The sequence below is a fragment of the Aliikangiella marina genome, from assembly GCF_007004765.1.
Classification (GTDB): Bacteria; Pseudomonadota; Gammaproteobacteria; order Enterobacterales; family Kangiellaceae; genus Aliikangiella; species Aliikangiella marina.
On record NZ_VIKR01000002.1, the window covers coordinates 173,015 to 230,685 of the forward strand.

Consider the following 57,671-nt stretch of genomic DNA (forward strand, 5'->3'; position numbering starts at 1 on the left):
ATGCTGCCTGCACGATTAATCGACTTGCTAGGCCATATTAGGCAAAGTACCGGCTTGGGTGGCGATTCTTATGGCATGCGCGGGGGTAGTTATGGTGTGACGCGATTTTTATTTAGGCCAAAGGTGATCCTTTCAAGCCGCGTCTGCGGTGTCGTTAACTTTATTCTTTAACAAATTTAAATCAACCGGAATCTTGAGGAAATCGTCGCAACCTGCGCGCATTGCATTGATGCTCGACTCTGCATCGGATGCGTGGGTCAGCGCAACGATGTTTACTTTGTCGCAGCGAGGTAGGCTACGAAGCTCTTCAGCGAACGAATAACTATCAATGCCTTGTAAATAGATATTGATTAAAACGGTGGTCGGCGGCAAGGCTCTGGCAATATCAATAGCTTTTTGGGTGTCATCGACACTTGTCACAATATGACCAAGCTCTTCTAATTGACGAATGAGTGAGAGCGAGCTGATGGGATCGTCGTCAACGATTAATATTCGGTTCACTAATTGATGCCTCGCTAAATCCTTGAAATAATTCCATTTATTTAAAAAAACTAACACATCCATGTGTATAAAGTGTCTTGGAGTTGTCAATGCAGACGAGGGTAGGTCAACTCCAAGAAGGGACCGTTATAGAATAACCTTATGAAGTAAATAGGCTGTAAATAGCTTGTATTTTTTCTTGTTATATTGTAAATGTAATGTAAACAGGGACTGAAAATAACGAAAAACAACCACAATGCGGACAAGTAGTAAGATCTTAGTCGTGGACGACGACGAATTAATGCGTTCTATGTTAGTTGAAATGTTGCGCACGGAAGGCTTTGAAGATATCTATGAACTCGGTAGCGGAGAAAAAGTACTCGATACCGTCAAGCAACACGAAATTGATCTGGTACTTCTCGATATCTCTATGCCGGGCAAGGATGGATTAACCCTTACTCGTGAGTTACGCGCTACCTACGAAGAAATTGGCATTATATTGGTGACCGGTAAGGGCGATGATATTGATAAAATTGTGGGTATTGAAGTCGGTGCAGATGACTATTTGGTTAAGCCGGTAAAGCTACGAGAGTTGCAAGCGCGCGTTAAAAATTTAGTCCAACGTGTCCGTCGAGAAAAAAATAAAGCAGAAACCATTCCCCAAGAGAAAGACGCTGATGAAAAGCGGATCGGCAAATGGTGCTTTAAGCCCGCTAAACAATTGCTGGTTGATGAGTCAGGCAATTCTCAGGAACTGACCCACGGAGAACAGTCAATACTAAAACTCTTAACTAATAGACCCGGTAACGTATACAGCCGTGATCAACTATTACAAGCCGTAACCGAGCGAGATTGGAGCCCCTACGACAGAACGATCGATGTTTTGATAGGTCGGTTACGCAAAAAGATAGAACTCGATCCCAAGCGGCCCGCACATTTAATTACGGTACGTGGTGTCGGTTATAAGTGCATCAGTTAGTTCTATCGAACTTAAATTTCATTTATCTAACGAATAATCCTCGGTTTTGCTATTCTTAGTAGGGTAAGCCCAAACAGTTTGCAGAGTTGAGCGAAGGTCACTACACCTTTTGAATGATTTAGGATAGTGACCAACCCAAAAATTCTTTAACGGCAATTAGTCGCTCAACAACGAATAGTCTAGTTACCAACTACTCAGGATAATCAAGAGGAATTACGTGGAGTCTGTATTTTCTGATTTTGACTCAATGGAAGAGTTTATTCATGCCAGCGAAAAGCTGGAAAAACTCGGCTATTGGCGTTATGACGTTGAGAGCGAGACCCTCTCCTGGTCTGCGATGGCGCAATAAATTTTAGGCGTTGATTCTCAAGAATTAACGCCAAGCATCAGCACCTTTCAAAATTTGTTTACTGATGGGGGCGCAAGTTTTGAGTCTCATTTTAACAAATTGCTATCCGAGCATAATTCCTTTTCGATAGAACTTTCAGTCAGGGATGCAAGTGGCACACGAAACCTAAGAGTGAGTGCGACTTATCAAGCTACTTCTCAAAAGGGCTGCCCAGTTATCGTGGGAATCGTAAATGATATTACCGAACAAACTCAGCAGCTCACCAAACTTATCGAGTCACAACGACTATTGGATGACACTAGCGGTTTAGCCAATATCGGTCATTGGCGATTAGATATAGCAGAAAGCGATTTATTTTGGTCAGACGAAGTTTTTAGAATTCATGGTTACGAACCTGGCGAGATCACGCCTGAATTAGATATGGCAATCAATGCCTATCACCCGGATGATCGAGAGCTAGTCGCAAACTCGGTCAGTCGTAGTCAAGCGGAGGGTAAACCTTATCGTTTTAATGCGCGTATTGTTAGGCCATCAGGAGAGGTGCGTCATGTCATCGCGAGCGGGCAAACGCGCAAAGAAGGTGGTGTTGATGTCGTGATGTTTGGGGTTTTTCAAGACATTACCGAGCAAGTTGAAACTCAAGAGCAAAGCCAACTTTGGAATTATTTGGTCAATGAAACGCCGGAAGCAATAATCATCACTGATGCACAAGGTAATACACTCTGGGTTAATAAAGCGTTTGAAAAAATTTCTGGATACACTTTTGAAGAAATGGAAGGCAAAAAGCCCGGAAGTTTCCTGCAAGGACCAGAAACCGACCAAGCCACCATCGACAAAATGTCTCAAGCCATTCAAAACAAACAACCAGTGTCAGTGGAGCTATTGAATTACTCCAAGCTTGGAGAACCTTATTGGATTATGATCAGTATTTTTCCGCGCTTTGATGCCAAAGGCGAACTGAAACAGTTTATGGCAATTGAAACTGATATCACGGCTCGAGTTGAATCGGAAAAGCAACTTGCTCAAAAGCAAAAGGATATGGAAAACCTTAACTTCCAGCTCGAGCGCCAAAAATTAGCCGCAGAAGAGCTCGCCGCGAAAGAGTCTGAAGCGCGACTGCGGTTGGAAAAAGAAGTTGAGAAATCCAAGAAGTTACAAAAAGAATTGGAAACTCTCGCAAATACCGATGCTTTGACCGAAATTGCCAACAGACGGTACTTTATGATTCGCGCAGAAAGCGAATTTCAGCGCGCACTTAGATACAAAGAAAACTTGCATGTCGTTATGTTTGATGTGGATAAATTTAAGAGCATCAATGATACTTATGGACATCAAGCGGGTGATCAAGTGTTAAAGACGATTGTTACCGTCGTTAAAAGCTGTTTGCGCGATAAAATTGATTTTTTAGGGCGTGTTGGCGGGGAAGAATTTTGTTTGTTACTGCCACATACTTTACCGGAAGATGCGGTTGGAATTGTTAATCGAATTAGACAAGAAATCGAGTCGGCAAAGCAATCGATTGATACCAATGTTACCTGCAGTTTCGGTGTGGCTTTAGCGGTTCAGTTTGATACATTTAATATCGCTCTTTCTAAAGCTGATGAGGCGCTCTACGACGCAAAACATAATGGCCGAAATCGAGTTGAGTATTGGCAGGTTTAGAACATTGCTTCAAAATTGCTGCCTTCATCTCGTCCTTAATTAGTTTTAAATCACTGATTAGCAAAGGGTAAGATATTAACTGCTATAGCATCAGTACTTTTAAATTTGAATCCTAAACCGTTTTCAAAAAAGTAAAAATTTGAACCCGATAATAATCAGAACGATTCCTCCTAATAGTTCTGATTTGCTTTCTAACCAAGTGCCGCTTCTTGCGCCTACATAAACGCCAAGCCAACTCAATAAAAGTGTTGTTAAACCAATGATGGCGCAAGCAATTAAAGGATTTATTGCTAGTAGCGTTAATGTGAAACCAGCCGCCATTGCATCAATACTTGTCGCGATAGCAAGCGTCAATAACAGTTGATGGGTTATTCTTGCAATATCTTTTTCAATCCCTTCAGTTAGCGATTCGTAAACCATTTTACCACCGACGAATAATAGTAGTGCAAAAGCGATCCAATCAGCATACTCTTCAACCCAAACTAACAAGCCTTTGCCAGCCAAGAAGCCGACTAATGGCATTAAAGCCTGAAATAAACCAAAGTATAATGCAGCTAAAATTGCCAGAGATTTTGTTTGTTTTAGATGTCGAGAGCCAAGGCCTATCGATACGGCAAATGCATCCATACTGAGCGCAATCGCTAAAATTAAAACTTCAATCATGAATAGATCTTTTTCTTAAACTTATTGGGAATCTTCAATGAATCAACGCGTTATTCAGTAATATTATCCTAAATACTTGGACAAGAACGATATCGCAGACTGTCTTTATATTTTATTAGTTTTGTTAACGCCCGGTCAAAGCTTCAACTAAAGCCGTACGGTATTTTTTTCCTACGGGTAAAGTTTCACCATCTACCAGAGTGACTAAGAATTTTTCATCGTCTATCGTTTTTAGTTCGCGTACCAGGTTTTTCTGAACGATAATGCCACGGTGTATTTGAAGAAAACGCTCCTTAGATAAGCTTTCATAAATGCTTTTCAATGAGCCTCTTAAAAGGTGTTTTCCTTCTTGGTGATAGATGTCAACATAGTTACCGTTTGCAGCCACCCACTTAATTTTCTCCGTTGGTATTATTCGCAGTGACGAGCTAGATTTGATTACTATCCGTTCGAGTGGGTCATTAGTGGCCCAAGCATTTTGAGCATTTAACGAAGCCGCATGAGACGAAATGTTTCCCAAAACTTTTTCCAGTTTATTGATGCACATATCGACCCTACTATTATCGAAGGGCTTTAACAAGTAGTCTAATGCATAGAGATCAAAAGCAGTTAAAGCATAATCAGAAAAGGCAGTGACAAATACAACGAGTGGTGGGCTATTCAGTTTTTGCATTTTTTTGGCGAGCTCTAGTCCGCTTTCACCTGGCATCTGAATATCAAGAAACACAACGTCAGGTTTGTCTACTACGATTTGCTCTAAGACGTTTTTTGAAGAAGAAAACTCTTTAAGTATTTCCCAATTGTTATGTTTAGACAAAGAGGCGACTAGGTTTTCTCTAGCTTTTGGTTCATCATCAAGTATGTAGGCACGATAATTCATTATTATTTAAAAATTTTATTGTTATTCAACGATTTCATTGTTATTCAAAGTTGTAGGAAATAAAAGACTCACTTCAAAGCAAGTTTTTTCTTTGTTGATAGTTAACTCATAGTCTTGCTGATACAAGTGAGATAATCTAGATTTAAGGTTGTTGATACCTATCCCTGTCGAGTCTTTAGAGCTACAATCTTTTGGTAGTGTATTGATTACCGACAGTTTAACTCGCCCATCAGAACTGCTTACTTTTACTTGTATGTCGATTACCTCTTCGGTTAATTCTACGGCATGCTTAAAGGCATTTTCAATCAGCGGCTGAAGAGTAAAAGGGGGGCACATAATACCATCATCAAGATCGCCAATATCGATTGAGCAAATAAACCTATTTTCGAACCTTAGTCGTTGAAGCGCTAGGTAGTCGTCGACTAAATTTAACTCGTCGAACAAAGCTATGGTTTTTAATGGCGCATTTAAAATTGTAAATCTCAGAAGGTTTCCTACTTTTGCGATTGCATCGACAAGGCGCTCGCTTTCTCCTTTTCTTGCTAAGGCGCTAATGGCACCTAAACAGTTGAAAAGCAGATGAGGACTCAGTTGAGATTGCATCAATTGAATTTTTTGTTTAGATAGTTGCATTGCAGATTCGGCTTGTTGTTTGGTCAAAGCTGCATTTAATCGTTCGGCTTGTCGAATTTTTTTCGCTAGTATAACGCCAAGACAGACAGTAAAGGTCAAGCCGTATATTAGGCTATAAAAGAAAATAAGTGCGGCACTGCTTTGCCTTACGTGGCTCACTAGGTTGATCATCTCTTCGCCTCTCAATATTATTGCAATAATTTTATCAAGGGCTAAATACAGAGGTAACCAGAATATCAATCCGCAGACAAACAAGATCGTTAGTGAACGGTAAACGAAAGGATAACGGAGGCGTTCAATTATCGAGAGAAGTACCAGGGTAAGTAATGCCCAAAGACAGTACGAACTAACATAACCGATGACATCGATGTAGCTAAATGGAACATTGAGCTTATATTGTAAGATATCTGAATAGCGTGAAGCGGCGTGTGCGAGCCCGATGCACATCCATGCCAACAATGACCAACAAAAATACCTAATGCGCATAGCGTGAACACTACCCTTATTAATCAACTAACGACGTCGAGTGAGAATTTTAATTCTTTTCAGTCTATTTTTTCAGGGACTTCAACATCAAAACTCCCTGGTTTCATCACATTTTAGTTGTTCATTGTCCGGGTTCTGTCAGGTTGAGTAAAGATTGCACAAAAAATTAACGTTTTCAAATACTCGATTTGTTGCTATTGGAGTGCAATGAGATACGACTGAAACTCCCTTGTAATATCTATTTAGAAAAGGAACAGCTATGAGATTTATCAAAACAGTGATGATAATAATAATCATGAACTCGCCAATTTGTGTTGCAGAAACTTTTGTAGAAACCATTATTGATTTATCTGCTAGAGATGCAGTGACTATCGCCGGAGATAAGCTCTATGCATCCAATTACAACACTGGCGCAGTTTATCAAATTGAACTCGATGGTACTTTTTCAAACCTACTCAATAATAATTCGCGCGGTCCAGCTGGCATTCGGGTTGATCAGAACAATAATATTTATATCGCCTTATACAATCAAAATTCAATTCTTAAAATAGCACCCGATGGAACAGAGAGTACTTTTGCTTCTGGTGTTCGCGAGCCTATCGCGTTAGATTGGGACTCGATGGCTAATCTATATGTAAGCAATTTTGCGGGCGATACTAGCGTGACTAAAATATCACCGGATGGCACAGTCTCGGCTTTCGCTTCGATCAGCGCACTAAATAATATTTCTAGTCTTTGTCTGGATGACAACGACGATGTTTATGTAACGAGCTATTTTTCGGGAGATATATATAAAGTCTCTTCATCAGGCGCAGTTTCATTGTTCTCCTCGAGCAGCGCGCCTGGATACGCATATCTCCAGTTTGATCGTGTTAACCAAGTCTTTTACGCAACTGTGACTAATACGAATGCGCTAATGACAATCGACATGACAGGAGCGGCTGCGGATGTAATTAATACGCCAGATGGCGGTAGCTTGGATGGTCCAATAGAATCTGCGACTATCGATAGTGCGATAGGTTTGGCTATTTCGGGGGATGGAAAGCACATTTACTTTGCAACGAATACTCATATTCGACGGTTGAATATTGCTGATCCTACAATCGATCAAGTGAGACCCTACTTTACCAGCGACGAAAGTGCTCAAGCGAAGGAAGGTGAAAACCTTGTTCATCAATTCGAGTTTATTGACCCAAACGGTGATTCTTTGCAGCTTTCGATTGAATCATTGCCAGAGTGGTTGAGCTTTGATGGTGTAGATTCAGTATCGGGAACGCCTGGTTCAGAAGATGCCGGTAAAGTTTTTGGCTTAACCGCGGAGTTATTTGACGGATTTGCGACGGTTTCTCAAGATTTCTCTATTTCGGTGGTTGAGACTTCAAATCCGCCTCCCGCAACGCCGCCAGTGCAACAGCCAACAGCCGATTCTGGTGGCAGTGGCTCAGTGGGTGGGTGGCTATTTGGAATTATTCTATTATTGGCGACTGGATTAAGACGTGAAATGGTTTAACCCAATCAATTTTAGTTAATCAGCAGAAACCAAGATTTATCTTCCACTAGTTTGATCAAAGTGAATGACATTGTCAGTTCATATTGCTTTTAACTCAGTGGCTCTGAACCGATGTTAAACACCTATTAATAGTCGAAGATAAGTCTAAGATTAAAAAAGGTTTCTTTTAATTACTGAAAGAACTAAATGACGTTTACAGGTAAAGAATTTCTTTTAATGATAAGCCAAATACTCAATAGCAATTCTGCTGATCCCATGATTATCATAAAAACGATTTGAAGTGTTTCAGGAAATTCGGCGTCGATAAAAAATATGAGGTAGGTAAATGATGCGATAATCAACAATACACCGATAATTTTAGGGATGTATCCCGATCTTAACGCGCAGTAGCCAAGCATAAATATATGTAAGGCAAAGAATACGTACCCAAGTAGTTTTACCAACGCGTACTCATAGACGGTAACGAATTCTAGCACTAGCGCTATTAATCCAATGATGAGAATCCCTGCGTATAGAAGCCTAAAAGTTGCCGTTAAGAACGCAAGCGTTTTATTGTATGGTTTAAGTACTATGTATAATGCTAGACCAATAATGCTATCAAGTATCAGTACCACCGTATAACCAGCAACCGCAAAACCAAATAGGCTTCTCTTCGCTTCGATATCTCGCGCTAAAGCTGAAGTGTCTCCTGGGATAACGAAGTTGGCTAAAAGAAAGTCGTCAACTATGGTAACAATGATTACCGATACGATGAATGCGATGCCCACGACTAGCGCAGCGTTACTAGTCGATAAATTGAATATATGGTTTTTCACAAGAACCAATTATTGATACTAAATTTTATTGAGATTTTTTATAAGCAAGCTTTAACCAGTCAATTATTTCATTATCGACCTCCTCAACTAACGAGAGTTGAACACGATGAGTGCACATGGTGCCGAAAGGTCCTGACGGTTCGAGTCGACCTTCGGGCTTAATGTCTTTAAGTTTTAACCCTAGATCGATTCGTGTCTTTGTCGCAGGTTTGATTATCGCGAATTGTTTGCTGGTTTTGATACTCACACTACCTTTCTTAGGAACTATTTCTACATCGTTGCCAAATTTATTGACGACTTTTAAGAGCGCCTCGTAAATCGGCTTTAATCGTTCTTTGCCCTGGTATTGGTTAGCAACTAAATCGTCACTGTCGCTGCTTTCATCTTTCGATAAGCTGACAATAGTATTGGCATAACCATGCGTTACACCATGTTCTTTTTTAAGGTAATTTACCGCTTCAGTATGTTTTGAAAAATTATGTTTACCGAGCAAATTTTTCCAGTCGGCGAGGTTTTTACCCGTTTTTTCTGGCATATTGTCGATCATTGTTTGCAACGCCTTGTCCATGTTTTCTCCTAGGTTACTGGTATCTGTACTGCGATAATTAATAAAATCTATCAATACTTTTGATACTACAGAACGTAGTTATTATGTCAACGACCACTTAAAGAGAGAGAATATTTGCGATAAAACACAAGGTTTTTAGTATGCAGTTCGATGAAGCGCATTAACAACCGCTGTGACAGATATAGTCCCATCAGTGATAGCCGTGGTTTTGGCTTTTTGAGCGTATTTTCTGATGTAGTTTTTTATATCGTTAATTCAGTCATGCATCTCACTTTTTAAAAATCATTTCTCTAAATATCGCTGCTTCCTGATTGTAGTCGAGGCATGTGTGAGAGAGATATCATCAACAGAAAAATTGGAGATTAATGGCGCGCTTTCAGCGGTCAGGTATTACCAGAATCTGTAAAGCGATGAGAATGTTAATGGGAGTAATCGATAAGCCTCCTTGAAAACTCGATTGTAAATTAGGTGTTACATTAGTCTTCAAATTGAAATTCAAACCGAAAAATAATACCGGGCACAAACTCTCTTTTTATACTTTCAGGTGTGCGAAGCCAAGTTGCTTCAGGTTCTATTTCCATAAAAAACCATTTTTCAGTTAGCTGCACTCGATAGCGAATGGCTAATCGATAGGCTTCGACATCATAGCTGAAGTCAGTTGCGCCTCGCATCCCAAAATCATAGGAGACCCAGCTATTATTTTCTAGGCTCTCTACGACTGAAAAATTGTTGTACCATTCGCTCCCCAAACTACGGTCGGCATGTAAAATTGAATACTTCCAGCGGAAGAGCACTTTTTCGCTCAATATACGATCATATTCTAGTTTTACATTAACGCCTTGGCCTTCTTGTTCTCGCCAAAAAATATAATTGTAATTGACTAGGTAGTTCTTATTGTCCTGATAGATATCGTAGGTATGTTTAAGTAGCGCAAAAGAATCTAAGCTTGAGTCCAAACCTATACGCCAATCGAATCTTGACTTGTCATATTGGTCTGTTCGATAGTTAAGTGCAGCAGAGACCGATAAATCATCATCTTCAAATAATTCATCATTAGTTTGGTTAGAAAACTGATCAATATTTTCTAGCTCGTCGTCGGAAAACAGTAAACTAAGCTTTTTGTGGGTTTTGGGAAGAAAGACTTTTGCTTTAATTTTGGGTTGAAACTCTGCCCCCTTATCATCTCGCCAGCCTACAACATTAACCAACCGTAAAAAGTCGTATCGGGCGGACTCCAGCTCGCTCTGTTCGCCAAATAAGCGATCAACCCAGTTAGCAAAGCTAACTGCAGAAGAGTAGACTTTTTCTCGACTTAGGCCGGCTTTTGAGTTGTTGTTCTTTTCATTTATCGGCTCAGCGTTATCTTTTTTTTCTGATGATGAAGCGGCACGGTTAACTTGTTCAATAGCGGTTTGATGCGCTTCTTGCGCCGTAAGACTGTTGGCTAAACTTAAAAATGGAAAAGCCAGCCAAAGTGATAAACTCGCTGACTTTTTTAACTTTTTATTGCTACAAAGAGTTAGCAATAGCTTCTCTTCATCACCGCTTGATGAAAAAAACTTATAAGTTGATTTTTTCGATAGCATAACCAAAATCAAGAAGTTTTTGTTCACTCAGTGGGCCAGCGGTGAGCGATAGACCGACGGGTAAACCATGCACTTTTCCCATTGGTAGAGTTAAGTGCGGATAACCTGATACCGCAGGATAAGTGGAAAAAGAACCTCCAAAGTTATCACCATTAATCAAATCGATTTTCCATGCCGGTCCAAGGGTCGCGCTAATGATAATATCAAGATTATTATCAGTCATTAACTTATCGAGACCATCCTCGCGTGTTGCCTTGCGTATTTTGGCTAATGCATCAATATATTCTGGCTCTGTTAATGGCCCTTTTGCTTGAGATTTTATGAATACTTCTTGTTGGAAGTATTTCATTTCTTGCTGCTTATTTTGCTCGTTAAACGCAATAATCTTTTCTAAGGTTAACTGGTTTTTATCATTGGGTAACCGAGAGAGATACTGATTCAAATCATGTTTAAATTCATAGAGAAGTACTTGATAGGTATCACCGTAAAAGCCTTGATAGGGTGTCGTCGTCAAATCCTCTACCAGAATGGCTCCTTGTGATTTCAGTGATTGTTTGATGCGATCAAATGCCGCGGCAACACCTTCATGATTCATTGCTCTGGAGAATAGAACACCAATACGTTTACCTTTCAATTGAAAAGATTCGTCTGGCAGGCGGATGTTGAGGAGGCCATCCGCTAGAATTTGTGTCGCATTGTCCGCGTCATCTTTGCCCTGAATCGCTTGCAAGATAATTGCTGCGTCGGTAACTGACTTACTCATCGGCCCCGCGGTATCTTGAGTATGAGAAATTGGAACGATGCCTGTTCGAGAAACACTGCCAACGGTTGGCTTTAGGCCAACAATTCCGTTTGCTGAGGAAGGGCAGGTGATGGAGCCATTAGTTTCTGTTCCAATGGTCGCCACACTTAAATTTGCAGCAACAGCCGAACCCGATCCCGAACTTGAACCACAAGGTGAGCGCGTAACATCGTGCGGGTTTTTGGTTTGTCCACCCATTGCGCTCCAGCCAGACGAGGAACGTTCGGAGCGAATATTGGCCCACTCACTTAAATTCGTTTTTCCCAGAATTATCGCCCCTGCGGCTTTTAGTTTTTGAATAACCATTGCATCTCGATTGGTATAATTATCTTTTAAGATCAATGAGCCTGCGGTGGTTGCCATTGTTTGCGTTTCAATATTGTCCTTGACTAAAATCGGAATGCCATGCAAAGGACCTTTAAATTTACCGGTCGTAGCGAGCGCGTCGAGTTGTTTGGCAATCTCAAGGGCCTCAGGGTTAGTGGTTATTACTGCGTTCAATAGTTCATTTTTTTGCGCAATTTGTGCTAAATAAAACGCCGTTAATTGTTCGGCAGATAGCTGGCCATCGCGCATTAATTGCTGCAGTTGAGGGATAGTTGAGTTTTCGGTGATTTCAATAAGCGCAGAGAAATCTTCGTTCTGCTTGGGCGTTTCCGAGTTTTCAGGAATCGCTGTGGATTGCTCGCAACCAGAAATGACAAGATTGAGTGAAAGCAATGCTGAAAGCGATAATGTTTTAAGACTGGTAAATGATATTAAAGAGTGAGGTCCCATAGCTTTTCCGTGATTAATATTTTTCTATTGAATGTCGTTGTTTCAGTCTACACTGGCTTTATTCGCGTGAGTTTGTTTGGTTAATAAATGCATAAATCGTTGTGCGGTCTTTCCCAAATTTCTCTCGGCTCGCCATACTAAGTGCGGGGTAAATTTAAATCTTGAACCATGTTGGTAATTTACCTCCACCAGCAGATTATCAGCTAACTCTCTTTCAACCAAGTAGTACGGCATCCAACCGAACCCTAATCCTTGAAGTAAAGCCTGTTTTTTACTTTTAAAGTCACTTAAAAAGAACATGCGCTCTCCACCAAAATGCATGTGCTCGACCTCATAAAGATCTTGTTCGCTAGAATCGTGAACACTCAGCTCAATTTGCTGTTGGAGTTGGTCAATAGAAACGCTAGTGAGTGATGCAAGCGCATGATGACTCGACACACAGAGTAAACACTCTACATCGGGTAAGGGTTGCGATAAAAGTTGGGTTGACTTCTGGTATTCCTTAACCAGCATTAAATCCGCATGGTTCTTGTCAAAACGGTGTTGAACACCACCCAAATATTCCATCGTGAGTGAAATTTTGGTGGGAATATCCTCATTGATTAAGGATTGCATCGCGCTCATTATCGGTTGAATGTCGAGAATACCATCTACTACAATTTCAAAACTTGGTTCCCACTCGTGATTGAGTTGGTGAGCCAGCATTTCGATATGTTCCGCTTGAGCTAATAATCTGATTCCCTCATCAAGAATCGTTCTGCCTTCTGCTGTAAGCACAGCCCGGTATTCACTCCGATCAAATATTTCGAGATTAAGTACTTCTTCTAGTTTCTTGATTTGATAGCTGATTGCGGATTGAGCGCGGTGTAGCTGTTTAGCTGCGGCGGCAAAACTACCCTGATCGACGATGGTTTTGAGTACTCTGATGGAGTCCAAATCAAGTTTCATAAATTAATCTAAATATTGAATGGTTTAAGTAAGAATACCATAGATTTTTATAATGGAGCGAAAAGCACTTTTGGGTTGATTGGATGAGTTGGTGAGAATCCAAGTTTTGTGTTTCTTGTCGATTGAGTGACAATTAAGGCGGTCTCGCCACTCTCCTTGCAGTTCAAACCGGCAAATTCGGATAAAAAAACGCCAAAAAACGGTGCTTCGACGGGCAATACAGCGTAGAATACGCGCCTATTTTTACTACCGCTCTCTTCGTGAGCGGATTTTGCTCTTTATAGGCGGCTAGATTAGTGATTGAGAATCTAAGAAATATTGCGATTATCGCGCACGTTGACCACGGTAAAACGACCCTGGTAGATAAGTTATTACAACAGTCCGGGACGCTTGATCAGCGTGCAGAGCCAACCGAGCGGGTGATGGACTCAAATGATTTAGAGAAAGAGCGTGGTATTACCATCCTCTCAAAGAACACCGCAATCCGTTGGAACGATTATCGAATCAATATTGTAGACACTCCTGGACATGCTGACTTCGGTGGAGAAGTTGAGCGAATTATGTCGATGGTTGATTCGGTGTTATTACTTGTTGACGCTGTTGATGGACCGATGCCGCAAACACGCTTTGTGACCCAAAAAGCTTTCGCTCAAGGTCTAAAGCCGGTTGTTGTGGTTAACAAAATCGACCGGCCTGGGGCGCGTCCTGACTGGGTTATTGACCAAGTTTTCGATTTGTTTGACCAATTAGGCGCAACCGATGAGCAATTAGACTTCCCAATTATTTACGCATCAGCACTTAATGGCTATGCCTCTGAAGATGATGCTGCTCGAGATGGCGATATGACGCCTTTGTTTGAGGCAATTATCAAGCATGTTGATCATCCACAAGTCGAAGTTGAAGGCCCAACCCAAATGCAAATTACCTCGCTTGACTATTCCAGTTATGTTGGGGCGATTGGGGTCGGTCGCGTGACACGAGGAAAAATTCGTAAAAACCAACAACTCATCAGCATCGATGCAGAAGGCAAAGAGCGCCGTGTTAAAGTCGGTCAAGTATTGGGTTACATGGGATTAGAACGAACTGAAGTTGAAGAGGCAAACGCTGGGGATATTATCGCGATTACCGGGGTAGGCGAGCCGAAAATCTCAGACACACTGTGTGATCCTGACCATGTTGAAGCGCTTCCAGCTTTAACCGTGGATGAGCCAACGGTTAACATGACTTTCCAGGTTAACTCGTCACCATTTGCGGGTAAAGATGGTAAGTTTCTAACTTCACGTCAAATCCTAGAGCGTCTTGAGAAAGAGTTGATTCAAAATGTAGCGCTTCGTGTTGAGCAACTAGACGACGCGGATAAATTTAAAGTATCAGGTCGCGGTGAATTACACCTTTCGGTATTGATCGAAACGATGCGCCGGGAGGGCTTTGAGTTAGCGGTTTCTCGTCCAGAAGTTATCATGAAAGAAGTTGATGGCGTGATGATGGAACCTTATGAGAATGTCACGGTAGATATCGAAGAAGAGCACCAAGGCACTATCATGGAGAGACTGGGTGAGCGAAAAGCCGAAATGAGAGATATGCAGCTAGATGGTAAAGGCCGAGTGCGTATTGATTTTTACATTCCTTCTCGTGGGCTCATTGGTTTCCAAACGGAGTTTATGACCGCGACTTCGGGCACTGGATTAATTTACCACACCTTTGATGCCTACGGGCCTGCCCACCAAGGAGCGCTGGCTCAGCGTCATAATGGTGTCTTGATTTCAAACGGAACCGGTAAAGCACTCGGTTATGCGCTATACAACTTCCAAGAACGTGGTCGCTTATTCATTGGACACGGCGTTGAAGTCTATGAAGGTATGGTTATTGGTATCCATGCCAGAGACAATGATTTAACGGTCAACCCGCTTAAAGGTAAGCAATTAACTAACGTTCGTGCAGCGGGTACCGATGAGAATATCCAGCTAACCCCACCAATCAAAATGACGTTGGAACAAAGTCTCGAATTCATTGATGATGATGAGTTGGTTGAAGTCACACCTAATCATATTCGTATCCGTAAGCGTCACTTAACCGAGAGCGAGCGAAAAAGAGCCTCTCGAGCTCCTAAGGAAAATTAGTCACGACTGTCTAAAAGGCGGAGACTAGCCCAAAACATTCGCTGAGCGAATTTAAGCAGGCAGATAAATGAGTTTATCTGCCTGTTTTTTTTGTGCCGGGAAATTTTATTCGGCATTGATGATAGTAGCCCTAGTATCTGATTTATTTCTCCTTGACACCTGCACGCGCCTTCTCGGATTTAGCGTCGATTGTTTCTTGAAATTTGTGCTCCCTGATATCTGTATTCCCTGATATTTGCGTTACCCCATATTTGCAGTATCACTTTATTCGGCGTAACCTCGAACAATCTGGCAATGACTGAAATCGAATTTTCACCGGTTCGATGGGAGGCAGAATTGTGCGGTTTAGAGTGGTTGCGTTAAGTTTCGCGCTTGGCTTAGTCATATTGTTTGCTGGTTGTGGCGGCTCGAGTGACGACGCTGCTCAAGCGCCAGAACAGTGCTTTAGAACCAGTGTGTATTACTGTCCACAGAGTGTTTGGGGGGACCCATTCGGTATCGCGCTGGTGTTTGCTTGGTATAGTGGTCAATGTACTCGTGAGGTCGGTTGCTCTGCTGATTTACCGCAAACCGACGCGTCTCAAGGGATCATTCGCGAGGAGTTTATTGCGGCCAACTGGACTATCACTAACGCTCAAGAGAGCGAGCCCAACAATAGCTTCGACGATGCGTTACCTTTGGTCCTAAATCAGGAAACCGTATTTAGCATCACGGGGACTTTAAATGATTCTAACGATACCCGAGACACCGTTGCTGCCGGGTTCTTATCCTCAAATTTGCATGCGATTTATATTTGTCGCGGAGTGAATGATTGCTTGTTGCCTTTCTATCAAGGCAATGCGTTTCATATTGAGTTTTATGATCAAAACCAAAACTTAATTGAGAGCTCTTTTATGAATCAAACTAATAATGGGCATGAGATCACCTTTACACCTCAACCTGGACTGTATTATTTTGTTGCCATTGTGGCCGATGATACCCAGGGGGAAGATATGGCTTACGAATTGGTGATTACTGACTAAAGATTGTTCTAGCCGCATTTTGATAACTAATCCATCTGATTGGTTTATTGCTTATTTGAACCTTTTGCTTTCTAATCTCTCCAAGAAAGACCTATTATTAACAATAACCTTTCATTGGATTCGACTATTCATGATAAGAAAAATAATTCTCGCCACTTCGATTGTTGGTTTAGCTGCTTGTTCCCAAACAGGGAAGATACCGATCTTGGGCGATTTATTCGGTTACACGCCTCCGCCTGAAGAGCTCTCCATTGCGGAGGAGCTGAAGGCGGAATACGATCGTTGTATGAAAATTGGAGAAGAGGAAAATTGTGCCCAATGGGCTTTTGATATTGTTCGCAAAGTGAAAGGCTTAGAACCTAGAGCAGTCCCCAAAGGGGTTGTAATTATTCTTGAAGGCGATGGTAATGTCGGTACAAACGATGATTCAGATCAAGAAAGTAGCGAGGATGGTTCCGAGAATTAACGGAAAAACAAAGAGTTAAAAGAATCTGCGATTTTTGATAACTACCAAAAATAACGATTTATGTGCTAGGCTTAATTAACTTTTAAGAATAAGAGCGCATTAGTCGATGCAGCAACTTTATCCGGAAATCAAACCCAACGAAAAATTTCATGTGGACGTCGGCGATGGACAGCGGATTTATGTCGAAGAGTGCGGCAGTGAAGACGGCATACCGCTGGTCTATTTGCATGGTGGTCCAGGTGCAGGTTGTGAATCGACGCATCGCCGCTATTGCGACCCGGAAAAGTATCGTATTATTTTACTCGATCAGAGAGGCTGCGGTCGCTCAGAGCCGCATGCTAGTATCGAGAATAACACCACGAGTGATTTAGTGGCTGATCTAGAAGTGATCAGAGCGCATCTTAACATCAATAAATGGGTATTAATGGGCGGCAGTTGGGGAACCACTCTGGCGTTAGCCTATGCCCAGGCGCATCCAGACAAAACTATGGGGTTGATTCTGCGAGGGGTTTTTCTGGGGCGCAAAGAAGATATCGACTGGTTGTATTCAGATGGAACACGAAAAGTATTTCCCGATTATTGGAATGATTTCATCCACCCCATTCATAAAGACGATCGGGATGATTTGGTCAATGCGTTTTATAAAAAGCTGACCGGAAAAGATGAATTGGCCAGAATGGCGGCCGCGAAAGCTTGGTCTTGCTGGGAAGCCAAAGCGGCTACCCTGGAACCAAACCACAGCTTGGTTGATCACTTAGCCGCACCGCATATTGCTTTGAGTATGGCGAGAATCAGCGCGCATTATTTCGTCAATAATTGCTTCTTAGAAGAAAACCAACTGCTCGACAATGCGGATAAATTGTCGGGGATCCCGGGCATTATTGTGCACGGCCGATACGATATGATTTGTCCAGTTGAGAATGCGTGGACGCTTCAGCAGGCTTGGCCGGAGTGCGAACTTCACGTCATCAGAGATGCTGGACATTCTGCTTCTGAACCTGGAATAATTGACGGCCTTGTTAGAGCCACAAAAGAGATGCACCAGGAACTCACCCATGATTGCACTGATCCAGCGGGTAACTAGCGCTTCAGTCGTTGTTGAAAATCAAATTATCGGCGAAATTGAACAGGGCATTCTTGCCCTGATTGGTGTGCAAAAAGACGACCAACATGCCAATGCCGATCGATTGCTCGAACGTCTGGTCGGCTACCGAATCTTTGCTGATGACCAAGACAAGATGAACCTAAGTGTCACCGATGTTGGTGGCGGCCTTTTACTGGTGCCGCAATTTACACTCGCAGCCGATACAAGAAAAGGTAAACGACCCAGTTTCTCGACCGCAGCGCCACCACAAGCTGGGCAAGCGCTTTTTAGTTATTTTGTCGAGCGGGCTAAACACCAGTACCCTCATGTTGCCACCGGAGAGTTTGGCGCAGACATGAAGGTTTCATTGTGCAATGATGGTCCAGTAACTTTTTGGTTAACCGCCTAGTAATAATCGATTATTACTAGGCGGTTTCTACCGGTCAAAAACGTTGTCTCGAGAATTCGTACTCAAAATCTCACTAATACGCACGTTTAAAAACTCAATTAGTTGCTCGTGATTTTTAAGTCGCTAATTAACTGTTTAAATTCGTCAATCGATTTTGCCGCTAGCGGCGCAGGACCTGAGAGTCGCAGGAAAGTATATCGATTGGTTCCGCTTAACATCGCTATCACTATGTGGTTTTTATCGTTTTGAATGGTAAACAGGTTCCATTCTTGCGCAGACTGGCTCGTTAATTTTTCAGTCGGTAATGATTGCTCGGCAGCAATTCCGAGACGCTCTTTCCAGATACCAAGGATCGTTTCAAGGGGGACATTTGCCGGCAGTCTTAATACCGCGACTTGATAGGATTGTCCATCGATAGACTGCTCGAATGTTGCAGAAGCCATTCCTGCGCTTGCTTCCATAGCGGTCCAGTTAGAGTTCTCTGGAAGCTCGGCAAATTCGTCAAGTTTTTCTTGTTGAGGTGGTTGCGGTGCAGATTGTTGAGGAACAGGTTGGTTAAGTCTCACTAAAACCGTATTGTTGTTATCTAAAAATTTAACAAACTGTGGGGTACTTTCTGGCATATTCAGTTGGCCGCGCCAACGCTGAATATTGGACTCAACATCTTGGTTGGCACCGAGTCGAGTCACTGATACTTCTAAGCCATTGAGGTTAAAAGTTGCGATCCGCATTTGCTCGTTAGAGCCACTCAAATAGTCTTTTGGAATATGTGAAAAGTCTGGTTTGTCTGTAAACTTTAACTCGTCGACAAATAAACGATTAAACTCAACCGCTTGCTGATTAACCAAGTCAGTTTTACCGCGGGCTTTGATAAACCAGGTAGCGTCAGGCCGACGATAGATTATTGCCATAATCGACTCCAAGTTAGCGGTAGCTGGATTCGATTGCGTATTGTTTTGTGCTTGCTCTCTGGAGGCGAAAACCGTATCAATCGCTTGGCTTAAGTTCGCGACTTCTTGATCGGTAATCGGATCCGGATCGAAACGAATCAGAAACGCGACGACGGCGAATAAGGCGATAAAACTGAGTAATACGGGAAGTTTATTTTTCATTAGATTTCGCGACAGTTAGGGCAACCAATTAAACTAGCGCTAGTTTACTTTGGGGGTGAAAGTTAAACAAGTTGATGGCCGGAATAACTTACATCTTTGTGAGGCGGGTTAAAGTTTTTTCAATCGGCCCGTCAATCGTATGAACGAGTCTTTGAAGGGCAGAAAATACTCACTGGGGGAAATGCGAGTGCGATTTAAAGTATTTGGACGAGTTACTTTGGTGGAGCGAGTTAGCGAGACTTGGCAATAAACATAAAGGACCAACAACTGGGAGTCTGAATAGACAAGACGCCATTGAAAAAGAGCCCGCGCGATCATCGAGCTCTTTTTGCAATTTTAACCTTTAGTATCCCGCCGCATGGCCATCTTTACGAGATTCCGACGCGCCATAATAAACCTTGTTTTCAGCATCATACATAATAGCCTGATAACCACCATATCCGCCTCGGTCGTAGCGAACCTTGTGACCGCGGCTAATCAGCCCTTGGATCGTTTGATAGGGAATGTCGGACTCTATTGCGACCTCACCACCATCGGTGATGTATTTCGACTGGCCATCCATCGGCTCTGTTGAGCCGTAGTGCTGCCATCTAGTGGCATCACCTGCTTCCTGAAGGTTCATACCAAAATCAATTAAATTGGTAATGATTTGAACATGCCCCTGAGGTTGCATTGCACCGCCCATCAAACCAAAGCTGACCCAAGGCTTGCCATCTTTAGTGATAAAAGCGGGAATGATTGTGTGGAAGGGACGCTTACCGGGTTCATAAACGTTCGCGTGGCTTTTGTCCAACGAGAACATTTCTCCACGATCTTGAAACACGAAACCAAGCCCTGGTACAACGACACCGGAGCCCATTCCACGATAGTTACTTTGGATGAGTGACACCATGTTGCCTTCCTTATCGGCAGTTGTCAGATAAATGGTATCGCCCTCATATAAGGCAGGATTACCACTGTCCACTCGTCTTGCAGCTCTATCGCCGATGAGTTTGGCGCGCTCTTTTCCGTAAGGCTTTGAAATTAGGCCTTTTAGCGGGACTTTGTAAAAATCCATATCCGCATAAAACTTCGCACGATCTTCAAATACCAGTTTCTTCGCTTCGACCATCACGTGCAGGGTTTCTTCGCTTAGATGCCCCATGGTTTTGAGATCATACCCTTCAAGAATGTTAAGCATTTGTAGCACGGCTATTCCTTGCCCGTTGGGAGGCAGTTGGAATACATCATAACCACGATAGTTGGTTGATACCGGCTCTACCCAGGTGGAGGTATGTTCAGCGAAGTCTCGATATCTGAGATAGCCGCCGTTATCTTTCATGAACTGATCAATTTTTTTAGCAATATCGCCCTTGTAGAAGCCATCTCGACCTTCGGTGGCAAGGACTTGGAGGGTGTTGGCTAATTCGGGATTTTTGAATATTTGGCCTTTTTTGGGCGCGTTGCCATCGATCGTAAAAGTGTCTTTAAAACTGCCAGGCTGGGGAGAGAGACGAGGAACTGAGCGATTCCAATAATAGGCAATCAGTTCAGAAACCGGGAAGCCGTTATTGGCGTAGTCGATTGTTGGTTGAAGATTTTCCGCCATCGACAGCTTACCGAATTTATTATGTAATTCAAACCAACCATCAATAGCGCCAGGAACCGAGATTGGTAACATGCCTAGCGGCGGAATAGAGTCTCGGTTGAGTTTTTTAAGCTCTCTTTTAAGTTGCTTTAAACTTAGCCCTTTCGGAGAGCGTCCGCTGGCGTTTAGTCCGTATAACTTTTTGGTTTTGGCGTCCCAGACGATTGCGTATAAATCACCGCCGATGCCATTACCGGTTGGCTCCATAAGTCCAAGGGCTGCGTTAGCCGCAATCGCAGCATCGATTGCATTGCCACCCTTTTTCAAAATGTCGACACCAATTTGAGTCGCGAGTGGGTGGCTGGTTGCCACCATGCCATTTTGAGCGATAACTTCGGAGCGAGTAGCGAAGTTCTTGCCGGTAACTCTATCAACGCCTAATGCGGTAAAACTAGCGCCGAATAAGAATACCGCGGTGAAAAAGACCAGTGACGTATTTTTCATTTTCTTTGATCCTGAAGGTTAGTTATCTTTTAATAATATTGAGAATCGCGATTCTCATCAATCAAAATATTTTTCTAGGACCACTTAAAGCTTGCTAAACCTCAGACAGCGTTAAATAATGTGCACCCTGCTTAATTGCCCAGTTTGACAAGCGATAACTGTTTAATATTAAGGAACTAAAATGTCCATAATTAGCAAAGCTGACATAAAAGGATTTATTAAACAGTGTCAGCAGTCAAGTCATGAATCGTACGAACAGTTTAAGTTACTTCTTTTAGAGCTAGAGGCTCAAGATACCAGACCACGGGCGCTTCAATTCCTCAATGCGCTAGTGGCCTATGTCGATGAGGCTCAGCCGAGTAATTGCCATTTTCAACTATTAAGACAAAATATTCTCGACTACAAAGATCGGACCGTCAATTTGCGGCTGTTTCAGTTTCCGAGCACCTTTTTACCGGAAGCTTGGTCGTTTACCTTTTATGAGGGGCTTATCCGTTACCCTTCGACCGATTATTTTCAAAAACAAATGGTTGAGTTGGGGTGTGGAATCGGCTGGATTACTATCGCGTTAGCGCTCCGTTATGCGCCGCAAACCATCTTTGGCTTAGACATTAACCCCAAAGCCATCGTCTGTGCCAAACTCAATTTATTTCTTAACGCTTATGATCAGCACGGCAATCAAATGCTTGTTGCGGATGGTAGCGCACTGATCGATCGCGTTAAGTTTTATGAGTCTAACTTATTTAGTCACTTTGAAGGCGACGATAAAGTCGAATTGGACCGGATTATTGGCTGTATTCCCCAAGTTTTAAATCCCGAGCCAGAGGCTATGGAAGACTTAATCGCGGAAACATCAAGTGATGAATACCTCCATTCGTTGAGTAATTATTTTGCCAAGCAAGGGTTTATCGAAGACCAGTTTGGTTTGGGACTAATCGCAAGTGCCGTTGAGCAATCGATTCCCATTTTAAAAAGTAATGGCAAGCTCATTTTAAATTTAGGTGGGAGACCCGGTAGGAATGTCCTTGAGCGGCTAATGCAAAGGCGCGGTTTTAGAGTGCGAAGAGTATGGCAAACTCAAGTCGAACAGGCGGCAGATACTGAAATCGATGCGCTTGTCGATATCGAAAAGAGTGTTGGTCATCGGTTTGAATTTTATATGTCAGCCAACTCGGATACGCCGATCGACGCAACCACGGCATTAGAATATGCGAAAGCTGGCGGAAAAATTTATCATTCGGTTGATGTATACGAAGCTGAAATGCTTTTTCCGCAACAAGTAAAATCAATCTACAGTTCGGTTGACAAAATTGGTGGTAACGCGCTGCGGTCGGCGATCGATTTAACTTATGATAACTTTGATGACGCTGAAGAGCGTTATTCGTTTTTAGCCTTTCTTGCTGAGCAGTTGCAAAAAATCTCGTATTTTCCCTATCAGTCTACAACTGGATTAGATTATTTTAGACAACAGTTGTCCGAGTATTTTAGGTATTACTTAAGGGTTGATATTAAAGAATCGAATTTGGTTGTGACACCAGGACGAAGAGAGCTACTAGATAGCCTGCTTATTAACTATCAACCGAGTCTTGTTCTTGTTGAAAAAAGTCTCGGTCAACTGCTTGACCAGACTTCGCTAGCTTCGTCGGCTCAGTTACTTCACGTGCCAGCTAAGGTTGAGTACATTTTAGAACTCGTCGAAAAGTTAAAACCAAAGATGGTGGTGACGAGTATTAATGAATATGAAATTCAATCAAGCCACTTAATTGGTCAATTGGTCGAGTGTTGTATTCGCAATAACTGTCTGTTAATTATCGATTTGACGAACAATATTGATTTAAGTAGTCAGCCTGAGATACACGGAGTCTACCGATATCTTTCGAACAACGGTTTACCCGGTAATTTAGTCATTATGGCGGCGCTTATAAATAATCGCGTTTATCAAAATTATACGCTCAATTTTACGCTAATCAATAATTCACTGATGGTGAAAAACTTAGCTGATGCGGCTGAATTAACCTACAGTCGAACGCCATTTCTCAAACAATTATACTACGCGCATTTGTTAGAGGAGTTGTTGTATTTTCAGCGGACTCGAGCGACAGAAATTGAGTCTGTTGGAGCGCCGGGCAGCGGATATCTCTTAACGTTAAGTGAAAATGCATCAAAAGCATTCTCTCATCCGGCGATAGCAGGCAATCATTTGGGTTTTGATGATGATACCGTGCGCCTCGATTATGGTGAAAATGAACTGCCCACCCCCGAACTGCTTAAAGAATTTCTTTTTGAAAGTTATTTAGTCAGAAAATACCTACCCGAAGAGGTATCAGCGGATGATCCGCTACGACGAGTTTTGGCAAGACGTTTTAAGATCCCTAAAAACCTCTACTCGAAAATTGTTTATGGAAATGGAGTTGCGCCAATTTACGCGGCTTTGCTGAAACTGTGTATTAAAGAAGGTAAACAAATTATTATCCCTTCTGGTAGTTATGGCTATTTTAAGGCTGCAGCAGAGTATGAAAAGTTATCCTATATCGAATTAAAAACGCAAGAGTCCGCTCTTTTTAAAATTACGCCTGAGTTATTGCGGGAATGTTTAGCACGCAATCCAGGGAGTTGGTTGCTGCTGAATGCACCGATTATTAATCCCACCGGGGTCATTTATAATCAAAGTGAATTGAGCGAATTAATTGCCATTGCGACTGAATATGACTCAACGGTTATTGTTGACTGTATTTTTTCAGGATTAGAATTTGAAGCTGACTTGAGTTGGGATTTATCGGAAAACATCGAAGCGATAAGTCGCACCAAACAATCTAGATTGGTATTAATGGGCGGGCTCTCAAAAGAGTTTTCGGCAGGCGGAATTCGATTTGGCTATAGTTGGTCGACGTCAAAGCGGCTCTTGTTAGCCCTGGAAACAGAAATTCCGCATTCACCCCACTTTACCTTGGGCTATGCTGCAAGAAAGCTCATTTCTGCACAGTTAACTCATGACAAAGAGTTGATACAGCATCTTCAGCACCAAAGAGAGACACTCAAGAAACGAGCGAGATTGCTAACTGAGGTGCTCGAGAATAATGGATGGCAGGTGATACCACCGCAAGGTGGATTGTTTTTAGTAGCAAAACCACAACGCTTAATCGAAAAACAAAAGCTGGATCTGGTCACTGCGGGAGATACTATCACTCAGAAATTGTTCGAGGAGAAGAATCTGGTTATCAATAATTCGACTTGGACTGGTTTACCCGGATATTGCCGGTTTGTGTTATCAGGAAATGACAGTGATTTTGCGGAATCCGTAAAACGCTTGCGAGAATTTCATCTTGGCTAAGTATTAATGCAAAGTGAAGTATTCAACGCTTAATGAGTTAGAAAATGAATTAGATATTGAATTAGATATTGAACTCTCAATTGATTGCTATAGTTGGCGGGATTTTAGATTTGTATCAGTGTTGAATGCGCTTGCCTATATTCATTAAAAAGAAGTACTAATAGTAACTTTACCAGCATCAATAGAGTCTTGTAGTTTATCTTTCAAGATCGTTTCTAGCGCTGCGAGAGAGTCTACGGAATGATTGTCGATAACAACCCAACAGTTTCTGTGTTGTTGTTTGCCATAGTACAATGCTGCGTCCGCTAAGCTGATCAATCGAGTCCAAGGCGGTTTATTTTCAGTTTCGATAAAAGGATATTTTGCAACACCAATTGTGCAGGTGACTTTGATAGATTTTTCACCACCGCACTCAAACGGCGAACTATTGATAGTCTGTAGAATTCGTTCGGCGATCTGATTGGCCCGCTGGTTAGAATCAAGGCGTGCGACCAAGACAAATTCTTCACCGCCCCAGCGAACAAATAAATCAGAATCACGGATCGTTTGATTAATACGGTCACTAAAAATTTTGAGGACTTTATCGCCGACTTGATGCCCATAGGTATCATTAATCGCCTTGAAATGATCGATATCGAAAATAAAAATACCAAGGTTATGGTTGATATTTGACTTGTGGGCACGATTGGTGAAAGCTATTTCTCTATCGATTTGCTGTTCTAGTAATCGCCGGTTGCCTAATTTAGTCAGCGAGTCTCGAGTACTCATTTGTTCGAATTGTTCGGCCAATTGCTTCTTTTGTCTTAACTGTGAGCGAATCAATAATATGAAACTCAAAAGTACGATAAAAAGTGCAGCAAAAAATCGTTGTCGATTAGTATGCGCATTTTCTCTTTCTTGTTGTAGCTGCGTTTGTTGTTCAAGGACGATAGTTTTAAGCTCTGATTCTCTTTGTAACCTTTTTAGTTCGGTTGATGAGGCAGCTTGAGCACCCCGTTTCTTGAGTTGCGGTTCAATCTTATTTAAATAAAGTTCACTGAGTTTTTTTAGACCAACAAACTGAATGTCTGGTTCTTGAAACTGAGAGAGTCTTTTATAAACATCGAGTTGAACTTCCACCGTTGTCGAAGGATCAAGATTTAAACAACTGGTTAAAGGTTGGTTGTTGAGCCAATGTCGTTTTGCTAATTGGCGATAGCAGTTTAAATATAATTCAATCACCGGTTGGTTATCTTTTTGATCACCAATTTTTTCGATTAGCTGCTTGGCTAAATCATAATCAGAAAGTTCTGCTGCAGCGAGCGCGGCGAAACTTAAAGCGCTAATTGAATAGGCATTTTTCTCTGAATAGACTGATTCGAAACTGTTGATTGCCGCAGAATAATCATACAGGTGGAGCGCATAAGCAATTCCGGTATTAAAGTGAGTTAAAAAAATATTATCTTTAAGAAATTCAATCGTTTGTGGGTCAACTTCATTCTCAAGTGCATCGGTACTTTGTTGTCGTACCTTGGCAAGCAATTCAATTCCTTTATTAACATAGTTACTATCGCCATGCACGATATAATTAGTCGCGCTATCCATCATGATAGTGTTGAGTAGTACGATATCGTCCGATGGCGCAATCGCAAGAGCCGCCTCGTAATTTTGATAGGTGCCCGCAATATCGCCATTTTGCGACTGTCGCCAAGCAAGATCGGAAAGCAAAGTTGCTTGTATGCTAGGAGAACCAAACTGCTTGGCTTCGTGAATTAAGTCGAGCATTTTAAGTAAAAAGTCATCGTAGTTCGGATTTTCGATTTCGATACAATTTTCACGATAGTAAAAATCTTCACGTAACGGTAGAGTGCTACTACAAACTTGTCTGGCTAGTTCGTCTTTTTGTAACCAGTAAAATTCATAAAAGCGTTGGCGATTGAGCCGGTAGCTTGTTGCCGTTTCAGGCGCTTTTTCTGCTTCATGTTTTAGCCACACGAGTCGGTCTTCAGGCTTAAGATCAAAATAACTGTCTGGAAGCGGAGGAAGGCTTTGAAAGTCTTCATAAGTCACCTCCGCAAGGACAGGTAATGGGACGCCCGCCACTTGGAAAATTAAAGCAAATATGAAGACTCTTATGACCATCTAAAGTAGTTCACTTTTTCAGGAAAATCATTAGTCTTAAAATTATAGGCTATTCTCTGGATATTGCTGAGTTAACGACAATATTCCACCGTGACCAGAAGGGGGTGAACGACGGAGTTAATTCGACCCGGCAGGGATCTGCACAAACGGGAATCCAATTACCAGAGAGCAATGAGCGGTGTTCAAACCAAGTTCCTGGAACGAGTCACAGCGTATTTTAAACAACGAATAGATTTCCATTTTGCCGATCGACCTTTATGTATAGGTCTCAGCCTATCTCGCGCTAGCTTTAAGTTCTGCAACCTTTTGCTGCAGTAATGGTGCAGTTACGTCTTCTGGATTCACCGGCTCTCCAGCGACTAAATGAACTTTGGCCATAAATTTTTTCGGTAAACCTTTCATCGCAGTGCCGTTTATTCGGCTAAACCAGGTCCCCCAAAGCCCTTCAAGCGCAAGCGGGTAAACGGGCACTGGAGTGCGCTGAATAATCTTTTCAATGCCGGGTTTAAATTCACCGATCTCGCCGTCAGGTGTTAATTTACCTTCTGGAAATATACAGACGACTTTGCCGGCTTCTAATTCTTCGGCGATTTTATCAAACGCACTTTGCATTAACGCTTCATCTTCGTGAGCGGGCGAAATTGGAATTGCATTCGCCATTTTAAAGAATGCACCGATAATCGGGGCTTTGAAAATCTTGTGGTACATCACGAATCGAATGTTACGTTTACAATAGCCGGCAATAATCAACGCATCGATAAAACTAACATGATTACATACTAAAACTGCGGCGCCATGTTTTGGTATTAACTGGAGATTAGCGTTACGAATTCGATAGATTGTGTTAACCAGTAACCAAGTAATAAAGCGGAATATAAATTCTGGGGCTTTAAAGAAAATATAAATTGCGACCAGAATATTGATGGCCGAAGTGATTGCGAATAATTGGGGAATTGTAAAGCCGGCTTGCAGAATTATAATGGCATAAACGCCAGAGATAACCATAAAGAGCGCATTCATTATGTTAAGCCCTGCAAACAGTCGAGACATATGCGCTTTATTACCAATCTGTTGAATCATCGCATAAAGAGGGACAGTAAACAGGCCCCCGAACATGCCAATGAATGTCGCGTCTGTTAGCACTCGCCAAGCGCCTGGCTGTTGGAGAAATTCAAGGTATCCGTAGATAGGTTCAAGTCCGGAATTTTGATTTGCGAGGTATAAATCATAGCTAAAAACACTGAGTCCAATTGCTCCGATAGGAACAAGTCCTGCTTCCACTCTACCTGCGGATAGCTTCTCGCAGATCATCGCGCCGATTCCAATGCCTAAGGAAAATGCCGTTAAAAATAAGGTGGCGACAGATTCTGAACCAGCGAGGGTTCCTTTGGTGTAGTTTGGTATCTGTGCAAGGAAAACTGCACCATAGAACCAAAACCATGAAATACCAAGAATACACAAAAAAACGGTTTTATCGTTTCGAGTAAATTTGAGATTGCGGTAGCTTTCGGTCACGATATTCCAATTGACTTTCAGGGTTGGATCGACTGCGGGTGTTTCGGGAATTTTGCGACTAAACGCGTAACCTGCGATAGCGACGAATATGATGGTTATCGATATGGCCACCAGATTGTATTGCTCTAGCGCGATAAGTACTCCGCCAATGATTGTTCCGAATAGAATCGCAAGAAAAGTGCCTGATTCGACTAACGCATTTCCACCAACAAGTTCATCGGTGTGTAAATGTTGTGGTAAGTAGCCAAATTTTAAAGGACCAAAGATGGCCGACTGAAACCCCATCAAAAATAAAACAAATAATAACCAATAAGTATTATCGAGATAAAAGCCAATTACCGCGAGAGCCATAATAACAATCTCTGCTTTTTTAATATAACGCATTGTTCGAGATTTCTCGTACTTATCGGCTAATTGACCGGCTATTGCGGAGAACAAAAAGAAGGGCAATATAAAAAGAATTGCTGCCAAGTTAACGAGAATTCCCGCGTCCAAACCTAACTTGGTTGCAGTTGTATAGGTTATTAGAATGACCAGGGCATTTTTAAATACATTGTCATTAAGCGCGCCAAGAGCTTGAGTAATAAAAAAAGGCAAGTAGCGTTTTTCTCGCAGCAGATCAAACTGGTTGTGCTCGTGTGACATCGTTACTCTCCACTCGGTACTGGGATATTGATCGGGGTGAAGCCATCGGGTCCGCCATATTTATCAAGCTCATCATGTAGCTTTAAGTAATCCACATGTCGATCATAAAAAACGTGTAACTGAGGTTTTTGTAAAATATCCTCTCTGCAGGATTCTCGGGTAATATGGATTTCATCGGGCCAGTTTTCACCGAGAAAAAATAAAGGGGTACCGCAGTGAATACAATGTCCCCGCTGTGCTTTAGCGGACGAATCAAACCATGCCACATCTTGTTCGCCCTTGAGATAGCCAAAGTTATTTTTATCAACCCCAAACCAGGTAACGAAAGCGGCTCCCTGAATATGCCGGCACTGGGTACAGTGACAATGAGCACACCATTTGACCGGAAGCTGAACCTGGTATTCGATGCGCCCGCAATAACATCCACCGTTTACAGATTTGTTTTCAATCGCATTTTGTTCCATAAGTCGCTCCTATTCGAGTCGCTCCGACATTATTGGTTTGTATTTGTCGGTAAATCGGCCAAATTCGATAAAATGTGTTACTTGCTCAATTAGGTCACTATCCCATGTCATAAAGGAATGGTGCAACGGCATCACGATAAAGTCGGTCATATTGCTACACTGGGTATTAGATAATTCTACTACACCATCACCGGGGGCATCACCTGTCGCCTTTTTATAATACCAGCTAACCGGAATGACCAGGCTGAATTTAACATTACCAGCAATGATGCCTGTCTCGATTTCTGGTTCTGGGAGATTTTCGAGTAGCTGACTTTTGGGAGTTAAATCGGCTGTAACTTTAGGAACAAAATATTTAAGCCACCGGTGAGACAACATGAACGTAGCGGTGTTAGTTCCTTGATTAGGCGTACCGAGCATCACACATCGTCCGATATCCCACGATTTGTGACGGGCGAGCAATCCTCTAATCAATATCCCGCCAAATGAATGGCCAACAAAGTGAACTGGTAAATTTGGATCGAGCCATTGACTGACTTGAAGCTCGATTTTGTCGAGTATTTGTTGGTAATTATTTAAAACCGCTTTGTAGCCGATATTTAATATTCTGAGGTTCCTTTGGGATAAATGACGGGCTAATTTAGCCATACTTCGTGGCGTGCGAGCTAAGCCATGAAGTAAGATAACTTGTGCATTGTATTTCGGTTTTTGTTGCTTAATGAGCCGACTCCAAACGAAACAAACGACAACTATTTTGATAGCTGACAGTTGATAATTGGGCAAGCGTTTGACCTCTAGCCTGAGCAACTTTTGCCGCGATGTGGGGTAAGAATTTAGGCTCGTTTCGACCACCTTTGGGTTTTGGTTTTAAGTTTCTCGGGGTCAAGTAAGGACCATCGGTTTCCAGCAGGATTCGGTCATCCGGGATTAGGTGGACATTTTCTAGTAGTTCGAGGCCTCTTCTTTCATCACATATCCAGCCTGTAATGCCAATATACAGGCCCATATCGAGGTAAGCTTGCATATGTTCTTTGCTGCCAGTGAAACAATGAGCAACTCCCCCCGGTATTTTCGGCAAATATTTTTGCAGCAGAGATTGCTGGGTGTCGAAGGCATCTCTCTCATGGAGGAATAACGGTTTTTGGACATCTGTAGCGAGTTCTAGTTGAGCGGTAAAAGCCGCTATTTGCTCCTCAGGTGTCGAGAAGTTACGATTGAAATCTAAGCCGCACTCGCCAACCGCGACGACGTTGGGCAACTCGAGTAGTGTTTTGAGTACTTGTAAACCCGATTCATTCAAACTACTTGAATCATGTGGGTGGCAACCCGCTGTAGCATATAAATGAGTCGGTTGAGATTGCGCTATCTTGCTGGCGGCCTGGCTTTCTTTAACATTAGTGCCCGTTATGATGAGTTTGGTCACCCCGCCAGCGATTGCGCTAGTGACAACACTATCGCGATCTTTATCATACCTTTTATTGGTCAGATTTATGCCGATATCGACCCACTGATGTGTCATATTTGCCATTTCCTCATGGTCACTTTTCTGTAACTTTTCACGCTTATCGCCAACTGAGTCAGCTGCTAACGACAATAGTAGGCTTGTTGCTTCTACAATTGCAAAGAAATGTGGCCCCTTAGGCATAGAGATTATTTTGATAAGTTTCAAATACTTGTATACTAGCAGCAGAAAATAGACTCGGAAGGTAGGGTCTTTTAGGGAAGAAAACAAATGAAGCAAGAGCAATCGCTGATAAAAACATTACTGCAACGCCGAGTGCCTCAGATACTTGGACTTTATATTGCTGCGACCTGGATGATGATCGAGATTGGCGATTGGATGGTCGATCGGTTCAATTTGATGCCGGAAATTACTTCGTATATTTTCATTGGGATGGTTTTCTTCGTACCTTCAGTCTGTTATCTCGCCTATCAGTACGGTCAGCCAGGTCGTGATCCTTGGAAAAAGCCCACCTTTTTTGTTGTTCCGACTAATTTGATTATCGCAATTGGAGCGATGTTCTACTTTGTAAATCCGGTTGTTGCGACGGAAACGAAATTAGTGGTTGATGAAACCGGGGTGCAACGAACCTTTGAGGTCGCCAAGCAAGGCTACCGAAAACAGGTGGTTGGGTTTTTCTGGCGAAATCAGAGTCAAAGTTCAGAAGAGGACTGGTTGCAATATGGACTACCTTGGTTGTTGAACAAAGACCTTAATCGCAGTTTATTTATTTCTGGTTATACCCCATTCGATGATTACCAATTGTTTGCTGACTTTAAAGCAGCAGGATTTACCAATGGGCTTCGAATTCCTAAGTCATTGCAACTCAAGATCGCTAGAGATAATTTTGATCAGTATGTATTGAATGGCTTTTATAAAGTGAACGCTGGCATCTACGAGCTCACTTTAGAGATCTATCAAGCCAAATCAGGCGAAAAAATTGCGACTCATAGTGTTAAGGGCGACAACTATTTGCTGTTGATTGACGAGCTGACAAATGCAGTAAAAGATACTTTTGAAGTTCCGGATACCCTAGAGGATCGCACCAGTGATTTACCGGTGGCGGAACATATTAGCGAGTCGCTAGAGGCGATTCAAAAAAGGGTGGAATCGAACGTAAAGATTTTTGTCGAAAACAATTATCCGGCTGCAAAAAAGTTATTAGAAGAAGCCGTGGCTCTTGATTTTAGTTTTGCCGACGCCTATGCAAGGTTGGCACAAGTCAACCAAATGATGGGGAGTGGTATTGAGGCCGCACGTGCGCTTTCTGAGGCGATGAAACATGAATATAAGTTTACGCCACAAGATCAATTTCGTTATAAAGCGATGGCTTATGGACTGAGAGGAGAGTATGGCAACCAAATTAAAGTCTTCGATATGTGGATTGAAATTGAGCCAGAAAATGTTGAGGCTCGCGAAGCTTCAGCAAATTTGCTCCTGATAACGGGACTCGATCCAGAAAAAGCGTTGTTGCATTTATTAAAGTTAAGAGAATTAAAGCCACAAGATTATTCTATTCTCAAAAATCTGGCGAATTTGTTTCTTTTGAGTAATCGACTTGATAAAGCGATTGAAAGTTTGCTTGAGTATGATCGATTACAACCCAATGATACAGGCGCACTCAATCAATTAGCTGAAATTTATCAACGAGACGGAAAGTTTGCAGAAGCCAATGCGATTATAGATAAAGTTTTACTGCTTGAGCGCAATAATGGCACTGCGGCTTTGTTGCGCGCGAAAGTAGATTTTAAATTGGGCAACTTTCAGGCTGCGGAAGATTACTTAAATCGCTTGTTAGTAGAGTCTCCTTCTTCTCCAGAGAAATTTGTCATACTGGGCGGATTACTAAGGCACCATTCCTATCTTGGTCAAATGGAGAGAGCCCTTGAGCTAGTCGAAGAAATGAAGTTGCATATGAGTCACTTACCGCCTTTGTTGCAAATATTCCGAGTTAAATTCCCAAAGAGTTTTTACTTAGCGAACATTGGACGGTTTGATGAAGGCCTTGTAGAGTTGGCGCAAGTTAAAAGCCAATTGCAACCACCCGTTGATGGGATAATTGACGTCGGTTATTTAAATCTTTATGTGATCAAAGAGGATACTCAAAAAGTAGAGGAGTACTTGCAAATTATCCAAGCCTATTTGGAAGAATATCCCAATCCACTTTTCAATAGTATCTTAGAATCTTCGAAAGGCGAACTTGCTGAATTAAACCAGAATTATCAGCTCGCCCAAGAGCTACATGAAAGAGCCTTAAAATTTGTGTTAGGCAACGTCGTCAATTCACAAGATGAGGATGCCGTTCTGATGCAAAAGGTGAAACTCGCTAGAGTACAAGTGAAGACGGGTCAAACGAGTCAAGCTTATGAGTTACTTGAGGAAGTTATCGTTCAACATCCCAGTTTCCCGCAAGCACATGTGACGCTAGCGGAGTATCATTTATCGGTGGGAGAAATCGATAAGGCTGAACAGGCATTGCAAAAAGTCGCGGTAATTTGGGGTAACGCCGATCGTGAATATCGAGACTTTAAACACTATCTCCAGGTAAAAGAGCGCCTTGTAAGCCGCCAGCAATAAGGGATTGTTGGTTTTTTACACTGTGTTTACATTCGTTTTACAAAATTATTGTTGAAATTGCTTGTAATTTAATCAAATTTCGTTAGAATTCGCCCCGCTTCTAGATAAGGGCAACCTTTTACGAAAGTTAAAGGGCGCAAAACTACCGGCCTAACCACCAGTAATGTTATTCAGACACATTGGTACAAGGCAGCGGGGTTACCATGAAGAGTCAATGTACCTTCCGTATGCTCTTATCTCCTATTGAAAAACTTTTTAGGAGACATCCACAGTGAAAAACTTGTTTGCCTTCGCAATTGTTGCGACGTGTTTATTGTTTGTACCATCGGCAAAAGCTTCTGTTAACATTGCTAACTTAGATCGTTTATCTGCTTCTGTTTGTGAATTTGTCAAAAGCAATAATCGCTCAGCATTGAGAAAAAAACTTAAATCATCAAACTTAAATTTGCGTAAAGTCTATGATGGTCTTGTCTGTCAACCAGAAGGCGACTTTAGTGGTGGTAGTTTGCTAAGAGCTGCATCGTTCTATGGTTCTACCGATATTTCAAAATTTCTAATTCGCAAGATTAAGAAAGAGCATATCACAGCCAAAGAGCATGATGGTCAGTCGGTTGTTGAATGGTCGGAAAGCGCATTAGCGGCTGGGGGTGTTAAAGACACTTCAAAAACTCAAGCGATCCTCGACGAAATCAAATCAAAAATCGCTTCGTAATTTATTCTGCAGGTCCCAAGGTCACAATCTGCATCAAGCGGTTGATTGTTAGATTGTGACTTTGGCATTTCTAAACTAAGTTTTAACTCTTTTGTATTTCGCTTGTTCTTTATTTTCTCCAGAGCCTTACTGACCTTTTGCCGCTTGATAGTATGGCATCATTAGCGGGATCATTTTTTTAAGTTTTTCTTGGCGGTTTTCAGGGGAAGGATGTGTACTCAGAAACTCGAAGCCTCCACTCCCACTATTTTTTGCCATTTTTTGCCATAAAGTTACTGCTGCATTCGGATCAAATCCTGCTTTAGCGGCTAGCTCTATACCGACTTTATCCGCATCTTTTTCGCCTTGTCGGCTATTAGGTAACGTGAGTGCGACTTGGGCTGCGGCATTGGCTAATGCCATCCCTTGCTCACCAGCATCAATTGACTTTTGCAGTAGCGATAGTGCCATATTATTAGCCATGGCGAGTGACATGCGTTCCGCTGAGTGATTGAGTAAAGCATGCGAAATTTCATGTCCCATTACCTGAGCAATTTCATCGTCGGTTGCATTCAGTTTGTTAATTAAGCCTGTGTAGATAGCCATTTTCCCGCCAGCCATACACCAAGCATTAACCGTGTTTGGTTCATCAATAACTTTAACACTCCATGCCCAGTCTTTAGTTTCAGGACGCTTTTTTATGGCTTCTTGAATTAGTTTGTCGGTGATGCGATTGACGCGCTGAACCATTTTAGGATTGTTGTCGACTTTGCCTGCTTGTTGGAGCGGACTTAGAGTGTCTACGTAAGCCTGTTTCGAAGCTTCAATAGCACTTGATTCCGTAACCAGCATAAACTGAGTTCTTCCCGCAAGGTTTTTTTGACATGCGGTCAAGGTTGTCAATGCAATTGTAAGAAAGATGACAATTAGCGAATAGTGTTTCATGAGGATATTCCGTTATAAAGGTGTGAAAGCATTAAGCATTAATATGAGACTTGTTAAAGATAACAGAAAGTCGGATACTCAGGAAGTCGATCACCGTTTTACCCATAAAGATGAGCCAGCCAATAAGTAAGCAAGAGAGAATTTATCGCACTGTCGCTTTGATTCCTCGTGGAAAAGTTGCCAGTTACGGACAAATTGCCGACCTAGCAGGACTGCCTGGTAGAGCTAGATTAGTTGGAAAGTCTCTTCGAGAAGCGCCGAGTTCGTTGAATCTTCCTTGGCACAGAGTCCTACGGAGTTCTGGACATCTTGCTTTTGATGTCAACAGTGAGAACGCACAACGACAAAAACTGCGTTTGATGGATGAGAATGTCGTAGTTTTATCGAATAAAGTCGACCTATCCAAGTATGCTTGGCAACCAGAACTTGGAGAATTATTGTCGATGGCGTTTTGAAACTCATCGGTGGCTCGTTTCGCCAGATACAGTATGAGAAGGGGGGGATTTTATTTGGTGAAGAGAGGGTTAGGCGATAAAGTATGGCCGACGCCCCTTGGCGATCAAGATAATCATTAGGGCTGATACTTCAGCCCTAATTAGGGATTAGCTAGTTGGTCCAAGAAAAGTTGAGGCTGAAGCCGTTTTCTATGTCACCACTCAAGTACTGATGATAGTCAAAGCTAAAAACAAAGCCTGATTCAGCATAAAAGCGAAACCTCGGTTTTATATATAAACCAGAACTTAAATCGATATCCTCTGAGAAGCAGTTTGAGCAGTTACTGATGCCGCGACTCGCGTTGATGGCTTCGAGGCCAGCCAGAATGTCGAATGATTTTCCGCCGCTCTCAAAATCCATGCTATAGCCGAGTTCACCGTAAAAACCAAAAGCGTCTGCTGATGAACTGGCAGTTGATGTATTACCAAAATTGTCAACAACGCGTTGTGTGAAACTGTTGTCGTCCGATAAGATCAAACCGCTCATGCCAAATCCATAAGCGAGAGCACCTTTGTGTCCTTCATACCCTAAATTAAGGTAGAAGGAAGAATCTTTGATTCCTTGCTGTTCCGCCACGGCTGAGTCAAAATTCATTTGCCCACCCGAGAAAAACCAACCTGAACGTTCGTAGACACTTTCGTTACTCGATGTCTCGTCATTCGCGTTTACATTTAGTGATAAAATTATCCCCAAGCTTAAAAATATTATTCTCTTCATTATTATTTCCATGGTAATTTATAAAGCATTCAAATAATTGAATTACCCATTTGAAGTAAGCGCCCAAATGGACCGGCATTGTATCGACTTATTTATCGATTATAAACCGTTAACTTGTTTGGTGTAATTAATTCACAACAAGTTTAATTTGGTATGAAATTAGAGACTAAGGAGTTCTCCATCTTTAACCTACAGGCAGTATTTGAACTTATCGAGCATAAAAAGTTTGTTGATGCGGAAGAGATGATTCGCTCGCTGCTAAAGGTGCAACCTAACAACTCTGATGGTTTATGGGCGCTAGGTACCTTAGCGGATAAAACAGGACAATTTGACCAGGCCTTTCAATTGTTAGGTAAAGCGGCTTTTTTAGCGCCAAAACAGTCTGGTCCTTTACTAGCATTCGCTAACTTTCTGTTTGAGCGGGGCGAGTTAGAAAAAGCACAAGCTGTGTTTCAGCGAGCGATTGACAAGTTTCCATCTTCAGTCCATGTGGTTTTTAAATATGCGAGATACTTGTTAGCGACGAATCAAATAAAAAGCGCAGAAGTCGCTTTAAACAGATGCTTGGAGATTAGTCCATATCATAGTGGGGCATTACTGTCGTTAAGTGAGCTATTAAAAGAGCCAGAGGCTGAAACTATCGTCGGTGAGTTGCATGATATTGTAAGAGACGCGATAGAGGTTGTCGCCACTGAACAAAGTTCGAAAGACAGTTTGCCTGTCAGCACTAGTCGAGAAATATGCGAGCTATACTTTGCGAGTGCGAACTGCAACTTCAAACGACGGTCGCATCAATTGGCATTTGAGGATTGGAAAAAAGCGAATCAATACCAGTTGTCTAACTGTGAATTTCGCACTGTAGAAATGCTGCCTTTTTTTAAAAAACTACGAGAATATTTTGACCAAAATCTGCTCGCCAATTCGCCCTTTATCAGTTCCATGAAGAATACAATAAAACAGGAACGACATGCTTCTATATCGCCTCTCTTTATTGTTGGAATGCCTCGAGCTGGTACAACACTCATAGAACAAATACTTACTTGCTATCCTGAAATTGAAACCGCTGGAGAAACCGACTATATCGCTTCGGAAGTTGTTGATTATCTCGTTGAACACACTCAAACGAGCTATCCTGAACTGATGTCGATTTGTGATCCAGAGTTGTTGTCAAAAGCCGGAGAAGGCTACTTAAGTAAGTTAGCATCCGGTCATGCTAATGCCCGTTATGTGATTGATAAAATGCCAGCAAATTTTCAGTCTCTTGGATTAATAAAGCTGATTTTCCCCAACGCAACAATACTCCATGTAACAAGAGAGCCGAGAGCGATAGCTTTTTCAATTTTTAGAAATTACTTTGCTGAAAATGAACCTTATTTTTGTGATTTGGAAGAGTTTGCTTTGTATTACCATCAATATCAAAAACTTATCCAACATTGGTTACAAATGGGTATTTCGATGTTTGAAATTGAATATGAAAATCTAGTTCGAAACCCAAAAGAGAGTCTTGAGCCAGTCATTAGTTCATTGGGATTATCATGGAGTGATACATGTTTAGCGTTTTTTCAGCAGACTACTGCTGTTCATACGATCAGTCGGCAACAAGTTAGAAAACCGATTTATGACTCATCAATTGAAGCATGGCAAGATTTTGAAGAAGAATTAAAGCCTTTTGAAGTAGCACTAGCTAAGTATACCTAAACGCCAAGAAACTTGGGTCGATTACTTAGCTGTATGGAGGCTCGCTTTTTCACAATATCTTGGCTCTACATGGTCAATTGAAACGGATTCGCCTTGAATAAGGCGTAAGCAATCACCGGCGACGATATCTTTGCGTTTGACGAGTAAATTAAGCGCTTGCTCGTCAGTATCTTTAAGTGTCAACAAGAGTCCTTTGTTACCACCCTCTTCAAGTGATGTCATTAGTGCAGAAACCAAGGCTCCACCGATAGCGCCAGCGACAACATCATCACCATCACCGTAATGTGCAGCGTCAATTGCACCTTCCAGCGCTCCCATAGCGGCGGCCTCATCAGCTTTACTGTCGAATGTTATGGGTTTCGTTGCTAGAACCTTGGCATAACTGACTTCGACGAGCTGATTGATATCGTTGGGATTTACCCCATGATGAGAACAGGCAGACATCGCTAACAACGTTATCGCTGTCGGCATTGAGCGGCTCCAAAGTGACATTGTTAATTCCTTTAGACTAATCAAGACAGTATGCTAGCATGCTGAAAGTGAATTCAAACTGAATGTTTGTTTAGTTTGTCGATGCAAAACTATTCTAACCCGTAGCGATCTTCATTGTTGGTAGCAGCTGCGAGAAACGCTTCCACTAGAGTTAATAATTTAGCGCGCGAGTCTTCGCTTTCCGCTTCGGTCAAAAACTGAATGCCATATTGACAGCCAACTTCGGTTTCGTGGCGATGCTTAATTTTACAGGGAATGTCACTCAATTCAATATTGCCTTCTTCGTGGCGAAATGTGAAGCTAATCAGACAGCTGCTGATTTCAGGTAATCTTTCATTCGAATACAGCGCAATTCCATTTCGATTAAAGTTTGTGGAAATCAGTTGATACTTCCTGTTATTGATACTGACTTCACTGTCACTAAAGTCATCAGTACATAAATATCTTGGTATGTTGCGCCGTTCTTCCACTAGTTTTGTCCGTTTATTTACTCAGTTTTAACCCTTTTTTTAGGTATTGACGGATATCAACCCCAAATTTTCCGTTAGGAAGTTCGCTTGATATATTGTATAAATTGCCGCTGGAATCGACCGGATTGTTCAATAAATTCACGACCTTTTGGTGACATTTATTTTTATTTTCATCCAACACAATAACTAACCGAGGGCGCAGTTTTACTTCAGGATTTGTGGCGATAACTATTCCAACTTCACCATTAGTCATTTCAACAATAGAGCCTGGAGGGTAGACTCCGATACACTTAATAAACTCGAGAGCCAGTTCTTCGTCAAACTGTCGCCCGCGATTTTTGTAAATGATATCTAGGGCTTCCATAGAGGAGCGACCGTCGTCATAGCAGCGACTGCTTGTGATAGCGTCATACGCATCTGTGATAGCGATTAGCATGGCATAGTAAGGTATTTGATGCCGTTTTAATCCGCGAGGATATCCAGACTCATCAGGGCGCTCATGGTGGCAATAAGCGACATCAATTGCGATAAGGTCGATATCTGGCATGGTCATCAATAAATCTCGACCCAGTAAAGAGTGAGACTTCATTAGCTCAAACTCGTCGTCAGTGAAGCGACCTTCTTTAAGTAAAATCTCGTCAGGTATTTTGGCTTTACCGACATCATGTAACAAACCGCAAAGACCGACTTTTCGAATTTCTTTTTCTTCAAATCCAAGGTAACGAGCAAAGGCAACGGACAAAATGCAAACATTTATGGCATGTTCCGCAGTATATTCGTCTTTACTTTTCAGCTTGCTTAACCATACCAAAGCATTAGAGTTGCGGATAATACTATCAACGATTTGGTCTACTGCTTTGCGGCATTCATTAATATCAATAGTTCGGCCAATACGGATGCCTTCCATAATGTTTTTTGCGGTAAGCTTGGCATAGGTATAGCTTTGTTTTGCCGAATTGAACTCTTTATCAACGGTGACTTTGTTGATGTAGGTAACTTTGTTCTGCGGCGCAGACTGTGGTTGAGCTGTTGATGCTAAATGGGCTGATTGAGTTGAAGCGGTTTTCTTTTTGAGTGCTTTTTTTGCACGTGCAAATAGTCCGAGCTTTTGCTTTCTGCGCTCGACTTTTCCAAAGATTGGTGGAGATTTGACGATCCTTGACTTACGTTCGATAAAGACGTATCTGCACTGGCTTGCTAAGGCTTCTAAATCCTCAGGTGTTTCAATTAAAAATCCTTGTAATAAAAACTCAGTTTCTTCCCACGGACGGTCGAGACGAGTCACGAACATCCCAATTTCCAGTTCATCAACAAATACTTGTTTTTCATCTAATTCAGTCGACATTAAAATCCAGATATTTATTTTATAAAGCTGCTAAGTGGCAGCGAGACAGCGAATAAACATTTGCAGACAAATTTTGCCAAGAAACTTTACCAAGAGATACTAATCAGAAGTACTGATAAGTATAGATAGTTTTCTTCAGACTGGAATGAAAAAATATTCCATGAGGCGATTCAAATTGTGCAATAGTTGCCAGCAGAAAAGCGGCTTTTACTGAATGAAAATAAGCGGCGAGAGCAAGCCGTTAGTTTGCGCTCGCCTGTGATTCTTAGTTTTTGATACTAGAAAGCGCTTCGTTACCCCAGCCAATCAAGGTATTGTTCTTGAAAATCAAAGGTGTCGTTTCGTCTTTGGTCGTATCACCATCCGACTCTGTGTGATGAGTTCGGTAGTAGAGTACTCGATATTGATCTTGTCCCGCAGTGAAGGCTTCTGAAAAATCAGGCGCGCCGAGTTCGCTGACAATAGCGCTGCGTTCCGTTCCAAGCTCTAAGTTGCTGATTGCCTTGCGGTTATCCTCTTGACGAGACTTCCAACTACTATAGCCTTCCCAGCCGTCATCGGTATCAATAATCACGCAACCGGTTAAGCTGCTGGCAAGAAATGCACTGATGGCAATGTTGGTTAGGTACTTCATGTATAACTCCCGATATTGAAAAATAGGCGTTTTCAATTGACTCGCCTAGCGATTAAGGTGTGTTGTTGAAGTATAACACTAGCTCAGCTAGGGGCCAATAAGCAAAGTATTACAAATTGTGACATGGGCATTGGTAGATAGGCTTAGACAGACCTCAAGTCCTATTTGACCGAACCGTCTTGCATGCGGCGTTTGCGTCTGCGCTAGCGAACTTGAGTGATGAGGCGTAATATCCCTTGTGCTATTGTGTTAATCGGATTTTTCACAGGTGACTGATATGCAACGTTCAAAAACGGTTAATTCTTTTATTGATGCACATCCCGACTGGCGACCGGCGATCGAAAAACTCAGAAATATTATTCTAACGACGGAACTAACAGAAACCTTTAAGTGGGGGGCGCCAACCTATACCATTGATAACAAAAATGTTGTTGGAATTGGCGCATTTAAGTCATACGTCGGACTGTGGTTTTTTAATGGTTCTCTGTTAAAGGATGCCAATAAAAAATTGATTAATGCGCAAGCGGGTAAAACTAAAGCGATGAGGCAATGGCGCTTTAGTGAAGCCAAGGATATTAAGTCCAATCAAATACTCCCTTACCTTAAAGAAGCAATAGCACTTCAAAAAGCAGGGAAAGTTGTACCTAAAACGAGCTCACAAACCAAATTGGAAATTCCAATTGAGCTGCAAACAGCGTTAGACCAGGATGAAGCTCTCGCGGGTCAGTTTGCCGCTTTGACGCCCTATAAACGAAAAGAATATGCCGAGCATATTGGAGCTGCTAAGCGTGAATCGACCCGCCAGAGTCGGTTGCAAAAGTGTATTCCGATGATCTTGAAAGGCATTGGTTTAAACGATAAATACCGCAGTTGTTAATCATAATAAGGAAAAACTAACGATCGAGGAATGAATAATGAAATATGAAATAGAAATCGATGTGAACTTACCGAGAGATAAAGTGATTGCTTTGTTTGATGACACAGAAAATTTGAAAAAATGGATGCCGGGACTTGTAATCTTTGAGCCTATGAGTGGTGAACCGGGTCAAGTTGGTGCTCAATCAAAAATTGTAGTAAGTACCGGCAAGAATAATTGCGAGATGATTGAAACAATCACGGTAAGAAATCTTCCAGATGAATTCACGGGAGTATATACGACCGATGGTATGTGGAATGAAAACAAAAATTTGTTCACAGAAGTCAACGAGAATACCACGCGATGGAAATCTGTTAATGAATTTAAAAGTGATAAGTTATTGATGAAATTAATGATGTTCTTAATGCCTGGTGCATTTAAAAAAGAGTCTTTAAAGTTTATGCAAAGCTTTAAAACGTTTGCCGAAAAATAGCTTCAAAACATTGGTGAAAAAACATACTTTAAGCTGCGAGTTGGCTTAAAAATGGGTATTTAATGTTTGAGAAATTGTTAACAAGTTGAGAGGGTCAAGACACCTCTCCTAGATAACGATTAGGAGAGGCATCAAGTTACTTTTTAGTGAAAGTATTAGTCGACGGTTGGAATAGTTAATGTCGAATCCAATCCTTTGCTAAATTTAAATTTCACGTTGTAAGGCAAAATAGTGGGAATGCCATAGAGTAAATCAAAAGTATCAAAAGCGATCCCCAGTTTATGACCGGCTGGTACATCGTAAGCCGTCGCCACAAGTTCCCACTCGATCGATTGCGTTTTTCCAGGGTTTGCATTGTAGGTGGTTACCGGACCATGAGTAATCAGCGTACCCACACCATTGGGCGCAATATCATAAAGATATCCGACTATTTGCATCTTGCTGAATGAGGGACGCAGGTTTAGTTTGACTTTAGGAATTCCTCTTATTTTCATCGTCTGGCTAAGTTTTGGTGTATCGAAGACAATGCCATTGGTCCGGCTTATAAGCCCCATGGGAGTCTTTACCGGGGTTTTGATATGAGCATCTAAAATGGCTGATAAAACGGGAATCCCGGTTGTCGCGAGGGTATCGAGTCCGCTATAAATCGTGTTGGTTTTTCCCCACCAAGGTCTATAAGGAGAATCCCTTAAGTCTCCATTTGAAAACACTCCTCTCGCACCCAAATAAAATGTTTCATTTGACTGACCGGGTAAAGGGTAGTCAGAGTATTCATCTCGTTTGTTTTTGAGATCAACGAGCATTGTTACCGGTTGTTGTTGCATTATTCCTGTATCAATATTCTTTAACCAGTAATCGAACCAGCGATGGGTGTTATCCCAAGTGTAACTTTCTAAGCCCACGAGTCCGAATCCCTCGCCGCTGGCATGCGTTCCTTGATTTAGGTCGATGCGTTTAGGGCCAGTCAACTGTTGATAAAACTTCAAGAGATTATTGGGTTGGAACAAGTTATCACCAAAGTTATTAGCAAGGTAAACGGGCGCGTTGCGCTCGTTAATTAAATCCACGAAATTGACCACCGAGCGCTCCTCAGCCCAATTGAGTGTCTCTGTAATATTTTGATTAATTAAAAGGTTTTGGTAGTTTTGCGCAATAATGGGATCCATGTTGGCGGTAACAAAACCACTGGCCACTAAAAAGAATCCCCAGAATGATCGGGGAGTTTGGTGTTGATAGAGCGAATCGGTTAATGAGCCCCAGGTGCTCATTGCAACAGCGGTTTTGATTCGTGGCTCTTTTGCTAGCCCCATCAAGCTGATTCCTGAACCATATGAAATCCCACTGATCCCGATATTATTTGAATCAACTGCAGTGTTAGCTTGAAGCCAATCTACGACCGCTGATAAATCTTGCATATCTTTATCGCCAACAACGTTGACTTGGCCGCCCGAACAACCCCAACCTCTGGCGCTGTAACTAAAAACTAAATAACCTTTTTTAGCAAACTGTGCGGCCTGCAAAATATATTCATGTTCGTCTAAAACCCAGCTGTTGACGAAAATAATCGCTGGGTAGCCATCACTAGGGGGTGGTGATGTTGGTGTAAACAAATTTGCGGCAATTGAAACGTTATCTAAAGAGGTGACAGTGATACTGTCGTCAAATTCAAACTTTGGAGAGGAGACAGACGGTAACTCAAAACAAATATTAGCAAGAGCGTAATGGGTACTTCCGAATAGCAGACTCCAGGTTAAAACAAGCTTTATAAATATCTCACGCATGGCATTAGGTCCTATGATTATTGTTAATTAGGATGACTGGTACGACCTTAAACCAGTTGCATGAGCCTAGTACACAATCAGGCTGGCGTAAGCTAAATATCTCAATTCTGTATGCTTGAAAGACGAAAAGTGATGGTTTTAAAATTTGTAACGCGAACAGTATTTTGATTTGGAATGCAGCGTCTTCGGTTGAGAAAAATTTAATTAAGAAAAGCTGCGATAAAGCAGCCTCTCTTAAACGGCAACTATTACTCGAATGGCTTCCAATTGAAGCTGAGTATCTGATAAATGAGTGGTGAGCTTATCAGTTTGATTTTTGATGAAGTCGATCTCCGCCTCTCGGATATTTGGATTTTTCTTTCGAAGTGAAACCAATCGGTTGAGTTCCTGCTTTTGAGAAGCTTGCATATTATCAACGACATTAGCGAGAACCGCTTGTGCTTTTACTTCTGCTTTTTTATCAGCAAGCTTGAGCATTTTCCGGAAAGTTTTTTCTTCACTTTTCAGCAGCTGGCGAGAGGTATTTTTGGGAATCTTGTGACACTGTTTACTCAAGTTCTCATGATTAACTTTGTCAGCCAAATCATTGCCATTGATATCGGTAAGTACGCGAATAGACGTGAACGGCAGGAAGCGTTGAGCTTGCAGATATTTGGGCGCGATAGGTTCGATATGATACAAGACTTCCATCAGTAACGTACCGGCTTTAATCGCTTTATTTTTCAAAATACACACGCTAGCATTACCTTTGTCCTCAGATAGCACCAGTTCAATAGCCCCGTTTACCATCGGGTGCTCCCAGCTTAAAAAGTGCATATCATCACGTGCCAAGGCTGTGCTTCGGTCATAGGTAACCGTCATGCCATCTTCTGCTAAACCTGGAAACGCGCCAATAAACATATGATCACCAGGTCGGATGACATAGCTTTGCGCAGAGTGATCCTCAAATTGAACGCCAAAACGATCCCAACACGACTCCATAAAGTTTCTCGGCGCTAAGCTGTCTCGCTCTGCGACACGTTCAATTAGTTCATCGGCTTTACTTTGATTAAATGAAGCGAGTTCAAGCAGTTTATCTCGACCACTTTCCATAGCCTTGTTGACTTCTTTAGCAATCGTTCGAGTCGACTCAATTAACGCTTTTTGATGTTGCGAGTCATCGTATTCTAATATTGCATCAAACAACTGGGCATGAGTTCGTTTGAATATTTCCGAGCCAGCGGCGTTGGTTTTCTCAAATGCATTCATACCCATGTGATACCAATTAAATATCACCTCTTGAGCTGAATTTTGCATGAAAGGAACATGAATTTCGATATCGTTTTGTTGGCCGATGCGATCCAGTCGACCAATACGTTGTTCGAGCAAATCAGGGTTGGCGGGTAGGTCCATTAACACAAGCTTATGACTAAATTGAAAGTTGCGTCCTTCACTCCCAATCTCGCTACAAATCAGTGCCTGTGCGCCTTCTTCCATATCGGCAAAATGTGCCGCTGCCCGGTCGCGGCTGATGATGTCCATATCTTCATGGAATGTACAGCAGTTGATTCCCAGTTTAAATCGGCAATGCAAATCTAAGGCGATGGCGGTATCTTTATGGGCACAGATTATCAGTACTTTTTCATTTCTGTTTTCTTTTAAGAAATTTTTTAACCAGTCAACACGGGTATCGAATAAAGTCCACGATTCGTCATGCATTTGAGTTTCTGGATGAAGCATCGCGGCGACAGTTTCGTCTAGATGTTCAGCTATTTCATACTGATATTCTTCGCAAGCTTCCACCGGGTGAGGAAAAACTTTTCTTTGAGGAAAGCCGGCAATATTTTTTCGCGTGTTTCGATAGAGCACTCTACCGGTGCCATTACGATCGAGTAACTCTTTGATAATCTGCGAACGATTGGTTTCGTCAATTTCGACATCGTCGATGTAGTTGGCAACCTGAGCTTTTAACGTGTCATCCCACTTGTCGGAATCAGTTATCGTCTCGAGAAGTTCTGCGATGGGTTGATAAGCTTTTTGCTCTTCCACGAAGTCCTGGAGATTATGGAATCGGTCAGGGTCGAGAAGTCGCAGACGAGCAAAGTGACTTTCCTGGCCTAATTGCTCAGGGGTTGCAGACAATAATAAGAGTCCTGGCGTTTGGTTAGCAATGGTTTCGACTCGCAGGTACTCGTTACTGGGGTTACCTGGCTGCCACTCTAGGTGATGTGCTTCATCGATAACTAACAGGTCCCACTCACCTTGTGAAATTTGGTCTAGATCGCATTGCGCCAGAAACTCGCTGCTACAGAGCACTAATTGCTCTGAAAGAAAGGGGTTTTCAATTTCGATCTGTTCTATATCTATCGATTCATCAAGCGCTAAATCGTCAAGATCGGTTAGCGAGTCGACCCGTGCCTGGTCGAAAATGCTGAAATGCAAATTAAAGCGCCTAATCATTTCAACAAACCATTGGTTAACTAACGGCTGTGGTACCACAATTAATACCCGACTTGCCCGATGGTTGATTAATTGCTGATGAATTATCATCCCGGCTTCAATGGTTTTACCCAGGCCCACTTCGTCGGCGAGTAATACTCTTGGCGCGTAACGATTGCCGACTTCAGAAGCGATGTATAGTTGATGGCCGATAAGATCGATTCTTGGTCCTTGCAGGCCATTAACTTCACAACGTTGTTGCTGCTCTTTGGCTTTCATGGCTGAATAACGTAATTCAAACCACCTGAGTGAGTCGACTTGTCCAGAAAATAAACGATCAGAAGCTTTGTTAAGTTGCAGATGGTGACTCAATTGGGTTTCGGGTACTGGCACCATATCATCGCCTTCGCCTGGCATCTGTGCCATGTAAACCAAAATGTCATTAAGTTGCTCGACGCTTTTGACGATCAGTATCTCGCCGTGGGCCGTTTCGATTTGATCGCCGACTTGAAAACTCACACGAGACAAAGGAGCATTATTTTTGGCATAAGTCCGTTCGGATTCAGTCGCTGGGAAAAATATGGTGACAAGACGGTGATCAACCGATTGAACCATGCCTAATCCGAGTTCGGTTTCGTTTTCACTCAGCCAACGTTGGCCTTCTGCAAAATCATTCATAAAGATTCAACTTTTGCATCATGACTATTAACAACCAGTTTGGTTTGACTGGCGCAGTTCAGTCAGATTTTCGCTAAGTATAGGAGAATTTTAAAAAGGCGCGGATTATAGCAGGCGCTCATAGCTAAATCACGGCTATTCGGCTTTTTTTTAACCATGATTTAGCATAATATAAATATTTGCATACTGGTATGACCTCTTTGGTGTGGCGTCTTCCAGTGTTGGCGGATGATTTAATTTTTTTATCGGAAAATCTATGTACTTAACCCCCAAAAAACTTAAGTTTTTGCTCAACGTTTATCCCCCTTACCTCGGTGCAGGCGTCAAAATAGTCGAATTAGCTGATGACTGGCGCTATGTTAAGGTCGCAATGAAGCTTCGGTGGTACAACCGAAATGCGGTGGGAACGCATTTTGGCGGTAGTTTATACTCGATGGTCGACCCACAAATAATGCTGATGTTAATGAACATTCTTGGCAAGAATTATTATGTTTGGGACAAAAGTGCCACTGTCGATTACATCGCTCCAGCAAAAACCACAGTTTATGCCGAAATTAGTATTACTGATTTAATTATCTCAGACATCAAAGAAAAGACCCAAAGGGGTGAGAAATATCTCCCGGAATTTACCATAGAAATCAAAGATGGAGCTGGTAATTTGATAGCAAGGGTGACTAAGGTCTTGTATATTAAAAAGAAACCGGAAAAGAACGAGCGGTAAATTGGTGCAAACGCCCTGGTGCTAGTTAGGCTCAAAATAATCCATTTGCCGCGTGATAAGTCTTTTTTCAGTGCTATGCTTAAATAAGGCGTCGACTTAAAAATGATGCCGGTCGCGAGTTATCTGGCTTAGCTTGCGGCGAGACGTTATTCACTTACTTTCAGCAAAAGGAGATTTTCGTGGCTTTGATAGAAACTGATCGTTTGATTCTCAGAGATTTCACCTTGGATGATGCTGCTTTTGTTTTGAATCTCGTGAATGAGCCCTCCTGGTTAGAAAATATCGGCGACAAAAATGTCCACAATTTGCAAGACGCAGAAGATTATATCCTCAATGGCCCAATGAAGAGCTATCAAGAGAATGGCTATGGCCTTTACATGGCTGAGTTGAAATTGAAATCGGTGCCGGTCGGAATGTGTGGATTGGTCAAACGCGATTTTTTTGTCGAGCCGGATGTTGGATTTGCTTTTCTCCCAGAGTACTGGGGACTGGGGTTTGCATCTGAATCTGCAAAAGCGGTCCTGGAATTCGCGCGGGATGAACTGAGTATCGATAGAGTTCTTGGCATCACCAATATTGATAATCGTGGCTCGATGCGAGTACTTGAAAAAATTGGACTTAAGTACGACAAAATTGTCGATCTCCCAGGGTATCAAGAGCAGAGCCGATTGTTTATCCCCAAGTAAGCTCACTTGTCATTATGCTTATGATAATTTGAGGTAGCTTTGTACGCAAAATCAAAATCAAAATCAAAAAAATAGAAATAAAAATTAAAAGTTAAAAGTTAAAGCATCTCGCCATGATTAACCTTTCCGGCCAATGTTCTTGAGCTATGCTCGCCGTAGTTAAAGTTTACGAATATATTTGTCTGAATGTTACAAAATTCGTTTTAATTCGAGGCTAATTATAAAAACCGCATAGTTTTTAAGGACTTAATAAATTGTAATTGTGAATCAAATAGTTAGCCCATATCCAGTTATGTAGATATTTTAATTGTCTCTTGGTTTCACAAAGCGTAAACTGAAATGACAGAAGTTTGAATATTGACGTAAATTGGAGTGCGAATGATATATCCGCAGCAAGTCTTCAATAAACTAAAAGTGATAGCTAAAGCCTGTTTTACACAACGAATTGGTTTTGGTACCGCTACGTTCATTTCGGCAACGTTGCTTATCGCTGGTTGCGCGACCACTCAAACTACCGAAACGCAATATATTCAAGAGCAAATTCCTGTCGTTTTTTACGACGAGTTCGGTGAAAAGCCGCAACTTATTAGTTACGACGAAATCTTCACACTGACTCGAGCACAACAAAGAGATTTCAATCGATTTCGAAACTCACCAGCGAATAAAGACTCGCTCTCAAATCGAGTGGTAGCCGAATACATCGACAAATTTATTGAAGGATTTAATTATCATAGCAAAACATTTTCTGCTTCCGAATCCGCTACGCTGAAAGAAGGCAATTGTTTGTCGCTGGCCATTTTGACGACTGCAGTGTCGAGGCTTGCACGAGTAGAGGTTGGTTATGAATTGATGCATTCCACGCCAGTGTTTGAAAAGCAAGGCAATACGATACTCAGTTCAGAGCACATTCGAAGCGTACTTCATCAACCTTTGACATCTGAAGAGATGAGTTATGAGTTAATTTTTCAGCCGGTGATTCGCGTTGATTACTTTCCTATTGATTCGGGGCACGTAAAACGCAAAGTGAAAGAAACTGAATTTGTCTCAATGTATTTCCGAAACAAAGCGGCGGAAGCCATCGTAGCCGAGAACTACCAAGCAGCGTTTTGGTTTGCCATTGAGTCTTTAGATTATGCACCTGACAACCCTCATACCATCAACATTTTAGCGCTCGTTTATGAACGAGCAGGTTACAAGGCTGATGCCGAAAAAATATATAGTTATGGGATTAGACATTCTCAAGACAAGCTTGACTTGTTAACCAATTATCGGAATTTTCTAGTGTCCGAAAAAAGGATTGATGAAGCAAAAGCCTTGGAGAATCAAATTGGTGGCCTTGAAGACCAAAATCCATTCGATTGGCTAGAGTTAGCTGAGGAGGCACTTGCTAAAGGTCAACTCAACAATGCAGAAAAATATTACCAAAAAATGATTGATGTCGCGCCTTATCTTCATCATGGTTACTCTGGGCTTAGTCGAGTCGCTTTTGCTCGTGGGCATCATAATAAAGCACGACGTTATTTGAATAATGCGATTGAGCGAACTTTCGAACCCGAAACTCGTAGCTTATACGAAGCTAAGATGTCGGCTTTGATAGGTTATGAGGTTGACTGACGATTGGATACGCTAAAATCAACAAAAATAAATTTACTAAGGAGCTATCATAAGGAGTAGTGGGAAACCTAAAAAAGGGTCGACTTAACGTGAGGTGTAATACCATGTTATTCAAACAAGTTAAAGCAGCGTTGTTCGAAAGCTGCGTCGCTCGTGGCAAAAAAATATTGGTTTTATCTGCGGCTGTTTTGATCACTGCCTGCGCGAGTACGAGTCAGAAAAATCTTGTCGAATCGCAGGACAGCACTCCCCAAAATGCTCCGATCGCTTACTACCCTATCTTTGGGGAAAGACCAGAAATGGTAACTCCCGATGAACTTTTTAAATTAACGCCAGAACAAGAAGAACGGTTCTTAAAGTTTTATCACTCGCCGTATCAAGCTAATCTATATGGCCATCGCCGAGTTGTTAAGTTTATTAAACAATATATTGATGGTTTTAATTTCCACTCAGATACGCTGATTGCGACAGATTCGCTTGAGCAAAAACGCGGCAATTGTTTGACGCTCGGCATCTTAACTACCGCCCTGACGCGGGTTGCCGATATTGAAGTCGGTTACGAATTGATGCAGGCGCCTCCCATTTATCAACGAAAGGGAAGGGTCGTGACGAGTTCGCAGCACGTTAGAAGCATATTGTATCGACCATCCGATCAACAGAAAATATCGACCGTGTTTATGTTTCAACCGGTAGTTAAACTCGACTATTTTCCTACCAGGGGCGCTCGCGTAAAACGAAGAGTCAGTGAATACGAGTTTATCTCAATGTTCTACCGAAATTTAGCGGGCGACGCACTCGCAGACGAAGAGTTAGTCAATGCTTATTGGTATATTGTGGAGTCGTTAAAGTATGATGATGATAATGCACATTCAACCAATATTTTAGCACTTGTTTATGATCGAATGGGCTTTGCTGAGGATGCTGAAAAGCTTTATCGATATGGTATTGAAAAAACCGATGAAAAGTTAGAAATTTTAAGTAACTATCATAAGTTTTTGTTAAGACACAAACGCTATGCTGAAGCTAAAGAAATCAAGTATGAGATCACTAAAATCGATCAGCCTAATCCATTTGATTGGTTAGAACTCGCGGATCGAGAGTTTAACTTTGGCGATCGTTCTCAAGCCAAGCTCTACTACCGAAAGGTTATTGAATTAGCGCCTTATCTTCACGACGGCTATTTTGGTGTGAGCAAGATTGAGTTTCTCGAAGGCAATTACTCAAGAGCGGAAAAACATCTACAAAAAGCGCTTGAGCGAGCCTTTGAAGATGACACCAAAAACCTGTATCGAGCCAAGCTGTTTGCTTTGGGAAGCTACGTTGATGGCGGCAATTGATAACCTGTTCTCGGGTAGCTAATGTCGATAAAATAAGAACATAAACGATATGCTTTGAAGTAATCGATGAAGCCTGCCGTTCGCGCTGTCCAGCAAAAAGTCGAGCGCGTGGACTAAACTCCCACATAAAAATATGACAAATGTCACCTGGCATTGGTGACAGAAGACAATTATCTCCGCTAGCCAATTAATCCACAATGGACCTGTGATTCATGACAACAGGACATTGAAATGGGCATTCCTACGTGTAATACCATCGCTGCGATAGAAAATGTTGCTAAAACCTACGGTGATTTTGTCGCATTAGATAATATTAACCTCAACCTCAACCTCAATCGTGGTGAAATTCTCTCAATACTCGGCCCTAATGGCGCCGGAAAAACAACGCTGATTAATCTAATGCTCGGTCGATTGAGCTTTGCGAATGGTTCGATCAATGTGTTTGGCCTCAAGCCCGGTAGCTTGGCGCTTAAGCGTCTTTGTGGCGCGATGCTGCAAGTTGCTGATTTACCAGAAACATTGACAGTCAAAGAGCATATTCATCTATTTCAAAGTTATTATGGCGCTCCGATGAGTTACCAAAAAGTTATTGAGTATGCTGGCCTATCTGAAATTGAGTCGAAACTCACCAAGGGATTATCGGGAGGACAAAAGCAAAGAGTATTATTTGCACTTGCGATCTGTGGGAATCCGAAGTTGCTATTTTTAGACGAGCCAACAGTCGGAATGGATGTCGAAGCACGGCATGCATTGTGGAAAGCCATTCAAGACTTAAAGGCTCAGGGCACGAGTATTATTTTAACAACCCATTATTTAGAAGAAGCTGATTTTCTTTCCGATCGAATAGTCATGCTTAATCAAGGACGAATCATTCAAGAGGGTTCGCCGGAGCAAATAAAGGCGCAAGTGAATACTCAAAAAATCCGTTTTACAGCCGAAGTGGATATTGCTGTATTAGCGACACTCAATTCCGTTAAACGAGCAACCCAAGACAAGCATTTTTTTGAATTACAGTCGTCGAACGCAAGCGCGACGCTTCAGCATCTTTTCAACAAAACAAAGACGGTTGAACAGTTAACCGTAACGAGCGCGGGATTAGAGGAAGCTTTTTTACAACTTAACCGTGAGCAAAATAACTCAGTTCAACAATAAAGGAGTTCTAAAATGGATAACTTAGTGCTAACTGCGGACGATATTAACACGAAGCAACCGTCAATTATTAATATCTATCTGATGGAGTCAAAGTCTGAATTACTTCGACTTTTCAGAACCCCTGGCTTTTACTTACCGACATTATTATTTCCAATGATGTTTTATCTTTTTTTTGGTGTCATTTTCTCCATGAATCCTGCGACGATGCCAACATACTTATTGGCAACTTATAGCGCTTTTGGCGTTATTGGACCGGCGCTATTTTCTTTTGGCGTGGGTATTGCCGTTGAAAGAGGGCAAGGTTGGTTTGACATCAAGGAAGCTTCGCCGATGCCGGCGAGCGCCTATATCATTAGTCGAATCAGCGTGACCATTGTTTTCTCTTTAGTCGTGATAGCCTTATTATTTGCATTGGGTGCGATCTTTGGCGGGGTTCGTCTATATACGACTCAATGGTTATTACTCGCAGGGGTATTGATAATCGGAAGCCTGCCTTTTTGTGCAATCGGCCTCGCTTTAGGGTTGTATTGTAAATCGAATAGTGCACCGGCTGTCGTCAACCTTATTTATTTACCCATGGGTTTTTTATCAGGGCTGTGGATGCCAATCAATTTCTTTCCGCAACTAATGCAGGATGCCGCTAACTTATTACCCGCCTATCATTTTGCGCAATTAAGTTTAAAGGTCATCGATATGGATGTTGGTGCAAATATCTGGATACACCTTGCTGTAATGCTGGCCTACTTCGCAGTATTTATGACTCTAGCGGCAAAAGCTTACTATAAAAAAGATAAGCAATAATAGGAGACGATAAGATGAAAGCTAAGATATTTATTATATTCATTCTTCTGTTCGTTTTTTTCTGGTGGTTACCGGAGCCTGAAGAGCAAGTCGATAACAAAAAAAGTGACGTATTCCAAACTCTCAATGCGAGCTTCATAATCAGCAACGCCAATATTTATGATGGATTTGAAATGCATAAAAGTAGCAGCATTCTTGTAGAAAATAATCGAGTTATAAAAATTGCACCATCAATTGATAACCCAAGTGATTATCCAGTTTATAACGCAGCAGGAAAAGCGTTAGTACCAGGTCTTATAGATGCTCACACCCATGTTTGGGGGGGAGCGCTTTCACAGGCATTAAATTTTGGTGTAACGACCGAGTTAGATATGTTTACGTCACCCGAGTCAGCGAAACCTCACTTAATCTCTCGCACTCGTATCGACAATACACAACAAGCGGATCTGTTCTCTGCGACAATATTAGCCACTGCACCGGGCGGTCATGGAACTGAGTATGGAATGGAAATTCCAGTTCTATCATCGGTTGATCAAGTGGCTGATTTTGTAAACAACAGAGTGAACGATGGTGCTGATTACATCAAGGCGGTTTACAATGCGAAACAAGCTAAGCGACAACATTTTCCCTCCATCAGTTTAGAAATACTTGAAGCGTTAGCAAAGGAATCAAGTCGACAAAACAAGATGCTAGTTGTTCACGTTGATAATCTAATCTCGGCGAAACATGCGATAGCTGCGGGGGCTAGTGGAATTATTCATAGCTTCATGGATACGGTTGCAGACGATGAGCTGATCGAACTAATGAAACAAGCTGAAGCTTTTATCATTCCGACTTTCGCGGTGCAAGCCTCAATAAGTGGTCATAGTCGTGGTAAGGATTTGGCTGAAGTTTCAGCAATGAAAGCATTTATGTCGCCGATGCAAACCCAACAGTTGAATGTTAACTTTGCGAATTTTGGTATCCCTCAATCGGCATTTCGCAACTCTCAGCGGACGGTTTTAAAATTACACAAGGCCGGCATTGTGGTTTTAGCGGGTAGCGATGCGCCTAACCCAGGAACCACTCATGGAGTCAGCCTGCACGATGAGTTGGCTTGGCTCGTAGAGTCCGGCTTAACACCAGAGCAGGCGTTACATGCTGCCACCGGTGCGGTAAGTCGAGTTTTTCCTGTGGGTTCTCGCGGAACGTTGCAACCTGGTGCGTTAGCATCGATGGTTCTGATTGGTGGAGATCCGCTTAGCAATATTGCAGACTCGCTAAATATTGAAGCTATATGGAAAAATGGGGTCTATCATCAGAGAAAAGTTTATGATTTAGACCAGCGGTTTGAACCTCCGTTGGCGGCAGGTGAAATAAGCCGTTTTGAAGAAAGTGACGAATTGACAAGTGTCGGCGCTGGAATTTCTGAATCGACCGATCAGCTGGCAGGAGGCAAGTCGGCCGTAACAAAACAGCTGGCAATGAGGGATGGTCAGAATCGCTATTTAAAAGTTACTGGACAAGTCAATAAGGGCTTCTCATACCCTTGGAGTGGGATCACATTTGTACCCGGAAAAAGTTTTAGTGAAGGAGCAAACTTAAGCGAACTGGCCTATTTGGTTTTTGATGCCAAAGGGGAAGCTCATGCACAACCGCTATCTGTGTTACTATTCCAGACAGGCAGTTTCACGCCAGCGGTACATCAATTAAAGATTTCACGTGAATGGAAAACTTATAAAATACCACTTGCGGAATTTGAAGAAATTGATATTCGCCAAGTTGTTAATATTTCCATAGTAGCAACCACACCGTTCGGCGACTTTGAATTCGGTCTTGATAATTTAAAGTTTGAAAAGTAGCAGAGATGAATGGTTAATTTATTAAAAAAAATCGATGCGTTTCTTTTACCACCACAAGAAGAAATGCGATACGCCGCTTACGTTTGGTTAGTTTATTTGGCCATTTTTTTTGTCAGTCTCTATAACTTTCAGCGTAGCAATTATGGTACTGAACTTGCCATTGTTGGGACTTTAGCGTTTCTTTATTTTTATTTCCATGCTTACTGGGCAAATTCGCAAACGGTGGCATGGGATATTCTTGCGATTGCGGCAATAGGTTCTGTTCTTGGGTACATAACGCCAGGTGCAAGTGTGTTTTTTGTATTTGCTGGTGCATTTTGTTGTCGTTTGGGAAAAGCCAAGAAAGCGGTTTTTGCACTAGCGATTATGGCTGTCTGGGTTGTCTTCTTGAGTTGGCTTTTCGATTTGTCTGCGTTTTTTTACATACCAGCAATTGGTTTTATGTGGATGATTGGGGGGATTAATATCTACCAATTTGAAATGGATAAAAAGAAAAAGGAACTCAAGCTTTCGCGAGAAGAGATCCGAACATTAGCGAAAACAGCCGAGAGAGAACGAATAGCCAGAGACTTGCATGATCTCATTGGGCATACTTTTTCTGTGATTACCCTGAAGGCAGAGCTTGCTGGGAAATTAATCAATAAGGATAATCAAAAAGCTAAAGATGAAATAAAAGAACTCGAAAACATTTCTCGTGATGCTTTGAAACAGGTGCGTGAAGTTGTAACGGGTTATCGCACGAGTGACTTAAATACTGAGTTAGCTCACGCTAAGTATGTGTTAGAGAGTAATGATATTCAGTTTCAATACTCACTTGATGAATTTGAGCTCGATGATGCGACCAATAAAGAGCTTGCAATCGTCTTAAAAGAATTAGTGACCAACGTTTTAAAACACTCGGGCGCCGATAAAGTTAGCGCAGAGATTTATCAACAATCAGGAGATCTCGTGATGATCGTCCGGGATAATGGTAAAGGCCTGCATCAAGAGTTTGACAGCAAACATGCGACAAAAGGATTTGGCTTAACGGGTATTCAAGAGCGAGTCGCTAAACTGTCGGGTGTTTTCTCGGTCAGCTCTGATTCGGGCGCTTGTTTTCAGTTGAAAGTTCCACTTGAAGTATCTGGTAAGTAGTAATGATTCGACTTTTAATTGCAGAAGATCAAGCGATGCTATTAAGCACGCTCGCCACGCTTTTAGACTTGGAGGACGACATTGAAGTTGTCGAGCGAGCAAGCGATGGTGCAAGAGCGCTGGCTTACCTCAAGGAAAGCAACTTGGCAGCTTCCTCGCACAAGCAAGTCGATATCGTGGTGACTGACATCGAAATGCCTAAGCTCACTGGTATCGAGTTAGCGCAAGCGATTAGAGAGCAAGGTTGGCCAACCAAAGTGATCATACTAACGACTTTTTCTCGCGCGGGGTATCTACGCAGAGCCATGGACGCTGGGGTAAAAGGTTACCTCTTAAAAGATTCGCCTTCCGATGAATTATTGACTGCAATTAGAAAAGTGGCCAAGGGCGGCCGTTCAATATCACCCGAGCTAATGCAAGATGCCTGGATTGAGATGGATCCATTGACAAATAAAGAGCGCCAAGCGCTGCGTTTGGCAAATCAGGGAGATACTACCGAGCAAATTGCCGATAAATTACATTTGTCGGCTGGGACTGTGCGAAACTATCTCTCGTCGGCTGCAAGTAAGTTAAATGCCAAGAATCGTATAGAAGCTGCCCGAATAGCCCACCAAAATGGTTGGTTGTAGGGGGCGCTAGTTTTTGGTCAATCTATTCGAGAAGAACAAGTTAAAGGGCATCGCTTGCGAGCGTTAGTTGCGATAACGCATGCCATAGACGGCTATCGCCAATAGCCTTTTAGGTTGTTCTTTTGGGGAAGGTAAGTTTGAGAAAATCCTAGTGAGAGAAAAAACCGTGGGGCTTTATTTAAATGATTACAGTTTGGAACCCGTTAATATCTTGATTCGCGAGCATCGGAAGGCCGTAATGAGTGGCTTTGTGTCCAATTTAAGTAATATTTTTGCATCTTGAGCTACTTTTCGCCTATTTTGAATCTAGTTTGTGGTGAAGATCTAGATGATTAATTGAGTCTAGCTGACGCTGGACCCGAACTTTAGTTTTTTGAAAAATTATTATATATATCAACTGCTTAAGGTGGTTTTTTGAAGGCTGGGATTCGATTAAAAGCAATTTTTTTATGGCGTTTTTCAATAAA

At 42.1% G+C, this 57,671-nt stretch carries 49 protein-coding genes and 1 riboswitch; of the genes, 25 read left to right on the forward strand and 24 right to left on the reverse strand.

Annotated features, from left to right (window positions below; translation table 11 throughout):
* Positions 1–132 precede the first annotated feature (132 nt).
* Complete coding sequence (locus tag FLL45_RS07010) at positions 133–501, reverse strand: response regulator (RefSeq protein ID WP_185964364.1); 369 nt, start codon at positions 499–501, stop codon at positions 133–135.
* Between the two features lie 235 nt (positions 502–736).
* Between FLL45_RS07010 and FLL45_RS07015 the strand changes: the two genes are divergently transcribed.
* The 3 genes from FLL45_RS07015 (at position 737) to FLL45_RS07020 (ending at position 3,470) form a co-directional block, all read left to right on the forward strand.
* The gene (locus tag FLL45_RS07015; protein ID WP_142941319.1) at positions 737–1,459 is read left to right on the forward strand and encodes a response regulator transcription factor; all 723 of its coding nucleotides are present in this window, start codon (positions 737–739) and stop codon (positions 1,457–1,459) included.
* A 217-nt stretch (positions 1,460–1,676) separates the two neighbouring features.
* Positions 1,677–1,808, forward strand: a complete 132-nt coding sequence (locus FLL45_RS23095; protein ID WP_281282197.1) for a hypothetical protein — start codon at positions 1,677–1,679, stop codon at positions 1,806–1,808.
* A gap of 219 nt (positions 1,809–2,027) precedes the next feature.
* Positions 2,028–3,470 (forward strand): GGDEF domain-containing protein, encoded by a 1,443-nt coding sequence (locus FLL45_RS07020; protein WP_142941320.1) that lies wholly within the window; start codon positions 2,028–2,030, stop codon positions 3,468–3,470.
* Between the two features lie 123 nt (positions 3,471–3,593).
* On the opposite strand, the gene FLL45_RS07025 is transcribed toward FLL45_RS07020, so the two are convergent.
* The 3 genes from FLL45_RS07025 to FLL45_RS07035 form a co-directional block, all read right to left on the reverse strand.
* Positions 3,594–4,133, reverse strand: a complete 540-nt coding sequence (locus FLL45_RS07025) for a manganese efflux pump MntP (protein ID WP_142941321.1) — start codon at positions 4,131–4,133, stop codon at positions 3,594–3,596.
* A 124-nt stretch (positions 4,134–4,257) separates the two neighbouring features.
* A complete protein-coding gene (locus FLL45_RS07030) occupies positions 4,258–5,013 on the reverse strand; it encodes a LytR/AlgR family response regulator transcription factor (RefSeq protein WP_142941322.1) in 756 nt (251 codons plus the stop codon).
* Positions 5,014–5,034: 21 nt separating this feature from the next.
* Positions 5,035–6,132 (reverse strand): sensor histidine kinase, encoded by a 1,098-nt coding sequence (locus tag FLL45_RS07035; RefSeq protein ID WP_142941323.1) that lies wholly within the window; start codon positions 6,130–6,132, stop codon positions 5,035–5,037.
* 259 nt (positions 6,133–6,391) lie between these two features.
* Between FLL45_RS07035 and FLL45_RS07040 the strand changes: the two genes are divergently transcribed.
* Complete coding sequence (locus tag FLL45_RS07040; RefSeq protein ID WP_142941324.1) at positions 6,392–7,642, forward strand: hypothetical protein; 1,251 nt, start codon at positions 6,392–6,394, stop codon at positions 7,640–7,642.
* A gap of 182 nt (positions 7,643–7,824) precedes the next feature.
* Here FLL45_RS07040 and FLL45_RS07045 read toward each other — a convergent pair whose 3' ends face one another.
* The 5 genes from FLL45_RS07045 to FLL45_RS07065 all read right to left on the reverse strand — a co-directional run bounded on the left by FLL45_RS07045 (position 7,825) and on the right by FLL45_RS07065 (position 13,138).
* Positions 7,825–8,457 carry a DUF4386 domain-containing protein gene (locus tag FLL45_RS07045; RefSeq protein ID WP_185964365.1) on the reverse strand — a complete coding sequence of 211 codons (633 nt, stop codon included), beginning with the start codon at positions 8,455–8,457 and terminating at the stop codon, positions 7,825–7,827.
* Between the two features lie 25 nt (positions 8,458–8,482).
* Positions 8,483–9,025 carry a DUF4287 domain-containing protein gene (locus FLL45_RS07050; RefSeq protein ID WP_142941326.1) on the reverse strand — a complete coding sequence of 181 codons (543 nt, stop codon included), beginning with the start codon at positions 9,023–9,025 and terminating at the stop codon, positions 8,483–8,485.
* A gap of 476 nt (positions 9,026–9,501) precedes the next feature.
* Positions 9,502–10,638, reverse strand: a complete 1,137-nt coding sequence (locus FLL45_RS07055) for a hypothetical protein (protein WP_142941327.1) — start codon at positions 10,636–10,638, stop codon at positions 9,502–9,504.
* Positions 10,586–12,190, reverse strand: a complete 1,605-nt coding sequence (locus FLL45_RS07060; RefSeq protein ID WP_142941328.1) for an amidase — start codon at positions 12,188–12,190, stop codon at positions 10,586–10,588. The genes FLL45_RS07055 and FLL45_RS07060 overlap by 53 nt, the downstream gene beginning before the upstream one ends.
* A 42-nt stretch (positions 12,191–12,232) precedes the next feature.
* Positions 12,233–13,138 carry a LysR family transcriptional regulator gene (locus FLL45_RS07065; protein WP_142941329.1) on the reverse strand — a complete coding sequence of 302 codons (906 nt, stop codon included), beginning with the start codon at positions 13,136–13,138 and terminating at the stop codon, positions 12,233–12,235.
* Between the two features lie 296 nt (positions 13,139–13,434).
* On the opposite strand from FLL45_RS07065, the gene typA reads away from it, so the two are divergent.
* The 5 genes from typA to dtd all read left to right on the forward strand — a co-directional run bounded on the left by typA (position 13,435) and on the right by dtd (position 18,239).
* Positions 13,435–15,258 (forward strand): translational GTPase TypA, encoded by a 1,824-nt coding sequence (gene typA, locus FLL45_RS07070; RefSeq protein WP_142941330.1) that lies wholly within the window; start codon positions 13,435–13,437, stop codon positions 15,256–15,258.
* Positions 15,259–15,596: 338 nt separating this feature from the next.
* Positions 15,597–16,280, forward strand: a complete 684-nt coding sequence (locus tag FLL45_RS07075; RefSeq protein ID WP_142941331.1) for a hypothetical protein — start codon at positions 15,597–15,599, stop codon at positions 16,278–16,280.
* Positions 16,281–16,410: 130 nt separating this feature from the next.
* Positions 16,411–16,746, forward strand: coding sequence for a hypothetical protein (locus tag FLL45_RS07080; protein ID WP_142941333.1), 336 nt, complete (start codon positions 16,411–16,413; stop codon positions 16,744–16,746).
* A 106-nt stretch (positions 16,747–16,852) separates the two neighbouring features.
* On the forward strand, positions 16,853–17,830 hold the full coding sequence (gene pip / locus FLL45_RS07085) for a prolyl aminopeptidase (protein WP_142941334.1): 978 nt from the start codon (positions 16,853–16,855) through the stop codon (positions 17,828–17,830).
* Positions 17,802–18,239: a D-aminoacyl-tRNA deacylase gene (gene dtd, locus FLL45_RS07090; protein ID WP_142941335.1), complete on the forward strand. Its 438-nt coding sequence runs from the start codon at positions 17,802–17,804 to the stop codon at positions 18,237–18,239. The genes pip and dtd overlap by 29 nt, the downstream gene beginning before the upstream one ends.
* A 98-nt stretch (positions 18,240–18,337) precedes the next feature.
* On the opposite strand, the gene FLL45_RS07095 is transcribed toward dtd, so the two are convergent.
* Together FLL45_RS07095 and ggt are read right to left on the reverse strand one after the other, a co-directional pair.
* Complete coding sequence (locus FLL45_RS07095; RefSeq protein ID WP_142941336.1) at positions 18,338–19,351, reverse strand: hypothetical protein; 1,014 nt, start codon at positions 19,349–19,351, stop codon at positions 18,338–18,340.
* Positions 19,352–19,694: 343 nt separating this feature from the next.
* Positions 19,695–21,422 carry a gamma-glutamyltransferase gene (gene ggt, locus FLL45_RS07100; protein ID WP_142941337.1) on the reverse strand — a complete coding sequence of 576 codons (1,728 nt, stop codon included), beginning with the start codon at positions 21,420–21,422 and terminating at the stop codon, positions 19,695–19,697.
* A gap of 181 nt (positions 21,423–21,603) precedes the next feature.
* On the opposite strand from ggt, the gene FLL45_RS07105 reads away from it, so the two are divergent.
* Positions 21,604–24,753 (forward strand): aminotransferase class I/II-fold pyridoxal phosphate-dependent enzyme, encoded by a 3,150-nt coding sequence (locus FLL45_RS07105; RefSeq protein ID WP_142941338.1) that lies wholly within the window; start codon positions 21,604–21,606, stop codon positions 24,751–24,753.
* Positions 24,754–24,897: 144 nt separating this feature from the next.
* Here FLL45_RS07105 and FLL45_RS07110 read toward each other — a convergent pair whose 3' ends face one another.
* The 5 genes from FLL45_RS07110 to FLL45_RS07130 form a co-directional block, all read right to left on the reverse strand.
* The gene (locus FLL45_RS07110; RefSeq protein WP_142941339.1) at positions 24,898–26,874 is read right to left on the reverse strand and encodes a GGDEF domain-containing protein; all 1,977 of its coding nucleotides are present in this window, start codon (positions 26,872–26,874) and stop codon (positions 24,898–24,900) included.
* A 273-nt stretch (positions 26,875–27,147) separates the two neighbouring features.
* Positions 27,148–29,034 carry an MFS transporter gene (locus FLL45_RS07115; protein WP_142941340.1) on the reverse strand — a complete coding sequence of 629 codons (1,887 nt, stop codon included), beginning with the start codon at positions 29,032–29,034 and terminating at the stop codon, positions 27,148–27,150.
* A 2-nt stretch (positions 29,035–29,036) separates the two neighbouring features.
* Positions 29,037–29,498, reverse strand: a complete 462-nt coding sequence (locus FLL45_RS07120; RefSeq protein ID WP_142941342.1) for a GFA family protein — start codon at positions 29,496–29,498, stop codon at positions 29,037–29,039.
* 9 nt (positions 29,499–29,507) lie between these two features.
* A complete protein-coding gene (locus tag FLL45_RS07125; RefSeq protein WP_281282198.1) occupies positions 29,508–30,305 on the reverse strand; it encodes an esterase/lipase family protein in 798 nt (265 codons plus the stop codon).
* The gene (locus FLL45_RS07130; RefSeq protein ID WP_246075799.1) at positions 30,214–31,143 is read right to left on the reverse strand and encodes a TatD family hydrolase; all 930 of its coding nucleotides are present in this window, start codon (positions 31,141–31,143) and stop codon (positions 30,214–30,216) included. Before FLL45_RS07130 ends, FLL45_RS07125 begins: the two co-directional genes overlap by 92 nt.
* A gap of 87 nt (positions 31,144–31,230) precedes the next feature.
* Here FLL45_RS07130 and FLL45_RS07135 point away from each other — a divergent pair, with 87 nt between their 5' ends.
* Positions 31,231–33,576 carry a tetratricopeptide repeat protein gene (locus FLL45_RS07135; RefSeq protein ID WP_142941346.1) on the forward strand — a complete coding sequence of 782 codons (2,346 nt, stop codon included), beginning with the start codon at positions 31,231–31,233 and terminating at the stop codon, positions 33,574–33,576.
* Between the two features lie 99 nt (positions 33,577–33,675).
* Positions 33,676–33,782, forward strand: a riboswitch (cyclic di-GMP riboswitch).
* A gap of 65 nt (positions 33,783–33,847) precedes the next feature.
* The gene (locus FLL45_RS07140) at positions 33,848–34,288 is read left to right on the forward strand and encodes a DUF3718 domain-containing protein (RefSeq protein WP_142941348.1); all 441 of its coding nucleotides are present in this window, start codon (positions 33,848–33,850) and stop codon (positions 34,286–34,288) included.
* A gap of 126 nt (positions 34,289–34,414) precedes the next feature.
* Here the strand turns inward: FLL45_RS07140 and FLL45_RS07145 are convergent, their stop codons facing one another.
* A complete protein-coding gene (locus tag FLL45_RS07145; RefSeq protein WP_142941349.1) occupies positions 34,415–35,212 on the reverse strand; it encodes a M48 family metallopeptidase in 798 nt (265 codons plus the stop codon).
* A gap of 110 nt (positions 35,213–35,322) precedes the next feature.
* On the opposite strand from FLL45_RS07145, the gene FLL45_RS07150 reads away from it, so the two are divergent.
* Positions 35,323–35,667 (forward strand): MGMT family protein, encoded by a 345-nt coding sequence (locus FLL45_RS07150; protein ID WP_142941350.1) that lies wholly within the window; start codon positions 35,323–35,325, stop codon positions 35,665–35,667.
* Positions 35,668–35,818: 151 nt separating this feature from the next.
* On the opposite strand, the gene FLL45_RS07155 is transcribed toward FLL45_RS07150, so the two are convergent.
* Positions 35,819–36,424: a porin family protein gene (locus tag FLL45_RS07155; protein ID WP_142941351.1), complete on the reverse strand. Its 606-nt coding sequence runs from the start codon at positions 36,422–36,424 to the stop codon at positions 35,819–35,821.
* Between the two features lie 153 nt (positions 36,425–36,577).
* Between FLL45_RS07155 and FLL45_RS07160 the strand changes: the two genes are divergently transcribed.
* A complete protein-coding gene (locus tag FLL45_RS07160) occupies positions 36,578–38,122 on the forward strand; it encodes a tetratricopeptide repeat-containing sulfotransferase family protein (RefSeq protein WP_142941352.1) in 1,545 nt (514 codons plus the stop codon).
* Between the two features lie 21 nt (positions 38,123–38,143).
* Here the strand turns inward: FLL45_RS07160 and FLL45_RS07165 are convergent, their stop codons facing one another.
* The 4 genes from FLL45_RS07165 to FLL45_RS07180 all read right to left on the reverse strand — a co-directional run bounded on the left by FLL45_RS07165 (position 38,144) and on the right by FLL45_RS07180 (position 41,063).
* Positions 38,144–38,614 carry a hypothetical protein gene (locus FLL45_RS07165; RefSeq protein ID WP_142941353.1) on the reverse strand — a complete coding sequence of 157 codons (471 nt, stop codon included), beginning with the start codon at positions 38,612–38,614 and terminating at the stop codon, positions 38,144–38,146.
* A gap of 89 nt (positions 38,615–38,703) precedes the next feature.
* A complete protein-coding gene (locus FLL45_RS07170; protein WP_142941354.1) occupies positions 38,704–39,084 on the reverse strand; it encodes a PilZ domain-containing protein in 381 nt (126 codons plus the stop codon).
* A 13-nt stretch (positions 39,085–39,097) separates the two neighbouring features.
* Positions 39,098–40,429, reverse strand: a complete 1,332-nt coding sequence (locus FLL45_RS07175; RefSeq protein ID WP_142941355.1) for a cyclic di-GMP phosphodiesterase — start codon at positions 40,427–40,429, stop codon at positions 39,098–39,100.
* Between the two features lie 265 nt (positions 40,430–40,694).
* Positions 40,695–41,063: a DUF3192 domain-containing protein gene (locus FLL45_RS07180; RefSeq protein WP_142941356.1), complete on the reverse strand. Its 369-nt coding sequence runs from the start codon at positions 41,061–41,063 to the stop codon at positions 40,695–40,697.
* A gap of 277 nt (positions 41,064–41,340) precedes the next feature.
* Here FLL45_RS07180 and FLL45_RS07185 point away from each other — a divergent pair, with 277 nt between their 5' ends.
* Both FLL45_RS07185 and FLL45_RS07190 read left to right on the forward strand, forming a co-directional pair.
* Positions 41,341–41,940, forward strand: a complete 600-nt coding sequence (locus tag FLL45_RS07185; protein ID WP_142941357.1) for a YdeI/OmpD-associated family protein — start codon at positions 41,341–41,343, stop codon at positions 41,938–41,940.
* Positions 41,941–41,977: 37 nt separating this feature from the next.
* Positions 41,978–42,412 carry an SRPBCC family protein gene (locus tag FLL45_RS07190; protein WP_142941358.1) on the forward strand — a complete coding sequence of 145 codons (435 nt, stop codon included), beginning with the start codon at positions 41,978–41,980 and terminating at the stop codon, positions 42,410–42,412.
* Positions 42,413–42,567: 155 nt separating this feature from the next.
* On the opposite strand, the gene FLL45_RS07195 is transcribed toward FLL45_RS07190, so the two are convergent.
* Entirely contained in the window at positions 42,568–44,193 is a 1,626-nt protein-coding gene (locus tag FLL45_RS07195) for an alpha/beta fold hydrolase (protein WP_142941359.1), read from the reverse strand.
* Positions 44,194–44,427: 234 nt separating this feature from the next.
* Positions 44,428–47,289, reverse strand: coding sequence for an RNA polymerase-associated protein RapA (gene rapA, locus FLL45_RS07200; RefSeq protein ID WP_142941360.1), 2,862 nt, complete (start codon positions 47,287–47,289; stop codon positions 44,428–44,430).
* Between the two features lie 256 nt (positions 47,290–47,545).
* Between rapA and FLL45_RS07205 the strand changes: the two genes are divergently transcribed.
* The 9 genes from FLL45_RS07205 to FLL45_RS07240 all read left to right on the forward strand — a co-directional run bounded on the left by FLL45_RS07205 (position 47,546) and on the right by FLL45_RS07240 (position 57,204).
* Positions 47,546–48,010: a DUF4442 domain-containing protein gene (locus FLL45_RS07205; RefSeq protein ID WP_142941361.1), complete on the forward strand. Its 465-nt coding sequence runs from the start codon at positions 47,546–47,548 to the stop codon at positions 48,008–48,010.
* Between the two features lie 179 nt (positions 48,011–48,189).
* Positions 48,190–48,696, forward strand: a complete 507-nt coding sequence (locus FLL45_RS07210; protein ID WP_142941362.1) for a GNAT family N-acetyltransferase — start codon at positions 48,190–48,192, stop codon at positions 48,694–48,696.
* 378 nt (positions 48,697–49,074) lie between these two features.
* Positions 49,075–50,310, forward strand: a complete 1,236-nt coding sequence (locus tag FLL45_RS07215) for a tetratricopeptide repeat protein (RefSeq protein WP_142941363.1) — start codon at positions 49,075–49,077, stop codon at positions 50,308–50,310.
* A 104-nt stretch (positions 50,311–50,414) separates the two neighbouring features.
* Positions 50,415–51,647 (forward strand): tetratricopeptide repeat protein, encoded by a 1,233-nt coding sequence (locus FLL45_RS07220; protein WP_142941364.1) that lies wholly within the window; start codon positions 50,415–50,417, stop codon positions 51,645–51,647.
* A 231-nt stretch (positions 51,648–51,878) separates the two neighbouring features.
* Complete coding sequence (locus FLL45_RS22730; RefSeq protein WP_185964366.1) at positions 51,879–52,799, forward strand: ABC transporter ATP-binding protein; 921 nt, start codon at positions 51,879–51,881, stop codon at positions 52,797–52,799.
* Between the two features lie 12 nt (positions 52,800–52,811).
* Positions 52,812–53,600 carry an ABC transporter permease gene (locus tag FLL45_RS22735; protein WP_185964367.1) on the forward strand — a complete coding sequence of 263 codons (789 nt, stop codon included), beginning with the start codon at positions 52,812–52,814 and terminating at the stop codon, positions 53,598–53,600.
* Positions 53,601–53,614: 14 nt separating this feature from the next.
* Positions 53,615–55,441 (forward strand): amidohydrolase family protein, encoded by a 1,827-nt coding sequence (locus FLL45_RS07230; protein ID WP_142941365.1) that lies wholly within the window; start codon positions 53,615–53,617, stop codon positions 55,439–55,441.
* A 9-nt stretch (positions 55,442–55,450) separates the two neighbouring features.
* Positions 55,451–56,575, forward strand: a complete 1,125-nt coding sequence (locus tag FLL45_RS07235; RefSeq protein WP_142941366.1) for a sensor histidine kinase — start codon at positions 55,451–55,453, stop codon at positions 56,573–56,575.
* A 2-nt stretch (positions 56,576–56,577) separates the two neighbouring features.
* Entirely contained in the window at positions 56,578–57,204 is a 627-nt protein-coding gene (locus FLL45_RS07240) for a response regulator transcription factor (RefSeq protein WP_142941367.1), read from the forward strand.
* Positions 57,205–57,671 lie beyond the last annotated feature (467 nt).

Bases quoted from the DNA above. Each gene is read 5' to 3' on its own strand.
- FLL45_RS07235 (WP_142941366.1), top strand. From the start codon at position 55,451: ATGGTTAATTTATTAAAAAAAATCGATGCGTTTCTTTTACCACCACAA.
- FLL45_RS07190 (WP_142941358.1), top strand. From the start codon at position 41,978: ATGAAATATGAAATAGAAATCGATGTGAACTTACCGAGAGATAAAGTG.
- FLL45_RS07115 (WP_142941340.1), bottom strand. From the start codon at position 29,034: ATGTCACACGAGCACAACCAGTTTGATCTGCTGCGAGAAAAACGCTAC.
- FLL45_RS07135 (WP_142941346.1), top strand. From the start codon at position 31,231: ATGAAGCAAGAGCAATCGCTGATAAAAACATTACTGCAACGCCGAGTG.
- FLL45_RS07120 (WP_142941342.1), bottom strand. From the start codon at position 29,498: ATGGAACAAAATGCGATTGAAAACAAATCTGTAAACGGTGGATGTTAT.
- pip (WP_142941334.1), top strand. From the start codon at position 16,853: ATGCAGCAACTTTATCCGGAAATCAAACCCAACGAAAAATTTCATGTG.
- FLL45_RS07185 (WP_142941357.1), top strand. From the start codon at position 41,341: ATGCAACGTTCAAAAACGGTTAATTCTTTTATTGATGCACATCCCGAC.
- FLL45_RS07195 (WP_142941359.1), bottom strand. From the start codon at position 44,193: ATGCGTGAGATATTTATAAAGCTTGTTTTAACCTGGAGTCTGCTATTC.
- FLL45_RS07025 (WP_142941321.1), bottom strand. From the start codon at position 4,133: ATGATTGAAGTTTTAATTTTAGCGATTGCGCTCAGTATGGATGCATTT.
- FLL45_RS07145 (WP_142941349.1), bottom strand. From the start codon at position 35,212: ATGAAACACTATTCGCTAATTGTCATCTTTCTTACAATTGCATTGACA.
- FLL45_RS07080 (WP_142941333.1), top strand. From the start codon at position 16,411: ATGATAAGAAAAATAATTCTCGCCACTTCGATTGTTGGTTTAGCTGCT.
- FLL45_RS07030 (WP_142941322.1), bottom strand. From the start codon at position 5,013: ATGAATTATCGTGCCTACATACTTGATGATGAACCAAAAGCTAGAGAA.
- FLL45_RS07220 (WP_142941364.1), top strand. From the start codon at position 50,415: ATGTTATTCAAACAAGTTAAAGCAGCGTTGTTCGAAAGCTGCGTCGCT.
- FLL45_RS07035 (WP_142941323.1), bottom strand. From the start codon at position 6,132: ATGCGCATTAGGTATTTTTGTTGGTCATTGTTGGCATGGATGTGCATC.
- FLL45_RS07060 (WP_142941328.1), bottom strand. From the start codon at position 12,190: ATGGGACCTCACTCTTTAATATCATTTACCAGTCTTAAAACATTATCG.
- FLL45_RS07205 (WP_142941361.1), top strand. From the start codon at position 47,546: ATGTACTTAACCCCCAAAAAACTTAAGTTTTTGCTCAACGTTTATCCC.
- FLL45_RS07215 (WP_142941363.1), top strand. From the start codon at position 49,075: ATGATATATCCGCAGCAAGTCTTCAATAAACTAAAAGTGATAGCTAAA.
- rapA (WP_142941360.1), bottom strand. From the start codon at position 47,289: ATGAATGATTTTGCAGAAGGCCAACGTTGGCTGAGTGAAAACGAAACC.
- FLL45_RS07150 (WP_142941350.1), top strand. From the start codon at position 35,323: ATGAGCCAGCCAATAAGTAAGCAAGAGAGAATTTATCGCACTGTCGCT.
- FLL45_RS07160 (WP_142941352.1), top strand. From the start codon at position 36,578: ATGAAATTAGAGACTAAGGAGTTCTCCATCTTTAACCTACAGGCAGTA.
- FLL45_RS07040 (WP_142941324.1), top strand. From the start codon at position 6,392: ATGAGATTTATCAAAACAGTGATGATAATAATAATCATGAACTCGCCA.
- FLL45_RS07175 (WP_142941355.1), bottom strand. From the start codon at position 40,429: ATGTCGACTGAATTAGATGAAAAACAAGTATTTGTTGATGAACTGGAA.
- FLL45_RS07230 (WP_142941365.1), top strand. From the start codon at position 53,615: ATGAAAGCTAAGATATTTATTATATTCATTCTTCTGTTCGTTTTTTTC.
- FLL45_RS07110 (WP_142941339.1), bottom strand. From the start codon at position 26,874: ATGGTCATAAGAGTCTTCATATTTGCTTTAATTTTCCAAGTGGCGGGC.
- FLL45_RS07105 (WP_142941338.1), top strand. From the start codon at position 21,604: ATGTCCATAATTAGCAAAGCTGACATAAAAGGATTTATTAAACAGTGT.
- FLL45_RS07015 (WP_142941319.1), top strand. From the start codon at position 737: ATGCGGACAAGTAGTAAGATCTTAGTCGTGGACGACGACGAATTAATG.
- ggt (WP_142941337.1), bottom strand. From the start codon at position 21,422: ATGAAAAATACGTCACTGGTCTTTTTCACCGCGGTATTCTTATTCGGC.
- FLL45_RS07065 (WP_142941329.1), bottom strand. From the start codon at position 13,138: ATGAAACTTGATTTGGACTCCATCAGAGTACTCAAAACCATCGTCGAT.
- FLL45_RS07155 (WP_142941351.1), bottom strand. From the start codon at position 36,424: ATGAAGAGAATAATATTTTTAAGCTTGGGGATAATTTTATCACTAAAT.
- FLL45_RS07095 (WP_142941336.1), bottom strand. From the start codon at position 19,351: ATGAAAAATAAACTTCCCGTATTACTCAGTTTTATCGCCTTATTCGCC.
- FLL45_RS22730 (WP_185964366.1), top strand. From the start codon at position 51,879: ATGGGCATTCCTACGTGTAATACCATCGCTGCGATAGAAAATGTTGCT.
- FLL45_RS07180 (WP_142941356.1), bottom strand. From the start codon at position 41,063: ATGAAGTACCTAACCAACATTGCCATCAGTGCATTTCTTGCCAGCAGC.
- dtd (WP_142941335.1), top strand. From the start codon at position 17,802: ATGATTGCACTGATCCAGCGGGTAACTAGCGCTTCAGTCGTTGTTGAA.
- FLL45_RS07165 (WP_142941353.1), bottom strand. From the start codon at position 38,614: ATGTCACTTTGGAGCCGCTCAATGCCGACAGCGATAACGTTGTTAGCG.
- FLL45_RS07050 (WP_142941326.1), bottom strand. From the start codon at position 9,025: ATGGACAAGGCGTTGCAAACAATGATCGACAATATGCCAGAAAAAACG.
- FLL45_RS22735 (WP_185964367.1), top strand. From the start codon at position 52,812: ATGGATAACTTAGTGCTAACTGCGGACGATATTAACACGAAGCAACCG.
- FLL45_RS07130 (WP_246075799.1), bottom strand. From the start codon at position 31,143: ATGCCTAAGGGGCCACATTTCTTTGCAATTGTAGAAGCAACAAGCCTA.
- FLL45_RS07240 (WP_142941367.1), top strand. From the start codon at position 56,578: ATGATTCGACTTTTAATTGCAGAAGATCAAGCGATGCTATTAAGCACG.